Raw genomic sequence first — 56331 nt, 5'->3', positions numbered from 1 at the left:
CGAGCTGCGCCTGCTGCGTGACAGGGCCCTGATCTGCGAGGTGGCCGACGGCAGCAGCGTTTCGCCGCGGTTGCGCCGTGCGCAGACGTTCGACGAGGGCGGCCGCGGGCTGTTCCTGGTGGCGCAGCTCTCGCAGCGGTGGGGGACGCGGTACACCGCGCGCGGCAAGGTGATCTGGTCCGAGCAGCCGCTGCCGCCGAACGGCGACTACTAGCCGAGCCGGCTGGAGCAGCGAAAAGCTGGAAGAAATGCGCGCTGCCCCGCCGCCGGGCAGAATCGCAGTAGGCCCGGCCGGGACGGCGGGGCCCGGAAAGGGCGGCGTGCGATGGCGATCGTCTCGCGGGGCTTCCAGGGTCGACGGCGCTCGTCGGACCACCGGTTGCCGCCGGGGCAGTACGAGACCCGGGACTTCCCCGTGCTGTCGGCCGGGCCGACGCCGCGGGTGGACCGGGACGCGTGGCAGTTCAGCGTGGTCGCCGAGGGCGGCGAGCGGCGCAGCTGGAGCTGGCGGGAGCTGATGGCGCTGCCGGCCGAGCGTCCCGTGGTGGATCTGCACTGCGTGACCAAGTGGTCGAAGTTCGGCACCGCGTGGCAGGGCGTCTCCCTGGACACGCTGCTGGCGGACGTCGAGACCGAGGCCGAGTACGCCCTGGTCCACTCCTACGGCGGCTACACCACGAACCTGCCGCTCAAGGACCTGCTCGACGGCCAGGCCTGGATCGCGTACGGCTACGACGGCCGCGACCTGACGCCCGAGCACGGCGGCCCGGCGCGGCTGCTGGTCCCGCACCTGTACCTGTGGAAGTCGGCCAAGTGGGTGCGCGGCATCCAGCTGCTGGTGAAGGACGAGCCCGGGTTCTGGGAGAGCGCCGGCTATCACGACTATGGGGACCCATGGCGCGAGCAGCGGTATCAGGGCGACTAGGCGAGCGGCTGCGCTGGCGGGTCGCGACGCTGGTCGGACAGCGCGACGAGACGCCGACGACGCGGACGCTGCTGCTGGACGTGCCAGGCTGGCCGGGGCATCTGGCCGGCCAGCACGTCGACGTGCGGCTGACCGCCGAGGACGGGTACAGCACGCAGCGCAGCTACTCGATCGCCTCGGCGCCGGACGGTGCGCTGCTGGAGCTCACGGTCCAGCGGGTCCACGACGGCGAGGTGTCCCCGTACCTGGCCGGCGACCTGATCGACGGAGACCTGCTGGAGCTGCGGGGCCCGGTCGGCGGCTGGTTCGTGTGGCGTCCGGAGCAGACCGAGCCGGTGCTGCTGGTGGCCGGCGGGTCCGGGATCGTGCCGTTGATGGCGATGATCCGGGCGCGGCGGCAGCTCGGCTCGACGACGCCGTTCCGGCTGCTGTACTCCGTGCGGACGCCGGAGGACCGGATGTACGCCGACGAACTCCAGGTTCCGGATCCCGGCTTGGAGGTGACGTTCCTCTACACGCGCCAGGTTCCTGAGGGCTGGCCACGTTTTCCGTCCCGGATCACCGAGAAGGACATGGCCGCCGTCGCCTGGGCGCCCTCGATGCTCGCCACGAGCTATGTATGCGGCCCGACCCCGTTCGTCGAGTACGCGGCGGATCTGCTGGTCGAGCTCGGGCAGGCGCCGGATCGGATCCGTACCGAGCGTTTCGGCCCGACAGGAGGCTGATCATGTCTGTGCCCGCGTATGAGTACCCCGGCGGTCTCGGCGGCCCGAGCGGCGCCGGCAGCGGTGTCGGCGGTGTCGGGGCTGTTGGGGCGGTCGGGGCGTCCGTCCCGTTCAGCGACGAGCTCGCCGTCGGCTTCGTCGACGGCGAGTACGAGGACGGCAACGCCCTGGCCGGGCCGCTGTCCGAGCTCTTCGCGGTGGACGTGGCCTCGGCGCAGGGCCGCTGCACCGGCTGCGGCACGACCGGCCCCGTCGCGCAGCTGCGGGTGTACGGACCGGGTCCGGGGCTGGTGGCGCGGTGCCCGGCGTGCGGGCAGGTCGTGCTGCGGTTGGTGCGCGGCGCGGATTCGGCGTGGCTGGACTTGCGGGGGACGGTGAGTCTGCGGTTCCGGGTGGGCACCGACTGACTCGGCACTGCTTCGTACTGATTCAGTACACTGATATTCAAACGGCCCTGACGTGGACACTCGCGTCGGGGCCGTCGCGCTGTCCGCTCGGACGCCCCCGCCGAACCCCGCGCAGCGATGGTGCAAACCCCTTGCCCTCCCCTTGTCTTGATCCCGGTCTCTACTACGGTTCGCAGTCGCAACTCTCTGAGAATCGCCAGCTCACGCGCTAAATTGCCACCGACACGGTGAATCCCGGCGCACACGCCGTCCGGAATCGGATGACCTTTTCCTATTGAGTGTCCTGATACTGCTCGCTACGGTGACGCCACCAGGCCCCTTGCAGCGCGCCCCCACGCGCCCCCACCGAAGGAGCAAGTATGCGCAGGATCCTGATACGCATCGCCGCACTCGCCGCGGCCGCCACCGCCATCGCCCCGGTGGCCCCGGTCACCGCCGCGGCCACCGGAGCGGCGTTCCGGCCGCTGTCGTACAACACCAACGGCTACAACTGGGGCGGCTACGCCGCCACCGGCAGCGGGTTCACCTCGGTCGCCGCGACCTGGACCGAGCCGGCCGCCACCTGCAACTCCAGCAACGACCTGTACGCGCCGTGGGTCGGCATCGACGGCTACGGCTCCTCCACCGTCGAGCAGACCGGTGTCGCCACCGACTGCTCCAGCGGCAGCCCGGTGGACCAGGCCTGGTACGAGATGTACCCGGCGAACCCGGTCTACCTGAGCTCGAGCTCCTACCCGGTGCGCTCCGGCGACGTGATCCACGCCTCGGTCACGTACTCGGGCAGCAGCAAGTACAAGCTGACGCTGAACGACGCGACGCGCGGCTGGACGTACACCACGACCAAGAGCCTGTCCTCCTCGCGGGCCAGCGCCGAGGTCATCATCGAGTCGCCGACCGGCGCGTACCCGAACTTCGGCACGCTGCACTTCAGCGCCGCGACGATCAACGGCAAGTCGCTCAGCTCGGCCAACCCGACGGCGCTGGACCCGTCGAACGGCGTGTACGAGGCGCACACCAGCGCGATCTCCGGCGGCACCAGCTTCACCGACACCTTCGAGCACGAATAAAGACGTGACCCTTGGGGCCGTCGAATAAGACGGCCCGGGCCCTCCCTCCCCCACCGATCGGCCGCGGCGTGGTGACACGCCGCGGCCGATTGCTTTTCGGCGGTGGTGGCGATGGTGGCTGTGCTGGCGGTGGCGGTGGTGGCGGCGATCGCTGCGGAATTCCACTAGGATTTTCGTAGTTACTCTGTTCGGAGTAGCAGGACAGCGGCAGCGCCGTCAGGAGGAGGAACCGACATGCCCGACTATGGCCATGACCTGCGGTTCGGGACGTTCATCACGCCGCAGAACCGGGACCCCGAGACGCCGGTGGCGCTGGCGCGGCTCAGCGAGCAGGCCGGGCTGGACCTGGTGACGTTCCAGGACCACCCGTACCAGCCGGCGTTCCTGGACACGTGGACGCTGCTGTCGTGGGTGGCGGCGCGGACCGAGCGGATCCACCTGGCGGCGAACGTGCACAGCCTGCCGATGCGGCCGCCGGCGGTGCTGGCGCGCTCGGCGGCGAGCCTGGACCTGCTGTCGGGGGGACGGTACGACATGGCGCTGGGCGCCGGCGGGTTCTGGGACGCGATCGCGGCGATGGGTGGGGTTCGGCGCTCGCCGGGGGCCGCGGTGCAGGCGGTCAGCGAGGCCGTGGACATCATGCGGGCGATCTGGGATCCGGACGAGCGCGGCGGGGTACGGGTCGACGGGGAGCAGTACCAGGTGGTCGGGGCCAAGCGTGGTCCGGCGCCGGCGCACGACATCCCGATCTGGATCGGTGCGCTCAAGCCGCGGATGCTGCGGTTGATCGGGGAGAAGGCCGACGGGTGGTTGCCGAGTCTGTTCTATTTGCAGGACGGCGATCTGGAGCGTGGGCAGCGGGTCATCGACGAGGCCGCGGTGGCGGCGGGGCGGGATCCTCGGGAGATTCGCAGGCTGCTGAATATCTCGGGGGCGTTTTCGTCGCAGGGCCAAGGGTTTTTGCAAGGGCCGGCGGAGCAGTGGGCTCAGGAGTTGCTGCCGCTGGTTGTGGAGTCGGGTGTCAGTACCTTTATTCTCGCCAGCGATGATCCGCGGGACATTCAGACGTACGCCGAGGAGGTCGCGCCGCGGTTGCGGGAGTTGGTGGAGGCGTCGCGGCTAGCGGCGGGGACGGTTGGAGTCGCTGGGACCGCCGGAACCGCTGGGATCGCTAGGATCGCTGGGATCGCTGACGGGGAGGTGGTGCGCAGCCCAAAAGCCCTGAGGCTTCGGCGTAGCGGGATCGCTTATGACGCGGTGCCGGTGTCGTTGCGGCGGTCGGCGGTCGAGCCCGGGGACAAGGAGTACGAACGGGTTCGGTCGACGTATGTGCGAAGCGGTTCGCCGGGGTTGGTGCTGCGGCCGGAGTCGGCGCAGGGGGTGGCTGACGCGCTGGGGTTCGCGCGGGAGCAGGAGGTTCCGCTGGCGATACGCAGCGGCGGGCACAGCATGGCGGGGGCGTCGACGAACGACGGCGGGGTGGTGGTGAGTCTGGCCCGGTTGAAGCGGGTCGAGGTGGTGGATGCGGCGGCCGGGTTGGTGCGGGTTGAGGCGGGGGCGCGGTGGTCTCAGGTTGCTGAGGTGCTGAGGCCGCATGGGTTGGCGATCAGTTCTGGGGATTATGGGGGCGTGGGGGTTGGTGGGCTGGCCACGGCCGGCGGGATCGGGTTTTTGGGGCGGGAGCACGGGCTGACCATTGACCATGTCGTCGCGGTGGAGATGGTGTTGGCCGACGGGACGATGGTGCGGGCGGATGCGGGGCGTCATCCGGAGTTGTTTTGGGCGGTGCGTGGGGCGGGGGCGGCTTTGGGGGTTGTGACAGCGTTCGAATTCGCTGCTCGGCCGGTAGAGGATGTGGTTTTCGGGCGGTTTATCTATGACGGCGCCGATCTCCCGGGCGTGCTTGAGCGGTGGGGTGAGGTTGTGGAGGGCGCGCCGCGTGCTCTGACCAGCTTTTTGTACGCGGGTGGCGGTGGCGCTGGCGGCGGGCAGGTGCAGGTGCAGGTCATGGCGGTGTTCGACGGGGCGGATGACGCGGAGGCGATTGCGACTTTGACGCCGCTGTTGGATGTGGGGCCGGTGCTGGGGCAGAGCGCGCAGCGGGTTCCTTATGCGGCGATCGTGCATGCTGACGACGCGCCGTATCAGGGCGGGAGTGTGCGAGGGCCGTTGCTGAGCAACGGGTTCGCGGAGCATTTGACGCCGGCTTTGACGCGTGAGGTGGCGGGGGCGTTGCGGGGCGGGGTGACGCAGTGGTTGTCGATACGTGCTGTGGGCGGGGCGGTGAATGATGTCGCGGCGTCGGCTACGGCGTTCCCGCATCGGCACCAGAACTTCTCGGTCGCGGACATCGGGCGGCGGGAGCCGGAGTATCTGGCGTATTGGGATCGGATGCGGAGGTTCACGGATGGGCTGTACGTGAACTTCGAGACGGACACGCGGCCTGAGCGGCTGGTGGATGCGTTTCCCGGGGAGGCTTTGGGGCGGTTGCGTCGGGTCAAGGCGGAGTATGACCCGGAGGATGTTTTCGATCAGGCGATCGCTCTGGGGCCGCTTGGCGGGGTGGGCGCCGAGGGGTCGGGCGCCGAGGTGAGGTGATCCTCGGCCCAGTCGGCGACCTGCTCCAGGATCGGAACCAGCGCCTGGCCGGCCGGCGTGAGGCCGTACTGGACGCCGGGCGGCCGGGCGTCGGTGACGCAGCGTTCGACAACACCGGCCGCGGCCAGCTCGCCTAGGCGGTCGGAGAGCACGGAGTCGCTGATCGGCCCGATGCGGCGCCGCAGGTCGGCGAACCCCGCCGGGCCGGGGGCGAGGACGGCGACGATGAGGCCGTTCCACCGCTTGCCGAGCAGGCCGAAGGCCCGACCGAGAGCACGTTCGCAGGCCGGCGCGTCGTGGTTGAGGCGTGCGCGCGGGGTGGCCTTGGGCATGGGGTCAGTCTAGCTCGGCGGGGCGGAGGTACTTGTTTTTTCGAAGCTGGTGGGGCGGGGCACGTGGTTGACCGCTGGAGCGGGCTGGTGGTGGTTTGACGCGCGCATCTAGGGGCCAGTTATCTTGCGGAGCCGGGCGCGGCAAGCAAATCGGCAAGCGAGCAAGCGGATCGGGCGGATCGGGACAGTCCGGCTGCGGCGCCGAGCGACAGACTGCCGGGCAGGTCGGCAGGTCGGCAGGCAGATCGAGCGGCGGACAGATCAGCGGGGCGGATCGGCGAGGCAACAGGGCTCGAGCGACAGGCTTGCCGAGCCAGCGAGCGGGCAGGCAGATCGGGCGGCAAGAGTCTGCGGCCAGAAATCCGAGCGGCGAGCGGGCGGTGGGCAGATCGGCGAGCCGGCAGCAGTGCCGGGCGGCGAGCAGGCCGGCGAGCGGGCTGCGGGGCCAGGCGGCGAGCAGAGCTGGGCGCGTGTCGGCCGAGCGGCGAGCGAGATGGCGCCACCGGTACCTGAGCAGGCGCGCATGCCCCAGCCGCCACCGTTCGCCGAGGTGGCGCCGCCAGGGGCCGATATGATCCTTGCGCACCGTCCGCTGAGCTCTGGAGTCCCGTTGTGAACGTCGCCTGTGGTGCGTCGGGGGGCGGGTCAGCGTGGTGAGCTCGGGGGTGGGGACCGGGATCGCGGTTGTCCTTCTGTTCGTTGTGCTGGTCTTTGCCGTGGTGCGGCCGCGGGGGTGGCCGGAGGCTGCGGCGGCGGTGCCGGCGGCGGGGGTTGTGGTCGCCGTGGGGGCTGTGGGGCCGGGGGCGGCTTGGGCTGAGGTCACGGCGTTGGCGCCGACCGTGGGCTTTCTTGCGGCGGTGTTGGTGCTGGCGCAGTTGTGTGCCGATGACGGGCTCTTCGCGGCGGCGGGGGCGGCGATGGCGCGGGTGGCGGGGAAGGCCGGCACGCCCGGGTTGGCGGAGGTGAGGCGCGGGCGGCGGTTGCTGGCGGCGGTGTTCGTGGTGGCGGCGTTGACCACGGCCGTCCTGAGTCTGGATGCGACGGTCGTCCTGCTGACGCCGGTGGTGCTCGCCACGACGGTGCGGGCCCGGGTGCGGGATCGGCCGCACGTCTTCGCGTGCGCGCACCTGTCGAACTCGGCGTCGTTGCTGCTTCCGGTCTCGAACCTGACGAACCTGCTGGCGTTCAGCGCCTCGGGGCTGACGTTCGGGCGGTTCGCGCTGTTGATGGCCGTGCCGTGGGTGGCGGCGGTCGGTACCGAGTACGTGGTGTTCCGGAAGTACTTCGGGGATGACCTGGCGGCCGGGGCGGAGGTAGGGCGCGGGCTCGGAGGCGTTGAACAGGCGGACAGCGCGGAGGCGCACGAGGCAGACGAAGCGGGGCAGGACGAGCAGATCAGCGTCCCGACCTTCACCGTCGTCGTGGTGGTGGCGACGCTGGCGGGGTTCGCCCTCACGTCGCTCGCGGGGCTGAACCCGGCGTGGGCCGCGCTCGGCGGCGTCCTCATCCTGGGCGGCCGGGCGCTGGTGCGACGGCGTGCGACGGTACGGGAGCTCGTGGGGGCGGCGTCGCCGTTCTTCTGCGCGTTCGTGCTGGCGCTGGGCATCGTCGTGAAGGCGGCGACCGGCAGCGGGCTCGGCGCGCACGCCGGGGACCTGCTGCCGCAGGGCACGTCGCTGCTGGCGCTGCTCGGCACGGCGTGCGTGGCGGCGGTGCTGGCCAACGTCGTGAACAACCTCCCGGCGACGCTGGTCCTGCTCCCGGCGGCCGCGCACGCCGGGCCGGCGACGCTCTTGGCCGTCCTGCTCGGGGTGAACCTCGGCCCGAACCTGACCTACGTCGGCTCCCTGGCCACCCTCCTGTGGCGCCGCGTCCTCACCGCGCACGGCGAGCAGGTGAGCCTGGCGACGTACACCCGGCTCGGCCTGATCGCCGTGCCCGCGACGCTGATCACCGCGACCCTGGCGTTGTGGGCCGCGGTGAGCGTCATCGGGGTGTGAGCTCGGCGTCGGCGGCCTCGCTGTCGGCCAAGGCTCGGCGCGCCGCGCTGATCGCCTGCGGATCCCAGCCGGGGCCGGGGACCGATTCCAGCAGCAGCCGCGTGTAGGAGTGCGACGGCGACGCCAGCACCGCTTCGGTCGCGCCGCGTTCCACGATCGCGCCGTGCCGCATCACCACCACCTCGTCGGTGACGCAGCGGACGACGCCGAGGTCGTGCGTGATGAAGACGTACGCGATCCCCAGCTCGGCGCGCAGATCGGCCAGCAGGTTCAGGATCTGCGCCTGGACCGACACGTCGAGCGCCGCGACCGCCTCGTCGAGCACCAGCACGCGCGGCGAGACGGCGAGCGCCTTGGCGATGGCCACGCGCTGACGCTGACCCCCGGACAGGCCGCGCGGCAGCGCCGACGCCTCGCGCGCGCCGAGGCCGACCTGGTCGAGGAGTTCGGCGACGCGGGTGGGGTGGTCGGTGTCCGGGTGGTGCAGGCGGAGGATTTCGTTGAGGGCGGCGCCGACGGGGATGCGGGGGTCCAGGGACAGGAACGGGTCTTGGAAGACCATCTGGACCTGGCGCGCCCGGGCCAGCCGTTCGGCGCGACCACGAATTCCGCCGGACCCGTGGCGGTCGTGGCCGTCGATGCGCACCGAGCCGGAGTCGGCCCGTTCGAGCCCGACGATGATCCGCGCGGTCGTCGTCTTCCCCGATCCGGACTCCCCCACGACGCCCAACGACCCGCCGGGCGCGACCACGAACGACACGTCGTCGACCGCGACCTGAGCTCCGAAAGCCTTCCGCAGGCCCCTGATTTCCACCACCGGCTCAGCCACGGCTCGCCCCTCCTTGCAACGTCAACGAGCTACTTCGCCAGCAGGCGACCGTCGCCTCGGAGCGCTCGGGAACCGCCGCGGTCTCCGGGGACTCGTCGTGGCACGTGTCCATGGCGTGCGCACAGCGGCCGGCGAATGCGCAGCCTTCGATGACCGTGCGCAGGTCGGGCACCCGTCCCGGGATCACGGCCAGGCGCCCGGCCGGCGCGTCGAGCCGGGGCGTGGCCGCCAGGAGCGCCGCGGTGTAGGGGTGCTTCGGGTCGGCGAAGACCTGCTCGGCCGGGCCGGTCTCGACGATCCGGCCCGCGTACATCACCGCGACCCGGTCGGCGATGACCGCGGCGAGCTCCAGGTCGTGCGTGACGAACAGCAGCGCGGTGCCGAAGCGGGACTGGAGATCCCGCAGCAGCGCGATGATCTCGGCCTGCGTGGTGACGTCCAGCGCGGTGGTCGGCTCGTCGGCCAGCAGCAGCACCGGATCGGCCATCAGTGCCGCGGCGATCATGACGCGCTGCAGCATGCCGCCGGAGAGCTCGTGCGGATACTGCCGCAGCGCGCGCTCGGGCAGGCCGACGGCGTCGAGCAGGACCAGCGCGCGCCTGCGGGCCGTGGCCTTGTCGGCCGTGCCGTTGGTGCGCAGAGCCTCGGTGAGGAAGTCGCCGACGCGCCGGACCGGGTTGATGGCGGCGCGGGGGTCCTGGAAGATCATCGCCGCGGTGGTCGCCCGCAGGCGCCGCAGGGCCCGCGGGTCCATGGTCAGCACGTTCTGGCCGTCCACCTCGACCACGCCGGACGCCGCCGCGCCCGGCGGGAGCATGCCGAGCGCGGCGCGGGACGTCAGGGTCTTGCCGGAGCCGGATTCGCCGACCAGGGCGACGGTCTGGCCGGCCGCGACGTCCAGGTCGACGCCGTCGAGCACGGGGCGCGCCGTCCCCGGCAGGGTCACGCGGAGCCCTTGGATGTGCAACGTGTTCACGCGCGCACGTCCTCTCTCTTGACGACGTGGTCGGCCCAGTGCTCGCCGACGACGTTGAACGCGACGACGGTCAGCACGATCGCCAGGCACGGCACGATCGCCGAGAGCGGCTGGCCCTGGAGCATCGCGGACTGGCCGTCGTTGACCATCGAGCCCCAGTCCGGCGTCAGCGGCGGGACGCCGAGGCCCAGGTAGGACAGCGCGGCCAGGTCGATCAGCGCGTAGCCGAAGTTGACGGTGGACTGCGCCAGGATCACGGGGCCGATGTTGGGGATCAGGTGGCGTACGCAGATCGTCCAGTTGGAGAAGCCCTGGACTCGGTAGGCGGCTAAGTAAGGCCTCTGTTTCTCGGTCAGGGTAAGGCTGCGTGCCAGACGGCTGACATAGGGGGTGTAGGCGAGGGACAGGGCGGCTATCGGGGCTACCAGGCCGGTTCCGTATAAGGCCACGAAGAGAATCGCCAGGAGCAGGCCGGGGAAGGCGAGCATCAGCTCACTGCTTCGGGACAGGAGCGAGTCCAGCCAGCCGCCGCGCCAGCCTGCGGCGACGCCGACGGCCACGCCGAGCGTCGTGGAGAACACGACGACGGCGGCCGGGCCGAGCAGCGCCGTTCGCGAGCCGAGGATCAGGCGGGAGAGCGTGTCCCGGCCTGAGCCGTCGGCGCCGAGGAGGTGCGCGGAGGACGGTCCGGTCAGCGCGGCGCTGAGGTCGGAGGCGTTCGGATCCGCCGGCGCGACCCACGGTGCCAGTACCGCAATCAATACGACGACCGCCGCGAAGCCCGCGCATATATAGAACAGCCAGGGTCGCGAGGTCCGTAGCGCGCGTAATCCGGGGCGGCGCCGGACGAGTGTCAGTGTGCTCATGCGCTGTTCCTCGTGCCGAGCCGGACGCGTGGGTCCAGCAGCGGATAGGTCAGGTCGACGACCAGGTTCACGGCGACGAACAGGCCGACGATCAGGAGGCTGATTGCCTGCACGACCGGGAAGTCCTTCACCGACACCGAGGTGTCGAGGAACGCGCCGATGCCGCCGAGTCCGAAGGCGGATTCCACGAGGACCGTGGAGACCACGAGGCCGGTGATCGTCAGGCCGCTCATGGTGGCGATGCCGCCGGCGGCGTTGCGGAAGACGTGGCGGCGCAGCACGATCCGTTCCGGGATGCCCCGGCTGCGGGCGACGGCGACGTGCTCCTTGGACAGCTCGGCGAGCATCGCCGCGCGGGTGACGCGGGCCAGCGTGCCGACCCAGTAGAGCGACAGCGCGAGGGCCGGCAGGGTGAGGTGGTAGGCCATGTCGAAGAACCCTGATCCGGAGCCGATCGACGGGAACCAGCCGAGGCGGACCGAGAACACCCAGATCAGGACGATCGCCGCGACGAACGACGGGGTTCCGACCGCGACCGAGGTGAGGACCAGGACGGCCTGGTCCACAGCGCCGCCGGGGCGGCGGACCGAGAGCCAGCCCGCGCCGATGCCGAGGAGGACGACGAGGACGGCGGCCATGCCGATCAGCATCAGGGTGCCCGGGAGGCGCGCGGTGATCAGGTGCAGGACGGGGGCGCGGTACTGGATGGAGGTGCCGAAGTCGCCGTGGGCCATCTGGGTCAGCCAGCGCCAGTACTGGACGGGGAAGGGGTCGTCGAGGTGGTAGTGCGCACGGATCGCGGCCAGGGCTTCCGGGGTCGCCGAGCGGCCGCCGAGGAGGAAGGTCTCGGGGCGGCCGGGCGCCAGGTAGACGGCGGAGAAGATGAGGAAGGAGGCGGCGAGGAGGGTGGCGACGAGTTCGAGAGCTCGGCGGGTGGCGAAGCGGAGGAGGTCGGTGCTCGCGCGGGTGGCGCTGGTGCCCGAAACGCTCGGCTTGTTGGTAATGACGCCGCCGACCGGGCCCGCGCCGCTTGCGCCGACCGCACCGCTGATGCCGCCCGGGCCGCCGCTCGCGCCGAGCTCGTCGCGACCGCCGCCACCACGCGCGCCGCGCACCACGCTCACCCGGCCGAGCCGACGTCCGCGGCCCACGGGTAGTAGAGGTAGGCGATGGAGGTGGGGGCGCCGGTGATGTGCCTGTCCAGGAACAGGGAGGTCGGCCATTCGGCGGCGGGGATCCAGAGCAGCTGGTCCATGGCGATCTTCTGGATCTGGGCGCTGATCGTGGCGCGCTTCGCCGGGTCGTATTCGGCTTCGGCCTGGTCGATGAGGTTGTCGTAGGTCGGGTTCGACCAGGCTGCGTAGTTCTCGAAGTCGCCGGTGTGGAAGATGTGGTACATCGCCAGCGGGTCGGTCGTGGACAGGTAGTAGGTCTCCGGGAAGGCGTCGAGGCCCTGGCGTGCCTTGGGGTCGGAGAACAGGGCTGTGAAGGCGTCCGGGGACACCGTCTTGAGCTGCACCTTCAGGCCGATCTGGGTGCCGGCCGACTGAAAGGCGGTGGCCAGGAGCGACACGTCGGGGCCGATCGGCGAGGTCGCTATGGTGACGGTCTTGCCGGTCGCGCCGGCCTGCTGGATCAGGGCCTTGGCCTGGGTCAGGTCCTGCGAGGTCGGCGGGAGGTCGGCCGCTGGCGGGAGGGTGCCCGGGGGCCAGGAGTCGGCCGGGGCGTTGGCGGACGTCACCGAGCCGACGCCTTTCAGCCCCGTCTTGACGAAGCCGGAGCGGTCCAGCGCCAGCAGCAGGGCTTTGCGGACACGGACGTCGCCGAGCGTGCCGGACAGGTTGCAGACGTTCAGGTTGATCGTCGTCAGCGACTTGCCGAAGTACAGTGTGCCGGCGCCGGAGGACTTCAGCCGGGCGTAGCTGTCGGGGGTGATCAGGTAGCCGCCGTCGGCCGCGCCGGTGAGCAGCGCGTTCGTGAGGGCCGTCGGGTCGGTGATGAACTTAAAGACCACCTTGCCCGCCAGCGCCTGCTTGCCCCAGTAGCCGGGGAACCGGTCCAGCTCGATCGAGGTGCCCTTGACCCAGGTCCCGAGCGTGTAGGGGCCGGTGCAGCCGAGGGAACCGCCGGTGCCGTAATTCTGGCCGGCCGCCTGGACCGCCGAGGCGTGCACGACGGTGCCGGCGGAGTTGGCCATCGCCTCGCCGAACTGCGAGTCCGGCTTCTTCAGCTTGACGGTGACCTGCAACGACCCGGTCTTGGCGATCGACGCGACGTTGTCGAACGTGGATATCCACGTCGACCCGGTCGCCGGATCCATCTGCCGCTTGAGGGAGAACACCACGTCGTCGGCGGTCATCGTGCCGCCGTCGTGGAACTTCACGCCGGATCGCAGGGTGTAGACGTACGTCGTCGGATCGGGCTGGGCCACCGAGGACGCCAGGCCCGGGGACTCGGTGAGGTCCGGGTTCCAGCGCATCAGCGATTCGCAGATGTTCGACAGGATCATGTTCTGCGGGTAGTCGAAGGCCTGCGCGTAGTCGAGCGTCGTGGGCTCGGCGTACAGGGCCCAGGTGAACGAGTCGATCGGGCCCTTCGCGACCGGTGTGGACGCGGACAGCGCGTACGCCGCGCCGCCGGACGTCGCGGTGCCCCCGGACGCGGCGGTGGTGTGCCCGCCGCTGCACGCCGTGACGGCTGCGGCGAGGAACAGGCTGGTACCGGCACCGGCGGCGGACCGCCAAGGAACTCTCATCAAGGTGGTGCTCCTTCGCTACGAACCTCTGAGGGGAAAGGGATGGCGGGACGGGAGCCTCGAAGCCGCTAGCGGCGTGCCACAGGCGTGGTGAGCGGCCCGTAGATCTCCGGCCGCCGGGTGTAGACGAGCCCGAACTCCAGCCAGTCCCGGCGCTGGTCCAGGTCCAGGTCGGCGACCAGGACGGCGGGCTTGTCCCGGGGTCCGCGCAGTAGGACGCGGCCGTAGGGGTCGGAGATGAAGGAGGACCCGTAGAACGTGATCCGGCCCTCCGGCCCGACCCGGTTCGGCACGATCTGGAACAGCGCGTTGACCAGGCCGTTGGCGCTGATGGCGTGCTCCCACATCGGGCGGGTGTCGAACTCCGGGAGCTCCGGCTCCGAGCCGATCGCCGTCGGGTGCACCAGCACCTGCGCCCCGGCCAGGGCGTAGGCGCGGGCCAGTTCCGGGAACCACTCGTCCCAGCAGGTCGGGAAGCCGAAGCTGACGTTGTCGATCGGCACCACCGGGAAGCCGCTGTCGCCGGGGCGGAAGCACAGGTTCTCGTGGTAGCCGGGGAACTCGGGGATGTGGTTCTTGCGGGTGGCGGCCAGCATCCGGCCCTCGGCGTCCACGCAGATCGCGGTGTTGTAGCCGAGGCCGCCGTCGTCGGCGCGCTCGTAGAGCGAGGCGTGCACGACGATGCCCAGTTCCTTGGCCAGCTCGGCGGCCAGCCGCGCGGTCGGGCCGTCGTGCAGGTCCTCGGCGAAGCGCGGGGCGTCCACGGCCATCGCCGCGTCGGCCGCGAAGTACGGGCTGCGCGTCAGCTCCGGGAGGCAGACCACTGTCGCGCCCTGCTCGGCGGCGATGCGGACGCCGGCGCGCAGCGCCTCGTCGTGCGCGTCGGCGTCCGGCTGCCAGCGCATCTGCACCAGGCCGATCCGCAGCATCGGGCGGACCGAGGGCTCCAGCCGGGCCGGGGAGCCGAGTGGCGAGCCGAAGGAGGTCAGGAGGGTGTAGTCGATGCCGGAGCTCATGCCGCTGTCGCCTTTCGTGCCGCCGTGCCCGGCGCCTTCGGGATCTGCTGGGTGATGCAGTGGATGCCGCCACCGCCGTAGGCCAGGGCCGGGGTGCGGACGCCGACGACCTCGCGGTCCGGCATCGCCTCGGCCAGCACCGCCAGCGCCCCGGCGTCGGCCGGCACGCCGGCGATCGGGACGACGACGCCGCCGTTGGGCAGGTAGAAGTTGAGGTAGCCGACCTCGATCTCCTGGCCGTCCAGGCCGACGCGGTTGGACTGCGCGATCGGGATGATGCGGAGCTTGCGGCCCTGCGCGTCGAGGGAGTTCTGCAGGATCTCCAGGTTCGCGCGGCAGCGTTCGTAGTCCGGGTGCGCCGGGTCCTCGGGCAGCTGGACGATCACCGTGGCCGGGGCTATGAAGGCGCAGCAGCCGTCGACGTGGCCGTCGGTCTCGAAGTCCTCGGCGCCGCCGTAGGGGAGCCAGATGACGGTCGTGACGCCCAGGCGCGCCTTGAGTTCGTCCTCGATCTGCTCGCGGGTCCAGTCCGGGTTGCGGTTCGGGTGCAGGAGGCACTGCTCGGTGGTGATCAGGGTGCCCTCGCCGTCGACGGTGATGGCGCCGCCTTCCAGGATCATCGTGGACGCCACGCGCTCGACGCCCAGGCGCTCCAGCAGCAGGGCGCTGACGCGGTCGTCGGCGTCCCACGGGGTGTGCTTGCCGCCCCAGGCGTTGAAGCGGAAGTCGACGCCGGCGCGACCGTCGTTGTCCGGGTCGGTGACGAAGATCGGGCCCGAGTCGCGGAACCAGGAGTCGTCGATCGGCAGCTCGATCACCTCGACGGTGTCGCCGCAGCGGGCCTGCGCCTCCGCGCCGGCGCCGGGCGGGGCCACCATCAGGACCGGCTCGAAGCGGGCGATGGTCCGCGCCACCTCGGCGTACTCGTCCTTGGCGGACTCCAGGACAGCGCCCCACAGGTCGGCTCTGGTCGGCCAGGCCATCAGGGTGCCCTCGTGCTCGGCCCATTCGGCCGGCATGCGCATGGTCATGGGTTTTCGTTCCTTGTGAGCTGGGGTTCCGGGCGCCATCCGGCGGCGCGGTGTGCTTAGAATGCTCTTGACTGAAACTTCAGTCAAGAGCAGCAGCCCGGACAGTGACTCGCATGTAAGGTGTGATGGCGTGGCCAGCAAAAGGGACCTGATCCTCCAGGCGGCGGTCGGGATGATCGCGCAGAGCGGCGTCAGAGGACTGCGGGTGGAGGAGATCGCGGCCAAGGCCGGAGCCTCGACCGGGCTGATCTACTACCACTTCAAGGACCGCGCGGGACTGCTGCGCGCGACGCTGGACTACATCAGCGACCGGGCCGACCGGTACACGGCGCAGGCGCTCGCGGCCGGCAGATCCGGGGCGGCGCACCGGGATCCGCGCTCGGAGCTGGAGCAGACGCTGCTGCTGGAGCTGCAGGACGACGACGAGATCCGGGAGAACAGCACCGCCTGGGGTGAGCTGCGGGCGTCGGCGATCTTCGAGACGGACCTGCGCGAGCGGCTGGAGGGCGCGACGGCGGCGTGGGTGCGGGAGATGGCCGAGCGCGTGGCCCTGGCGCAGGAGGCCGGGTTGGCGCGCGAGGGTGTTGATCCCGACGACGTCGCCGAGCGGCTGACGGCGCTGGTCGAGGGGCTGTCGGAGCGCTGGCTGTCCGGGACGCTCGGGTTGGAGCGGGCTCGGGACTTGCTGCGCGGGGCGATCGTGGCGGAGCTCGGGCCGCGGCCGGGCTCGGATTCAGGGTCGGATTCGTAGTTCGGGCGGAAGCGGGGTCGGAGCCCGGGCCGGAGCCCGGGCCGGAGCCCGGGCCGGAGCCCGAGCCGGAGCCCGAGCCGGAGCCCGAGCCGGAGCCCGAGCCGGAGCCGGAGCCCGAGCCCGAGCCCGAGCCGGAGCCCGAGCCCGAGCCGGAGCCGGAGCTCGGGTCGGGGCCGGAGCCGGAGCCAACCCGCCGAGATCGGCGGTCGCGTAGAAGAGTGCAGCGCCGGCGCGGCCCGCCGAAACAGGCCGCGCTTCGTCACTCGACCGGCGTAGGGCTCAGGCCGCGGGCTGTTGCTGCGTGACGCAGTGGATGCCGCCGCCCCCGTTGCCGAGGTTGTCGATGTTCAGCTGCTCGATGGTCCGCCCCGGGAACAGGGTGCTGAGGGTGTCGTAGGCCAGGCCGTCGGCGTTGCTGTCGCCGAACTGGGCCGAGATGACCGCGCCGTTGCAGACGTAGTAGTTGGCGTAGGAGCCCACGAAGTTCTGGTTCGTGGACCGGATGACGTTGTAGTTCGGGCCCTGGATCCGCGTCACTCCGATGGCCGCGCCCTGGGCGTCGGTCGCCGAGGACAGGGCCTGGTACTGCTGGTTCTCGTCGGTGGCCCAGATGTCGCTCTCGTTCGGGTCCGGGATCTGCACCGCGCCGGCGCCGGGGCCGAGGAAGCGGCTGGTGGCGTCCACGTGGTCGTCGGTGATGTCCTGGTTCTTGATGCCGGTGAACCAGATGACCTCGCGCGCGCCGTAGGCCGCGCACATCGCCGCCTCGATCTGCGCCTGGCTCAGGGACGGGTTGCGGTTGGCGTTGATGATGCTGGAGCGGGTGGCCATCAGGGTCCCGGCGCCGTCGGTCTCGATCGCGCCGCCCTCGCTGACCAGGCCGGCCGCGGTGAAGGGCAGGCCGAGGGAGGCCGCGACGCGCTTGGCGACGAGGGCGTCGTTGGTGTGGACCTGGCGGTTGCCCCAGCCGTTGAAGTTCAGGCCGACGGTGTCCAGGCCGCCGGAGCCATTGGTGCGGAAGATGGGGCCGGTGTCGCGCATCCAGCAGTCGTTCACCGGGATGGAGCCGATGACGGTGACGCCGGAGCCGCACATCGAGCGGGCCTTGGAGACGCTCGCGGAGTTGGCGAGCATGGAGACCGGCTCGTAGCCGGCGATCGTGCGGGCGATCAGGGCGATGTTCTGCTGCACGCCGGAGAGCTGGCGGCCCCAGATCGAGGTCGAGTCCGGCCAGGCCATCCAGGTGCGGGTGTGCGGAACGGAATCGTCCGGGACGACGAAGGTCCCTGATGCGGCGGGGGTCGCGGTGGCCGTCGCGGCGTCGGCGGCCCGGGCGCCGACCAGGGTCGCGGCGCCGGCTGCGGCGGCTCCGATCAGCACGGCCCGGCGGGAGGGGGTGGGGCGGGACATGGCGCTCACTCCTTGGTGACGGAGGGTGGTGCGGTCGCGGGTATCGTGTTCCTGACTGAAGTTTTAGTCAAGAGCGAACTTGACTGAAATTTCAGGCAGTGTCAGGCTTGGGGCGTTGGCCTGCACGAACACCGGGGGATGGGCACCAATACGGCCCTGTCCCGATCGCCGGAGTGCGGCCGCCGTGTGAATATCCATAACGGGGACCTGACCCATCGGAGCCGCCTGATGTACGAGCGCACGCTTTCCCGCCGCGCCACCTTGACCTCTGCGTTGGGAATGGGAGCCGTCGCGTTGAGCGCGGCAGCGTGCGGAAGCAGCGGTTCGGACGGCAGCGAGGCAGGGGCAGGCTCCTCCCCCACCACGGGCACAAGTGCGAACACGAGCCCAACCGCGAGCCCAGGCACCACCGGGACATCGACCCGGGTGTTCGGCGCGGAGTGGGACCCGCACCTGCGCACGTTCATGGCCTGGCCGGCCTCCGACGCCATCTGGGGCGACCAGCTGCCGGCGGTCCAGGCCGACATCGCCACGCTGGCCAAGGCGATCTCCGGCTACGAACACGTGGTGCTCCTCGCACGTCCGGAGCAGCAAGCCGCCGCGCAGAGCGCCGTGGGCTCCGGCGTCGAGGTGATCCCGATCCCGGTCGACGACCTGTGGATCCGGGACACCGCGCCGGTGTTCGTGCAGGAACCGGGCAAGACCGCCGGCGTCGACTTCCACTTCAACGGCTGGGGCAACAAGCAGCAGCACGCGCTGGACGCCGGAGTGGCCGCGGCGATCATCCGGAAGTACCAGATCCCGGGCATCGACTCCGGGATGGTCGCCGAGGGCGGCGCGCTGGAGACCGACGGCAAGGGCACGCTGATGGCCACCGAGAGCTCGCTGGTCAACGACAACCGCAACCCGGGCAAGACCCGCGACCAGATCGAGCAGCTGCTGAAGACCGCACTCGGGATCACGAAGGTGATCTGGTTCACCGGGGTGAAGGGCCAGGACATCACCGACGCGCACGTGGACTGCCTGGCGCGGTTCGCCGCGTCCGGGGCCGTACTGCTGGACAAGCCGTTCCCGGGGCTGCCGCCGGACGTCTGGTCGCGCGCTTCGGACCAGGCGCGGACGGTGCTGGCCGACGCGACGGACGCGGCCGGGCGCAAGGTGCGGGTCGTGGACCTGCCGCAGCCGGATCCGGACAAGATCACGGGGAAGGGGGACGCGTTCGTGTCCTCGTACGCGAACTTCTTCGTCGCGAACGGCGCGGTGATCATGCCGAAGTTCGGCGACGCGGACGCCGACGACCAGGCCGCGGGGATCCTCGGCGAGCACTTCCCGGGGCGCAAGGTGGTGCCGGTGGCGATCGACGCGATCGCGGCCGGCGGCGGGGGGATCCACTGCTCGACGCACGACATGCCGGGGACGGCGTGAGCGGGCCCGGACGCTCGACAGCCGACTCCCGCAGGCTGTTCGCGACGATCGCGGTGATCGTCGCCGTGGTGGCCGCCATGACCGTCGGCCTGTGGCTCCGGCCGCCGGCCGGGAGCTGACGCTGCGCGTGCTGGTCGTGCCGCGCGGCGCGTACGCCGATCCGCAGGCCTGTCCCCCGCCGGCGATCTTGTGATCCAGACTTCCTCGGCGGTCCGGGCCAACCTCAACCTACGCGGCCCGCGCGCGAATCTCGACCACCGACGTGGCGGTATCGACTTCACCGCGTCGTTCGAGGGGCGTCAGGTTCCGGTGAACACCACGCTGAGCAACAACGACGTGTTGTTCTCGACCAAGGTGGACGCCGAGCTGGCCTTCGCGCTGTTCATGATGGCGGCGATGTGGGCGTTGGCGATCACGGTCGCCATCGGGGCGCGGTTCCTGGTGCGGCATCGCAAGGGGCTGACGTGGCCAGCGCTGGGGTGGATGGCGGCTTCGTTGTTCGCGTTGGCGGCGTTCCGGAACACCGCGCCGGGGAGCCCGCCGATCGGGTCGATCCTGGACTACGCGGCGTTCCTGTGGGCCGAGGCGATCATCGCGGTGTGCGTCATCGTGACGGTGTTGTCGGGGAACCGGGTGGAGGGCTCGTCACCGTGAGGTCGCGGCCGGCGCCGATCCCGATGACGGCCTGGACCGCGGCGAGCGCCGCGAGCAGCGTCAGCGGCACGGCCCAGCCGCCGGTGACGCCGTGCAGCGCGCCGAGCAGCAGCGGGCCGATCGCCGCGACCAGGTAGCCGACGGACTGCGCCATCGCGGCCAGGGCCGCGGCCTGCGGGCCTTCGGCCGCGCGCTGCCCTTGGAACGTCAGGGCCAACACCAGCGTCGCGCCGCCGCCGAAGCCGGTCAGGACGCAGGTCAGCACGGCCAGGCCGGGCGCCACGGCGAGGAGCGCGAAGCCCGCGGCGGTGAGCACGGAGGCGGTCGCGGCGAGCAGGCGCTGGTCGGGGCTGCGGCGGGTGAGCAGGGGCAGCGTGACGCTGGCGAGCAGGCCGACGGCTTGGAACAGGAAGAGTTCCCAGCCGGCGGTGGCCGCGGAGGTGCCGTGGTCGTGGACGATGCTGGGGAGCCAGGAGATCGTGGAGTAGAAGCCGAGGGATTGCAGGCCCATGAAGAGGCTGACTTGCCAGGCCAGCGGGGAGCGCCAGAGGCTGGGGCTTTTCGCGGGGACGGCTGCGCGGTTGGCGGCGAGGACGGCTGCGGGGTCGGGGACAAGGTCGGCGGCGGCGACGGCTGCGGGACCCGACGCCACGTCCGGTCTCCGGCTCAGGTGCGGCAGCCACGCCGGAATGGCCAGGACCGCGAGCAGCGCCCAGCAGCCCAGGGCGGTGCGCCAGCCACCGGGCAGGACGTCGGCCAGCGGCACGGACACGCCCGAGGAGATCGCGGCGACCAGGCCCATGGCGGTCACGTAGAGGCTGGTGACCTGCCCGACCCGGGCCTTGGGCACCGTGCTGCGGACGATCGGCGGCAGCAGGACGTTGCCGACGGCGATCGCGGCGGCGATGACCACGGTCCCGCCGAACAGGAACGCGATGCCCGGCAGCGAGCGGATGACCAGGCCCGCGGCCAGGACCGGCAGCGACAGCGCGAGGACGCGCGGCGCCCCGTAGCGGCGGGCGGCGCGGCCGGCCAGCGGCGAGGTCGAGGCGAAGGTCAGCAGCGGCAGCGTGACCAGCAGTCCGCCCCAGGTCTCGGACAGGCCGGTGGCGTGCTCGACGGTCGGCAGCAGCGGGCCGACACCGGTGATGCCGCCGCGCAGGTTCGCGGCCGCGAGGATGATCGCGATCAGCAGCGAGGTGGTGAGGGCGGCCGGGTGGGGCGCGGCGGTGTCGTGGGCGGCCTTCTCGTCCACGCGCATGAAGGTGATCATATGCGGCGGTGTCGGGGACGCTGGCAGGGGCGCTGTCGGCGGCGGGCCGTACCGTGGTCGGCCATGGGACTGGGTATTTCGGTGGGCATGCTGTGTGATCAGGCGCGGAACGACCCCGAGGGCTTCGTCGCGCACCGCGACGGCTTCGAGCGGCTGTCGCGGGCGCTGGCGGCGGAGGGGGTCGAGTGGCACGAGCCGGAGGTCATCCACGCGGATGGCGAGCACGACTTCTCCGGCGGATTCCCTTACAGCTACTTGGCGCACCTGCGGCGGGCGTTCACGCTCGCAGGGCTCGCGGAGCCGGTGACGGCGGCGTCCGCGGTCGGCGAGGAGGAGTACGCGGCGGACATGGAGAAGGTCGCCGACGAGTCGACGATGTTCGCCTCGCACCTGCTCTGCCACGCGGACTACGCCGGGTACTACGTCCCGGTCGACTTCGCGGACCCGCTGTTCCTGCCTGAGGAGGCCGAGGTCGCGGGGGCCGGGATGGTCGGGTCCAGCCAGCGGTTGCTGGCCGAGTTGGTCGGGTTCGCGGCGTCGATCGGGGTGGCGATCGACGAGAAGGGGGCACCGAACACGGCGGAGGAGGCGGTGGCCGGCGGGTTCGCGGATGCTGAGGCGTTCGATGCGGAGCGGTTTGCGTGGACGACGCTTTATGGGGCTTGCTCGGCGAGTGTGGAGAGCGGGCACGCGATCGTCTTTTGTTGAGGCGGCGCCCGCAGAAGCTTCGCGCCCACGCACCAGGCGTGAGCGCGAAGCAAGCGTTACCCGACCGGTCGGCCGTCAGCCCGACGTCACGCAGTTGTCGGCGCTGTTCGACCACAACCCCTGCACGTCGTACGTCCCCGTCGACAGCGTCTCGTAGGCGTCCAGGTTCACGCACTCGTCGCCGATCTCGCCGCCGTTGGCGTTGTACCAGCCGTTGGTCGGCCAGAAGTCGGTGAGCGTCTCGGCGTACTCGTGCGTCTCCGTCGACTCGATGCCGGAGAGCATGCGGCCGTCGGTCTCCGTGGTGCAGGCGCCGGCTCCCATGTCGGGGACGTACGGCAGGTTCGTGTAGGCCAGCGTCCCGTAGGCGGACTGCGTCTGGTCGTGCCAGCCGCAGAAGCCGCTGTTCGGGAAGCCGTCGGGGTGGGTCCCGGACGCCGAGACGATGACGTACTGCGCGTTGTTGTTCGGGTCCTGCGTCGTGTTGCCGAAGTGCGCCGCGGCGTTGGCCGCTTCGGTCGCCAGGTCGGAGGCGGCCGGGCTGTCCGGCTCGGCGCTGGCGTCGTCGAACCACACGCCGGCCAGCGGCGACGAGGTGGGGTGCTGGATCGCCGTGCCGCCGGAGCTGCAGTCGGTGGCGCCGGCCGCGATGCCCTCGCAGTACTGGTTCATGATCGTGCCCCAGGTGTCCTGATCCCCGTAGAGGCCGTTGAAGAGCCCCTGCAGGTCGTCGGCCACGCCCGCGGTGTCGTTGGTGTGCCACTGGGAACCCCAGAAGACGAGGTACACCGTCGGCGTCGGAGACACCGCCCCGGTGCTGTCGCTCGTCTGGAGCGACAGGGTGTTGGCGCTGGTGAGGCCGTGCGTGGAATGGCTGACGGTGCGAGCGTGGATCGGCTTGACGCCGTGGTGCTTCGCGGCGGGGGCGGGAGCGTGCGCCTGGGCCGGGCCGGTGGTGAAGCTGAGGGCGGCGGCTCCGGCGGCCAGGGCGACGGCGGTGTTGCGGAGCAGGCGGCGGGTGGAGTGCTTTGTGGGCATTGCTTCTCCTGACAGTGCGGTACGGTGCTCGGTGATTCACAGGGTGCGACTACCGTGGCAGGACGTAAAGGAATGTTCTGTCAAACAAGGATCAAAGGCTGGCAAAAAGACTCATGCGTCGGGCCTCGTCGGCGCATGGGCATGAATACGCGGGCATGCGAAAGGGTGGCGGCCAATCGGCCGCCACCCTTGTGTCGCTGGATCCTGTTCAGCGGATCCTGTCGCGCGGTCTCACTCCTGAGGCGGCGTCCCCGACGACCCCGTCGCCGACGACCCCGAGGCCGGCGCCACCGGCCGCTGCCGCCGCCCGCGCAGCAGCCCCAGCCCGCCGGCCAGCACCAGCAGCACGAACCCGAGCGCCAGCAGGATGATCGGCAGGTACACCCCGAGCCAGCGGATCACCGTGCGTCCGTGCCGCGCGTCGTCGGCAGCACTCTGAGCGCTCGCCGGAGCGGTCTGGTACGTGGCCGCGACCGCCGGGATCAGCGGGACCGTCGTGCCGTTCGGCAGCGCGATCGCCGCCACCCGCTGCTGGTTGCGCTGCACATCGATCACCAGGCCGGTGTTCGGGTCGATCCAGAACGTGGAGTCGTCCTGGAACGTGTACGCCAGCGTCACCTCGGCCGGCAGCTCCGGCAGGATCTGCGCCAGCTGCCCGGCCTGCGCGGCGGGCAGCGCGCCGGCCGTCCCGAGCAGCTTGAGCAGGCTGGAGGGCAGCTGCTTGGGCAGCGTGGCCAGGATCTGCGGGTCCACGATCTTCGTCGGGGAGACCTTGGCCTCGTAGACGTACGTCGTGATGCCCTGCTTCTTCTCCGACCGCAGATACGTCAGCGTCGCCACGGTCTGCGTCTCCGGGGTCCACCCCTGGTAGTTCTTCTTCTTCGCGCCGAAGGGCCAGCTCACCGTCAGCCCCTGCGCGGGGATGACGTTCCAGCTGCTGGGATGGCTGCTCACCGCCTCCAGCGACTTGCGGTCCACCGCGTACTCCCACTTGGTCTGCTCGACCTTGGTCCCGCCGGCCGACGTCGTCCGCGAGTCGCTGATCAGGGCCTTGCCGCCGGAGGTCTTCTCGACCTTCACGTCCTGCGCCACCGACATCGGCACGTTCTGCTTGATCGCGCCGAGCAGGTTGCCCGAGGCCAGCGCCGTCGGATCGAGGAGGCTCTGGAACGTCCCCTCGTAGTTGCGGGAGATGTTCTTGCCGTCCGGGATCCGGGCCACATAGCTCGGCGTGATCCACCACGCCATCAGTGCGGCGGCGACAAGGGAGAGCACGCCGACAACGGCGCACGCGATGCGTGTCTTGGTCACAGCGTCAGTGTCCGAGTACTGACGGCGAAAGGCCAGCTGAGGGACCCCAATGAGTGACGGCGCCGCGTGCTGCTTCACTCGGACAGCGGAAGCTCCCCCGGCTCGCCGCTGAAGGCGACGCGGCCGCGGTTGAGGACGTGCACGACTCCGGCGGCGCCGAGTGTCGCAGGGAGCGACTGCGCCGCCAGCACAACCGTGCGACCCTCGGCCGCCATCGCCAGCAGCCGTCGGTGCAGGCGGGCGACGACGGCCGGGGCCAGGCCGCGGTCGGGTTCGTCGAGCACGAGGAGGCGTGGTCGGCGAAGCAGGGCTCGACACAAGGCGACCAGCTGCCGCTGGCCGCCGGACAGGGTCTCGGCGCGGCGGTCGAACAAGGCGAGCAGTTCGGGGAAGGTCTCGGCGACCTCGGGGCTGGCGTGCGCGGCCGGGCCCAGGTTCTCGGCGACGGTCAGCGAGCCGAACACCGCGTGCTCGGCGGGGACGAAGGCCAGGCCGAGGCGGGCGCGGCGGTAGGCGGGAAGGCCGGTGACGTCGCGTCCCTGCCAGAGGCAGCGTCCTGCGGAGAGCGGGACCACGCCGGCCAGGGCGCGCAGCGCGGTGGTGCGGCCGGCGCCGTTGCGGCCGATCAGGACGGTGACGCGGCCTATGGGGAAAGCGAGGTCGACGCCGTGCAGCGCTTCGAGTGGGCCGTAGCGGACGCGGGCGTCGCGCAGCTCCGCCTCGACGCTCATGCCTTGCCCCACAGGGCGCCGACCTCGGGATCGGCGAGCACCGTCGCGGCCGGACCGCGGGCGACGACGCGGCCGGCGGCCATCACGCAGACGGTGTCGGCGAGCTCTGCGACGAGGTCGACGTCGTGTTCCACCAGGAGGAGCGCCATGCCTTCGGCGCTGAGCGCGCGCAGCATCGCGGCGAGGCGGGCGGCTTCGGCGGCGTCCAGGCCGGCGGCGGGTTCGTCGAGGAGCAGTACGCGGGGGGTGCCGGCGAGCGCGCGGGCGAGTTCGACCATGCGGAGCGTGCCGGTCGGCAGGTCGGAGACCGGGTGGTCGCGCAGGGCCGCCAGGCCGGCGAGGCGCAGGGCCCGGTCGGTGGCGAGCGCCGCCGCTTCGCGGTCGGGGGCGGGGTCGGGGAGGCCGATCAGGCCTCGGACGGTGCCGCCGGGGCGGGCTTCGGCGCCGATGCGGACGTTCTCGGCCACGGTGAGGCCGGGGAAGATCGAGAGCTGCTGGAAGGTGCGGGCCAGGCCGAGGCGGGCTCGGCGGTAGTCGGGGAGGCGGGCGATGTCTTTGCCGCCGAGGATGACGCGGCCTGCGTCGGGGCGCAGGGCGCCGCTGAGGCAGTCGAAGAGGGTGCTTTTGCCTGCGCCGTTGGGGCCGACGAGAGCGGTGATGCGGCCGGGTGGGACGGAGAGGTCGACGCCGTCCACGGCCAGGACGCCGCCGAAGTGGCGGACGATTCCTCGGGCGGTGAGGCGGGCTGAAGTATTCATGGTCGGCTCTGTCCGGCGGCGATGCGGGCGCGGACGCGTTCGCCGAGGGGGGTGAGCCGGGCCGACGGTGGTGGGAGCGGGGCGCGCGTGGCGCTGAAGCCCGCGCTCGTGGTGAGGCGTGCCAGCGTCCCCGCGAGGCCGCCGGGCATGCGGCCGATGCCGAGAGCCAGGGCGCCGACGACGACGGTCGAGATGCCCTGGGCCGTGCCGGTGTCCAGGCCGACCAGCAGCGCGGCGGCCAGGACCGCGCCGAGTGCGCTGTCCGCGCCGGCGACGACGACGGTGGCGAACCAGATGAGGCCTTGTAAGGGGTCGAAGGTCGCGGCGTTGAAGGCCCGGCCGCCGAGGCCCATCAGGCCGCCGCCGAGCGCGGCCAGGCCGGCGCCGGTGAGGAAGGCGAAGACTTTGAGCCAGGGCACGTTCAGTCCGGCGGCGGAGGCTCCGGCTTCGTGGTCGCGGAGCGCTGTCAGGGCTCGGCCGAGGCGGCCCCGGTGCAGGTTGCGGACGATGACCACGCCGAGCGCGAGGAGAGCCAGCTCGGCGGCGTAGAAGGCACGGTTGTCGGCGAGGAAGCCGGGGCGGTCCAGGAGCAGGCCGGTGGTGGCGTAGGGCTGGTCGAAGACGAAGCGGCTCATGGCGGTGCCGACGGCGAACGTCACCAGGGCCAGGGCCAGGCCGCGGCGGCGGATCGCGGGCCAGCCGGTGAGCAGGCCGAGGGGGATGGTGAGCAGGACCGCGCACAGGAGGGCGGGGATCGCCGGCATGGCGGGGACGCCGGGGACCTTGCCGGACATGAACAGGGCGGTGCCGAGGGCTCCCATGCCGGCGTACCCGGCTTGGCCAAGGGAGACCTGGCCGCCGTAGCCGGTCACGACCACGACCGAGAGCAGGACCAGCGCGAGGGCCGGGACCTGGAGCGCGTTGCGCAGGTCGGGGCCGCGGAAGCCGAGGGGCATGAGGAGCAGGACGGTGCAGGCCATCGCGGCGACGGCGCCGGCACCGCGTTCGGGCAGGAGGCGTCCGACTCGGGCGCTGGCGCCGGCGCGCGCCGGGGGCGCTTGCGTGCCGGTGCCGAGGCGGCCCTGGAGGAGCACGACGACCAGGAGCGCGATCACGAACAGGTTCGACTGCACGGCCTGGACCAGCGGCAGGATCTGGCCGCCGGGTCGCAGCCGGGTGAGTTCGCTCCCTGCGACGCCCAAGCCCAGGCCGACCGCGACGGCCACGCCGACGCTGCGCAGCCGTCCCGCGACGGCCACGGCCATGGTCTCCATGACGAGCAGGGACAGGCCGTACGGGTCGAGCAGGAGGTTCGGCGCGAGCAGCACGCCGACCAGGCCGGCGGTGAAGGAGCCGAAGGCCCAGCCGATCGCCGAGACGCGGCCGGCGTTCACGCCTGAGAGCTCGGCGAGGCGCCGGTCGTCGACGACGGCGCGGAGCTGGAGACCGAACGGCGTGTAGCGGGTGACGCCGGCGACCAGCGCGCTGAGCACGAGCACGACGCCGAGCTGCACCGCGGTGTCCAGGCGCACGGGATGGCCGCCGGGGAGGGTGAAGGGCGTGCTGGGGACGAGCGACGGCGCGTCGGCGTAGGGGCCGGTACCCCACAGGAGGACGACGGCGCCGGTCAGGAGGATGAAGACACCGATGGTGGCGACCATGGTCTCGGCCGGCCCGGCACCCCGCCGCTGCAACGGACGGAAGACGCCAAGCTCGAGCACGACGCCGAGCCCCGGCGCGACGACCAGGAGGCAGAGGGCCGCGGCCAAGCCGACCGGCCAGTGCCAGACCACGACCAGCTCGCGCAGCAGGTAGGCGACGACCATCGCCTGCGCACCCTGCGCGAGGTTGAGGACGCCGGTCGCCCGGTAGGTGACGACGAGGCCGATGCCGCTGAGGGCGGCGGCGCTGCCGACGGCCAGGCCGGCGATGGCCAGGTCGATGGTGAGGCTGAGGGTGGCGGGTTCGGTGAGGAGGGGCATTAGGGGGTGGGGTGGTCGGGGGTGGCGCGGCCGGAGTCGGCGGCGGGCTGGCCGGTTGCAGGCGGACCAGCAGCGAAGGGGTCCGGGCCCGGAGCGGGAGCAGAACGGTCGGCGGCGGGATGCTCGGGGCCGGGGCGGCTGGAGTCGGCGGCAGGTGGGTCGGCGGTCAAGCAGGCCGAACCGTGAGCGAAGGCGGGGCGGTCGGCGGCGGAATGCTCGGGGCCGGGGCGGCTGGAGTCGGCAGCTGGCTGGTCGGGCTCGGCGCGGCCAGCACCGGCGGCGGGGCGATCGGCAGCAGAGAGCTCGGGGCCGGCGGGGCCAGAGTCGGCGGCGGGCTTGTCGGGCGCGGCGCGGCTGGCACCGGCGGCGGGCTGGTCGCGGCGGGGGGCGCTGGGATCTGGGGTGGGCTGGTCGGCGAGGGGGGCCGGGCCGGAAGCGGGGCCGTCGGGGGCCGGCCGACCTGCGCCAGGCGGCGGTGGGGGCTCGCAGACCGGGCAGGGGGTGAGCGAGCGTTCGATGATGGTGGCGGTGTCGATGGGTTCGGCTGTGGGCTTGTCGGCGATCAGGGGGCAGTCGCGGCGGTGGTAGAGGGTGCCGCCGGGGACGGCGAGTAGGGATTCGGGGGCTGCGGGTTCGTCGTGTGGGGGTTTGGGGGGTTCGGGGGTGCTCGGGTCTGCGACCAGGAGGGCGTAGAGGGTCTCGATGCGCTGGTCGGTGTGGTCTGTGCGGTGGTTCGGGCGGGAGGCGATCAGGGTCGCGCCGGCGACGATCATGGCGGCGCCGGGGATGGTGGCTGAGGCCAGGTAGGGCAGTTGCTGTTCGATCACGCTTTCGCCGGAGACGCCGTACCAGCCCAGGACGCAGAGGACCGCGCCGGCCGCGGTGACGAGCCAGCCGGACCATTCGCGGACCGCGCGCGTCAGGGTCGGCGTCGCGGGGGTCGCCGGGAAGTGTGGCAACCGGGCCATGGCAGGTTTCTACCGCTTGTGTTGCGGTTTATACATAAAAGGACATGCTGGGGATGGCGGAAGTCCTTCGATCGCAGCAAAGGCGGAGTGAGAGCCATGTCGATGACGCGACGCGCCAGGGCCCCCTATGGACGCACGCTCGCTGCCGGGGCCGCGGTCGTGGCGTTGATGGCGGTGTCGGCGTGCGGCGGAGGGAGTAGTAAACCCTCGTCCTCGTCGACAAGTGGCACGAGCACTACCACGACCTCGTCACCGTCACCGTCACCGTCGAGTTCGGCGTCCTCGTCGCCGACAGGAACCGCCAGCAGCGCCGGGCCGGCTGATGCGGCGGCCGCGACGGCGCAGATCAAGCAGAACTGGGAGACGTTCTTCGATCCGAAGACCACGATCCCGAACAAGGAGAAGTACCTGGAGAACGGCACCGTCCTGGCCCCGCTCCTCCAGGGCTTCGCGGCCGACCCGCGCGTCGGTCAGGTGTCGGCGGCGGTGACGAACGTGGCGTTCACCTCGGCGACCACGGCGACCGTGACGTACGCGCTGTCGCTACAAGGCACCGTCGTGGAGCCGAACGCCACCGGAAAGGCCGTGCTGCAGGACGGGACGTGGAAGGTCGCCGACGCGACGCTGTGCGGGCTCGTCGCCCTCACCGGCAATACGTCGCTGCCGGGATGCAGCTAGCCGTGCGTCGGAGCGCCGGCCTGGTCGCGCTGATCACGACGTCGGCGATGATGACGGTGACGGCTGCGACCGGCTGCGGGACTCGTCTGCCGTCCAGCGCGTTCAGCGCGCGGCCCACGCCTGGCAGCGGCAGTGGGAGTGGGAGTGGGAGTGGTGGCGGTAGCGCTAGCAATGGCAGCCAAAACCCCGCCAGCGACACCGGCGTCACCCCGACCCAGATCCGCATCGGCATCCTGGCCTCGCTCACCAGCCCGGTCGGCTCCACCGCCTTCAGCGGCCCCAGCTACGGCGCCCAGGCCTTCTTCCGCGCCCTCAACGACAGCGGCGGCGTCCACGGCCGCACCGTCGCCGCCACCGTCTGCGACGACGGGGGCAGCGGCATCGGCAACCAAGACTGCGTCCACCAGCTCATCGACCACGACCAGGTCTTCGCCCTGAACGCCACGGCGGCGCTGGACTACGCGGGCGCCGACTACGTCAGCAAGAAGGACGTCCCCGACGTCGGCGGCCAGCCGATCACCACCGTCTACGACCAGTACCCGCACCTGTACGCGATCGGCGGCAGCAGCTCGCCGCGCGACGGCCGCACCGTCGGCTGGAACGGCACGCTGTATCAGAGCACGGAGATCTTCCGCTTCTTCAAGCAGCGCCTCGGCTCCGCCCGGGCCGCGGTCGTCGCCTACAACCAGGCCGACTCCACGCGCTACGCCTCCCAGCTCGCCGCCGGCCTGCACGCCGAGGGCTACCACGTCGTCTCCCAGACCGTGGACCTCGCGCTCCCCGACTTCCAGGCGGTCGCGGCGGCGATGAAGGCCGACGGCACCCAGCTCCTGTTCGACGCCATGGACACCCGAGGCAACGCCGCGCTGTGCAACGCGATGGACGCCGCCGGCGTGAGCGTCCTGGCGAAGGTCACGAACGTCGAGAACTGGGGCGAGTCGGTCCGCGACGACTACCGCTCCTCCCCCGCGTGCCGCAACGTCCTGTGGGCCACGTCCTCCAGCCGCAACTACGAGGACACCCAGTACCCGGCGGTCGCGCAGTTCCGCGCGGCGATGGCCCGCTACTTCCCGGACCAGGTGTCCCAGCTGTCGGCGTGGGACCTGGAGGGCTGGGCGGCGGCGCAGTGGCTCACCGACGCGATCGGCTCGTGCGGCGCGAACGTGACGCGCGCCTGCGTCGAGACGTTCATGAATCGCCCGCAGCCGTACGACGCGCACAACCTGATCCTGCCGGCCTCGTTCGTCCCGACCCCGCCGCCGACCGGCACGACGCACGCCTGCCTGAACGCGGCGCGCTGGCAGGACTCGGCGCAGGGCGGCAAGGGCGGGTGGGTGACGCAGGTGCCTGATATGGACACCAACTGTTTCGACGTGCCGCAGCTGCCTTACACGCCATAGCCGCTGAGGTCGCGGGCGCTACTTCCGGTAGAAGGCCTCGATCGGCACCCGCGCCGCCTCGAACAGCGCCGGCCCCTCCTGCGGCACCTCGGGCCAGCCCGACCCCGGGTTCAGCTCGACCAGCTGCGCGGTGGCCAGCGCGAACACCACGCGCCCGAGCCCCGAGCGCACGATCCCGCCGGTGCACATGCCGCACGGCTGGCAGCTGGTGTACATGGTCGTCGCCGCGGCGGCTTCCGGGCTGAGCTCGCGGGCGGCCCAGCGTGCGAGCTTCAGTTCCGGGTGGGCGGCGATGTCGTTGTCGCGCCGGACGGTGTTGTGCTCCTCGATGAGGATGGTGCCGGCGGCGTCGGCGAGCAGGGAGCCGTACGGCGCGTCGCCGAGGGTGACGGCGTTCGCCGCGATGTCGATCGCGCGGCGCAGCAGGGTCTCATCGGTGGGAGTAAGCACGAAGGACATTGTGCCGTGCCGGGCCGGTCAAGGAGACGGACAGCCAGGCGGCCACGCGCGCCGCCGAGTCGGGAAGCACGCGTGGGCCGTCGCTCACGAACCGAGGACCGTCTTGTACTGCTTCAGGTAGTCGGCGAAGGCCGTGCTCTTCACCAGCTTCAGGAACCCGTCGAGCGTCAGCGCCCGCGGCCCGCCGGCCTCGAAGCCGGTCTGGAACTGGAACTGGCGCCCGCCGGCGAGATCGACGTAGAGCGTGTACCCGCCCGGCTTGCCGCCGCTGGGCTCCCCGCCGAATTCGATGCCGCTCATGCCCTCGGCCAGCGTCACGTCCTGGCACGACGTGTGCGGGTACCAGACGTTCGAGCAGTGCGCCGTGAAGTACGGCTTGGTACTGATGCTGGTCGCGAGCGCGATCTTCGCGTTGCCGTCGGGGGCGTAACTGTCCGCCAGGTAGGTGCCGTTGGAAGCGAACGGGTCCACGATCGGTGTCCACGTGTGCCCCGGGAGCATCCCGGCCATGGCCGCCAGCCCCTCGTGGCACACCTGGTGCGCCGTGGCCTGGTTCGGCATCGGTACCACGTTCGTGCCGACGTCGGAGAGCGAGAAGGTCCGGTCGCAGGGTCCGCCCGGCGGCGTCGAACGCGGCGACGATGGCGGCGTCGACGTCGGTGTTGACGCGGACGTGACCGGCGTCGGCACATGAGTCGGCGTCGCCGAACCCGACAACGCCCCAGTCCCCCGCGTCCCGGGTCCCGGACCGCCGAGCACCTGCGTCGCCACCAGCACCGTCGCCGCCACCGCCGCGACCCCGCCGCCCACGCCGGCGGCCTGCCGCCGCCGGCGGCCGCGCTCGTAGACCGCGACGGCGCGCGGCACCATGTCCGTCAGCGGCGGCTCGTCCGCGAAGGAGCCGGCGAAAGCGCCGCCGGGCTCTGGGAAACCGTCCCGGTCCTGGCCGGGGAACATGTCGTCAGTCATCAGATACTCTTCCGTCTCCCCGGAGCACGTCTACCGGAGTCCGCTGTCGATGAGGGAATCGCCGACGATCTCCCGCAGCCTGGCCAGGGCCCGGGACGTCTGGCTCTTGACGTTGCCGACGGAGCACCCGAGCGCGTCGGCCGTGGCCTCCACGCTCATGTCCTCCCAGAACCGCAGTACCACCACGGCGCGCGCCCGCGGTGGAAGCTGGAGCAGCGCGGCCTGGAGCGACAGGCGCAGCTCCGGCGAATCCGCGGGAGCCACGTCGGGCTGCCCCGAGGAGTACGCCGCCGCCCGATCCGCCTGCCGCTGGTACCTGCGCTTGTAGCGAAGGAAGGTGTTGACGAGCACGGTGTGCGCGTACGCGTCCAGCGACACCGCCTGTCTCGCCCTCCCCCAGCTCCGGCACAGGTTGACCATCGCCGTCTGGGTCAGGTCCTCGGCCAGATGCCAGTCGCCGCACAGCAGGTAGGCGCTCCTGCGCAGGTGCCGCTGGCGCGCCCCCGCGTACTCCGCGAACCCTTCGAGCCGGTCCACCGAACCCCTCCCGCCCCGTGATGCCCCTTCGGCTTGCCGTCACAGCTTCCGAGCAGGCTGTGTGCCGGAAGGTTGCAGTCCGCCGGCAGCCCGTTCGCTATCATCGTTCGTACTCGCGCCCGACCGGGAGGAACGGATGTCGTCACCGCCGGATATCGAGGTGCTGGTCGTCGGGGCCGGACCCGTCGGCTGCTGGGTGGCCGCGGAGCTGTGCGCGGCCGGGGTGCGGGTCATGGTCGTGGAGGCGCGGGAGAACCGGGCGGCGTGGTCGCGCGGGTTCGTGGTGCATCCGCGGACGCTGGAGATCTTCGATTCGCGCGGGGCCGCGGCGCCGATGGTGGCGACCAGTCGGCGGGTGCCGACGTGGCATTTCGCGATGGGGGCCTCGCGGCTGGACTTCGCGGTGCTGCCGACCTCGTTCCCGCACATCCTGCTCCAGCCGCAGGCCCAGACCGAGGAGATGCTGGAGACGCACCTGAACCGCTGCGGCGGCGAGGTGCTGCGCGGGCGGCGGGTCGTGGACGTGCGGCAGCAGGACGATCGCGTCGTGGCGACGGTGCGGCACGACGGCGCCGAGCAGACCGTCGGCGCGCGCTTCGTCGTGGGCTGCGACGGGGCGCACAGCGCGGTGCGCGAGGCCGCCGGCATCGGCTTCAGCGGCACCCCCGACACCCTGCTCAGCCCGGCCGCGCTGGTCGAGCTGAAGGATCCGCCGCCGCCGGAGCAGTACATGCAGGGCAACGAACAGGGGCTGCTGTTCGTGATCCCGCTGCCGGACGGCCGGTTCGTCGTCTCCACCATCGACCACGCGGTGATGACCGACCTGAGCAAGCCGTGGACCGCGGAGACGGTGCGCGAGTCGCTGATCCGGATCACCGGGACCGACTACGGCCTCGGCGAGGTCGAGCGGGTCTCGACGATCGGCAACTCGGCTTCGCAGGCAGACCGCTACCGCGACGGCCGGGTGCTACTGGCCGGAGACGCGGCGCACGTGCACTTCCCGATGGGCGGCCAGGGCATGAACCTGGGGATCCAGGACGCGCACAATCTGGCGTGGCGGCTGATCGCGGCCGTGCGGGCGGAGCGCGACGGCAGCGTTCCGGACACTGTGGACGAGCTGCTGGACGGCTATGAGGCGGAGCGGCGGCCGGCCGGGGAACGCGTGCTGGAGGACGTGCACGCGCAGATGGGCCTGGTCGCGGCGACCGGTGCCGACGGCGCGGCGCTGCGGGCGCGGTTCGAGGCGCTGCTGGCCGAGCATCCGGAGGTCAACCTGCAGTACGCGCGGCGGCTGTCGGGGATCGCGGTGCGGTATCCGACGGCGCAGGACGGCAAGGATGGCAACGACGCTGAAGACGCGCGGCTCGGCGCCCGGGTCCCCGACTTGCTCCTCGAACGCGACGCGGCTCCCCCGGTCCGGCTTTACGAGCTGCTGCGCGAGATCGGCCCCGGCCGGTTCGTCCGGCTGACCGTCGGCGGTCCCGCAGTAGGCACCGACGACGCCGACGACGGCGCAGCGCTCATCGCCGCGACCGCTGTCGCCGGTCCCGCATGGGCCCTGCGGGACGGCTGGGACGCCCCGGGGTCAGTCCTGATCAGGCCGGACGGGCATGTCGCCGAAGCCAGGACCTGGTGATTAGCGCGCCCGAGCGGCGCACGGCAGCTCGGATATCATGGAGATCACCCGGACCCAGGGAGCAGGCGCATCGATGACGAGTGCGGCAGAACGCGGGGCCGAGACGGACACCCCCGGCCGGTCGCGGCCCGACGGCCTCCCCGTGCAGCCGGGGGTGCCCCGCTCCGACACCGCTGAGCGAATAGCCTCGCGCGGCCCGGCGACGTCCGCGACTTCCGAGGCACGCGACGAACGCACCGAACCCGCCGAGCCCACCGGACCCGCCGAGCCGGCCGCCCCCGACCGCACCATCGACGAGGCCGAGCTCGACCGCATCTGCCTGCACAACCTGCTGTCCGCCTGCGCCGACATGATCTTCTTCAAGGACCGCGAGTCCCGGTTCCTGCGCGTCAGCGCCAGCGCCGCCGAGTTCAGCGGCACGGACCCGGCCGGGATGATCGGCAAGACGGTCCGCGACTACTTCACCCCCGAGCACGCCGCCGCCGCGTTCGCGACGGAGAAGACGATCATGCGCACCGGCCGGGCGATCATCGACTTCGAGGAGCCCCACCTGCGGCCCGGCACCCCGGAGGAGGAGACGCTCAGCGCCACCAAGCAGCCGCTGCGCGACTTCGACGGCCGCGTCATCGGCACCTTCGGCATCAGCCGCGACATCACCGCGCGCAAGATCTCCGAGCGCGAGCTGAAGGCCCGGACCGCCGAGCTGGACCGGGTCGGGCGCGAGCTCAAGACGCTGCTGGACAGCAGTCCGGACCTGATGGCCCGCTTCGACCGGGACCTGCGGTGCACCTACGCCAACCCGGCGGCGCGGGAGATCACCGGCGTGGAGATGCTCGGCCACACCAGCCGGGAGCGCGGCTACTCCGAGGACTTCCTGTCGGTCTGGGAGGACTCGCTGCGGCACGTCCTGGAGACCGGGCAGGACACCGAGCGGGAGTTCAACGTCCGGGTGACCGGCGAGTACCGCTTCCTGCACACGCGTTTCGTCCCCGAGCTCGACAGCGACGGCAAGGTCTGCAGCGTGCTGTCGGTCAGCCGGGACCTCACCGAGCGCCGCCGGATCGAGGAGGCGCTGGCCGAACAGGCCGTGCGCGATCCGCTGACCGGGCTGGCCAACCGCACGCTGCTGGTCAGCCGGATCCGGGAGGCGATCGAGCTCGGCGGCGCCGATCCGGACCGGCTGGCCGTGCTGTTCCTGGACCTGGACCGGTTCAAGCTGGTCAACGACAGCCTCGGGCACGCCGCGGGCGACGAGCTGCTGGCCGCTGTCGCCGACCGGCTGCGCAGGGCGGTGCGGCGCGGCGACCTGGTGGCGCGGTTCGGCGGCGACGAGTTCGTGGTGCTGTGCGAGAACGTGGCCGGGCAGACCGAGGCCGGGGCGATCGCGCAGCGCGTCATCGACTGCCTGATCCCGCCGTTCGACTGCGCGGGCAAGGCGATGCACGTGCGCACCAGCATCGGCATCGCACTCGCGCACGGCCCCGACACCACGGTCGACGAGCTGCTGCGCGACGCGGACGCCGCGATGTACCAGGCCAAGTCCGACGGCGCGGTGGCCGGCGGCTACCGGTTCTTCGAGCCGGCCACGCACGAGCGCGCCGTGCACCGCATGAACCTGGAGCAGGACCTGCGGCAGGCGGTCGAGCGCGGCGAGTTCACGCTGGTGTACCAGCCGATCGTGGCGCTGTCCGACGGCCGGGTGACCGGGGCCGAGGCGCTGATCCGGTGGCGCCACCCCGAGCGCGGGCTGCTGCCGCCGGCGGCGTTCCTGGACGTGGCCGAGGAGACGCAGCTGATCGTGCCGATCGGGCGCTGGGTGCTGGACGAGGCCTGCCGGCAGCTCGCGGAGTGGAGCGCGGCGCTGTCGGCGGCGGAGGCGGAGGCGGCGGAGGCGACGGCGACGGACGGCGACCGCACCGGGCCCCGGCGGCTGCCGCTGCTGTCGGTGAACCTGTCCAGCCGGCAGCTGTCGCACGACCCCGACCTGGTCAGCCAGGTCACCAAGGCGATCGCGCGGCACGGCGTGCCGGCCGACCTGATCTGTCTGGAGGTCACCGAGACCGCGGTGCACGAGGCCTCGCTGACCGCGCGCTCGGCGCTGGCGGCGTTCTCCGGCGCCGGGATCAAGATCGCCCTGGACGACTACGGCACCGGCTACTCCTCCCTCGGGCACCTGCGCGACAACCCGGTCGACACGCTGAAGATCGACCGCGTGTTCATCAGCGGCCTGACCCGCAACCGGGGCGACGACGCGATCGTGGTCGCGGTGATCACGCTCGCGCACGCGCTCGGGATGCGGGTCGTGGCCGAGGGCGTGGAGACGACGGAGCAGCGGGACCGGCTGCGGGAACTGGGATGCGACTTCGCGCAGGGGCACCTGTTCGCGATGCCGTTGCGGGCCGAGGAGTACGGAGAGCTGCTGCGGAGCGGGGCGGCGGCGGTCGGGGCCGTGTCGTGCGGCTGACGTCGCAGCAGGTTGCGTAGCTGGCGCCGCAGCGGCCGGATCTTTGCGAGGATGGCACGGCAGACCCGCGTCCGCAGCACAGCCACGGAGGACCGATGCCCGACCACGCAGCAGCCGATCCCGACGGTATGACGTTCTGGACGGAGCGCCACATCTGCAGCCTGGCCTCCGTCCGTCCGGACGGCACCCCGCACCTGGTCCCGGTCGGCGTCGTCTACGACCCGGAGACCGGCCTGGCCCGCATCATCACCAGCGGCACCAGCGCCAAGGCCCGGCGCATCAGCGCCGCCGGCTCGCTGCCGGTCGCGGTGACGCAGGTCGACCGCGGCCGCTGGACCACGTTGGAAGGCGTGGCGCGGGTGAATGAGGCCCCGGAGGCGGTCGCCGACGCCGAGCGCCGGTACGCCGCGCGGTACGGCGATCCCGGGCCGAATCCGCTGCGGGTGGTCATCGAGATCGAGGTGCGGCGCGTTCTGGGGACGGTGAAGGTGCGGCTGCCGGAGCTGGAGCCGGGGACAGAGTCTTCGGGCTGAGCCTGGCGAAGCGCGCCTCGGTCTCGCGCAGCAGCCGCTCGCGCTGCTCGGGCGTCCGATCGGCGACCTTGTCGTAGTTGACCCACGTCAGGTTCTTCACGCCGATCTTGCCGAACGTCCCCTTGAACAGGATCTTCGTCAGCGGATCGCGGTACCACCAGCGGTAGGCCTTGTCGGGCGTCGTCATGACCGACAGCACCGTGACACCGGCGAGCCGCGGCATCAGGGTGCGGAACGGGTTGCCCTTGGCCCCGGGCAGCTCGTCGAAGAGCACGCCCTTGGTCAGCACCCGGTCCAGGAAGCCCTTGGTCGCCGCCGGCATCGCCTCCCACCACACCGGGAACGCGAACACCAGGTGGTCGGCGGCCAGCAGGCGCCGCTGGTAGTCGGCGACCCGCGGGTCGACGACGTGCGCCTGCCGCCAGGCGGCCAGATCGGCGGCCGTCATCGCCGGGGCGAAGCCGTCCGCGGCCAGATCGACGAGATCGACGTCGTGTCCGGCGGCCTCGGCGCCGCGGATGGCGGCGGCCGCCACGGCGGCGGTGAAGCTGCGCCGGTGCGGGACGTCGGCGGCCGAGGCCAGGGTGTACGGGTGGTCGAGGACTATCAGGATCCGCATGGGTGCTCCCGTGATCGTGTCTGCTCTCTCCCGTCGCCGATGACGGCCGGTCGAGCAACTGTTTCTCTTGCAACAGTTGCACTTCAAACTGTTGCCCGTCAAACGGACCGGTATCCTGGGCCGCATGGACCCCGCCGCCCCGCTCCCCGACGATCTGGCCACGCTCTGGTACCTCGTCCGACGCGTCGCCGGACTGATGGACCGCTCCGGCGAGGCGCTGTTCCAGCGGGAGATCGGGACGTCGCTGGCCCAGTTCCTGGTGCTGTCCGTCGTCGACGCCCATCCCGGGCCGCTCAACCAGCAGACCGTCGCCGACCGGCTGGGGCTGACCAAGGGCACGGTCAGCCGGCAGATCGACGCCGCGGTCGCGGCCGGGCTGATGACCGTGCGGACCTCGGAGCAGAACCGCCGCGAGAACCTCATCGCCCTCACACCGGCCGGGACCGGGCTGGTCCGGCGCGGTGACGCGGCCTTCGAGCGGGAGAAGGCGGCCATGCTGCCCAGCGTCGATCCGGAGGACCTGCGGGCCGCGATCCGGGTCCTGGCCGCGCTGGACGGCGTGCTCGACCCGAGTCGCGGCGGGCCGCAAAAGCAGCGCAGCGCTACCGAAACTCGGTAGCGTCAACCCCAGCACTGATCGGCGGGCAGGATCCGGCGAGATCCGGGCGAGGCCCGGGCAAGCTCCGGGCAAGATACTTCGGTGACCGAATATCTTTGACCCCGATGTAGTGTGGCGAGGAAAACACCGCGACGGACCGGCCGACGCGGCCGGAACAGCAGGGGTGGTCGCTGCGATGACGTTGGCGTATCTGCCGAGCCCGTCGCAGGGCGTGTGGCATCTGGGTCCGATCCCGATCCGGGCCTACGCGCTGTGCATCCTGCTCGGCATCGTGGTCGCGGTGATGTGGACCGGACGGCGCTGGGCGGCGCGCGGCGGCCGCAGCGAGGACGTCGTGGACATCGCGATCTGGGCCGTGCCGTTCGGCCTGGTCGGCGGCCGGCTGTACCACGTGATCACGGACCCGGAGCTGTACTTCAAGTCCGGCGAGGACCCGGTCAAGGCGTTCTACGTCTGGGACGGCGGCCTCGGCATCTGGGGCGCGGTCGCGCTCGGCGCGGTCGGCGCCTGGATCGGCTGCCGGCGCAAGGGGATCAAGCTCGCCGACTTCGCCGACGCGCTGGCGCCGGCGCTGGTCCTGGCGCAGGCGATCGGACGCTGGGGCAACTACTTCAACCAGGAGCTGTACGGACGCCCCTCGGGGCTGCCGTGGGCGATCCGCATCGACCCCGCGCACCGGCCGTCGAACACCCCGGACGCGGCGTTCTACCAGCCGACGTTCCTGTACGAGTCGATCTGGGACGCCGCCGTCGCGGTCGCGCTGGTGTGGATCGACCGCAAGTGGCACCCGAACCGCGGGCGGCTGTTCGCGATCTACGTCGCCGCGTACACCGCGGGCCGGTCCGTGGTCGAGGCGCTGCGCGACGACCACGCCAACCGGTTCCTCGGGCTGCGGGTCAACGACTGGGTGTCGCTGATCGTGTTCCTGGGGGCGCTGGCGTATCTGTGGCTGCGGCGGGACAAGCCGGGGACGGCGAGCGCCGCAGGCACAGGCACAGGCACAGGCACGAGTTCTGACACGAACCCGGCCGCCGACGCAGTACCCGGAGAAGCCCGATCCGAAGCGGCCGCCGACGCCGATCGGGCGCCCGAAAGCAATCCGGACACCGAAAGCGATCCGGACACCGAAGCCGATCCGGACACGGATCCGGACACCGAGCCCACCCCCGACCACCCCGACCCGCAGGCCTCCGCGACCACGCCGACCGCGCGTGATCGCGAGGCCGACGAGTGAGCGAGCCGGCACCACCCACTACCGCGCGCCGCCGCCTGCTCCCCCGCAGCCGCCAGGGACGCCCGTATCTGTGGACCGAGCTGGCCCTGGTCGTCATCGGCTACAGCCTGTACACCCTGACCCGCGACGCCGTCCCGGGCCAGAAGGACATCGCGCTGCGCCGGGCCGCGTCGATGCTGCGCGTCGAGCATTCGCTGCACGTGGACGTCGAGCTGACGGTCAACCACGCGCTGGACAAGGTCACGCCGCTGATCGTCGGCATGAACTACTACTACGCGACGCTGCACTTCCTGATCACCATCGCCGTGCTGGTGTGGCTCTACGTGCGCCATCCGCAGGCCTACCGCTCCGCGCGCATGGTGCTGTTCATCGCGATCGTGTCGAGCCTGATCGGCTTCTACTTCTTCGCGCTGGCCCCGCCGCGCCTGCTGGCCGGCCACGGCTTCATCGACACCACGGTGAAGTACCACACCTGGGGCTCGTGGGCGTCGCCGAGCATGCAGTCGGTGTCCAACCAGTACGCCGCCATGCCCAGCGACCACATCGCGTGGTCCGGCTGGTGCGCGGTGATGATCTACCGGTACGCCGGACACCGCTGGATCCGCATCGCGGGCCTGTTCTACCCGCTGTTCACCTTCACCGTCATCATCGGCACCGCGAACCACTTCGTGGCCGACGCCGTCGGCGGGGCGCTGACCCTGGCCGCGGCGTTCGCGATCCAGCACCTGGCAGCCAAGTTGTGGAGCCGCCGCACCGGTACCGCGTCGCTACCCCCGCCGCGCGCCCAGCACGACGGTGGCGGGCATCAGGGGACACTCGGCGAACAGCGCGGCGTCGCAGACGCGGAAGCCGCTGTCGAACAGCGGGACGGCTAGGCCGGAGGAGATGCGCACGCCGCGGCGCCGGACGTGGCCGGCGCCCGGCGGGTCCCAGAGCGCGACGCCCTGCAGGTGCGCCAGGACCAGCAGGCCGTCGGGGGCGAGGACGCGGCGGAGTTCGGCGAGCGCGGCCGCCGGTTCCGGCCAGTGGTGGGAGGACGCTGTGCACATTGCCAGGTCGAACCCGGCGTCGCCGAACGGCAGTGCGGCGGAATCGGCACGGACGAAGGCGGTGCGCTCCCCCGGCGCGGCCATCGCCCGCGCCTGCGCGAGCATCCCGGCCGAGATGTCCACGCCGACCAGGCCGGCGTCCGGGTAGACCGCGGACGCGGCGCGCAGCAGCCGACCGGTACCGCATCCGATGTCCACGATGCGGCCGGGCACCGGTCGGGCGGCCGAGGCGAGTCCCAACACCTTGCGATGCAGTCGCGTGTAGAAAGCCTCCTGCAGCGCGCTCGTCTCGTAGGCCGGAGCCCATGCGTCGAATCGCGCGACGTGCAGGGTCGGATCCACGCGCTACACGCTGCACGCTCCGTGAGAAACTTGCAAGCGTTTTGCGTGTCCCCCGTGAGAAGAGCCTCACACCACCATGACCGGCGCGTCCTCCAGCACCACCGCCGCCCGCCGCCCCGGCACCAGCTCGGCCGCCGCCGCGCTCGGCACGTCCGACAGCACCTCGGTGCCGTCCTCCAGCACCGCGGTGATCCGGGTGATCGGGCCCCGGAACCCGGCCTGGCGCACCGTCGCCGCGCCGTCCTCGGCCGGCTCGAACCGCACTGCCTCGGGCCGGATCAGCACCGCGACCTCCCCTCCGGAGCGCGATCCCGCCTCCCGGGCCACGAGGCGGCGGCCGGCCACCTCGACGGTCTGGCCGTCCGCGGACAGGGTGCCGGGCAGCCGGTTCATCGTGCCGATGAACTCCGCGACGAACGCGGTCGCCGGCTCGGCGTAGACCTCGGCGGGCGCCGCGCACTGCTCCAGGCGGCCGGCACGCATCACCGCGACCTGGTCAGCGACGCTCAGCGCCTCCTCCTGGTCGTGGGTGACGAACACGGTCGTGATGCCCAGGCGGGTCTGGAGCGAGCGGATCTCCTCGCGCAGCTGCACGCGGACCACGGCGTCCAGCGCGGACAGCGGCTCGTCCAGCAGCAGCACGCGCGGCTCGATCGCCAGCGCGCGGGCCAGGGCCACGCGCTGCTGCTGGCCGCCGGACATCTGGTGCGTGTACTTGTCCGCGTGCGCCGACAGGCCCACCAGCTCCAGCAGCTCGCCGGCCCGCTCACGGCGCTTGGCCGCGCCCCAGCCGCGCATGCGCAGGCCGAAGGCGACGTTGTCGCGGGCGTCCAGGTTCGGGAACAGGCTGTAGGACTGGAACACCATGCCCATGTCCCGCTTGTTCGCCGGGACCCGGGCCACGTCCTGGCCGCCGACCCGGACCTCGCCGCCGTCGCTGTGTTCCAGTCCTGCGATGATGCGCAGCGCCGTGGTCTTGCCGCAGCCCGAGGGGCCGAGCATGCAGGTCAGGGTTCCGGGCTCGACGGTCAGGTCCAGGCCGTCCAGGGCCGCGACGCCGCCGAAGGAACGGCTGAGTTTGACGAGTTCGACGGACGGGGCACTCACTTGCTTCTCCGCAACTTCGGGGACTTCTTCGTACGGCCGCGGCCCAGATGCGACACCAGCATCAGCAGCAGCCAGGACAGGAACAGGATCAGCATCGAGGCGGTGGTCGCGACCTCGCCGTCCTGCTGGCCGGCCTGGTCGGTCCAGACCGGGAACGTGTTGAGCAGCAACAGGTTCGCGATCGTGAACTCGCCCAGGGCCAGCGCCGCGCCGAGGATGCCGGCCGAGGCGATGGCGGTGCGGATGTTCGGCACCACGACCCGCCACAGCGTCGCCGGCCAGCTGGCGCCCAGGCTGCGCGCCGCCTCGACCATCGTGGTCAGCGGGATCGCCGACAGGCCGGCGTCCAGCGAGCGGTAGGTGAACGGCAGCGCGAGGATCACGTACTCCAGGATCAGGATCCAGGAGGAGCCGGTGATCGCCTGCGGCCAGGACTTGAAGGCCCCGAGGATGCCGTTGGCGATGACCACGGCCGGGATCGCCATCGGCAGCAGGCAGACGCCCTCCACGATGCGGCGCATGTGCGGCAGGCGCAGGTGCAGCCAGGCCATCGTCGGCACCATGAGCACCAGCAGGAGCAGCACCGTGCCGCCGGCGATCTTCAGCGAGGTCATCAGGTTGGTGGTGAAACCGTCCTGGTGGACCAGGCCGGTCCAGACCGACAGCGTGTGGCCCATGTTGCGGCGGCTGCCGCCGAGCGTGAAGTCGACCGCGGCGTACAGCGGGATGAAGAAGTAGGCCGCGAACACCAGCAGGAGCAGCGCCCGCCCGACCGGCGGCCGGCGACGCTGCGCCCGGCCGGGACGCGGCGTCGCAGGGCTCTGAACCGCAGGGGAATCCGGGTTCTCGGAATCTGCCCAGACGAGAGCGGTCACCGCAGCCACCTCGCAGTCCGGCGCTGGAGCAGGGTGTAGGCGACGACCACCAGGCCGACGACCACGATCATCCACAGGCCCAGCGCGTTGCCGATGTTGTCCTGGCCGGCCAGCACGTTGCCGGACATGACCGAACCGATCTGGATCGGCACCAGCGGCACACTGCCGGTGCTCAGCGCGTACGCGGTCGCGTAGGCCGCGAAAGCGTTGGCGAACAACAGAAGCAGCGCGCCGAGGAAGGGCGGCGCCAGCAACGGGCCGCCGACGCGGAGCCAGTACTGCCGGCGCGAGGCGCCCAGGTTGCGCGCGGCCTCTTCCCACTGCGGGCGCAGGCCGTCCAGGGCCGGGAAGATCACCAGCAGCATCAGCGGGATCTGGAAGTAGAGGTAGACCAGCACCAGGCCGGCCATGTTCCACAACACGAATCCGTGCTGGGTCAGGTTGTAGCCGGCGCTGTTCAGCCACTTGGTGACCAGGCCCTGCGGGCCGAGCGTGGCCAGGAACACGAAGGCCAACGGCAGGCCGCCGAAGTAGGCCAGCACGCCGGAGGCGGTGGTCACGGCACGGTGCACGAAGCCGTCGCGGCGCGCGCCGGAGACCGCTATCGCGAGCGCGAGCCCGAACACCGCGCCCAGGACGGCGCTGAGCACGGACAGCTCGATGCTGACGGTGAAGGCGTGCCGGTAGGGGTCCTTCAGCGTGGTGGTGACGTTCGACAGCGTCGGGTGGCCGGCGCCGTCCTTGAACGCGGCGGTGATCACCGCGTAGGCCGGGGCGCCGAGGAACACGGCCACGTAGGCGGCGAACGGCGCGAGGCCGAGCAGGTCGACGCGCCGGGTGCGGCGGGCGCGGCCGGCACGGCCGACACGGCTGGCACGGCCGAGGCCGAAGCCGAGGCGGCCGGCACGCGGGCCCGCGGGTCGGAGCGGGGACGCCGCAGCGGCCGGCGTGGGTTCCCCCACGCCGGCCGGGACGTCCGCCGGGGCGGATGCGGTCATCGTCAGCCGGTCGCCTTCGCCCAGCCGGCCACCACGAGCTTGGACGCGGCGGTCATCTGGTCCTGCGTGGCGAACTGCGGGGTGCCGGTGACGCCGGGCAGGGCGGCCAGCGCGGTGGCGTCGGCGGTGCCGGCCTTCTGCAGCGCCGGGAGCTCGGCCGGGCGGGCCATGCCCTTGAGCCACAGGTTCTGGCCCTCAGCGGAGTACAGGAACTCCTCCCACAGGCGAGCGGCGGCCGGGTGCGGCGCGGTGGCGCTGATCGCCTGGTTGTAGAAGCCGCCGAACAGACCGTCGGAGGGCACGACGACCTTCCAGTTGACGCCCTTGGCCTTCAGGTCGGACGCGGCCGAGGCCTGCAGGTAGTCCCAGTCGATGGTGATCGGCGTGGTGCCGGACTGGATGGTGGCCTCGGTCGCCTTGACCGGGACGTAGACGCCGTCCTTCTTCAGCTTGCCGAAGAAGTCGATGCCGGGCTGGACGTTGTCCAGGCTGCCGCCGTTGGCCAGGGAAGCGGCCAGGACGCCGGACAGCGCGGCGTTCGCCGTGGTCGGGTCGCCGTTGAGCCCCACCTGCGACTTGTACTGCGGGTCGTCCAGAGACTTCAGGCTGGTCGGCGGGTTCTTCACCTTGTCGGCGTCGTAGCCGATGGCGATGTAGCCTCCGTAGTCGTTGTACCACAGACCCTGGGAGTCCTTCTGCGCGTCAGCGATCTGCGACCAGGTGGCGACCTGGTAGGGCGCGAACTGGCCGGCGGCGGCACCGGCGGTGGCGGCGGCCTGGCCGACGTCCACGACGTCGGGGGCGCTGCTCTTGCCCTGCAGCTGCTTGATCGCGTTCAGCTCGTCCTGGCTGGAGCCGTCCGGGTTGGCATCGTTGATCTTGATGCCGTACTTGGCGGTGAAGGCGTCCATGATGGCGCCGTAGTTGGCCCAGGTCTTCGGCAGCGCTATGGCGTTCAGCGTGCCTTCCTTCTTCGCGGCAGCGACGAGGGCGTCCATGCCGCCCAGGTCGGCGGCGCTGGTGGCCTTGGCGGCGTCCTTGCCGCCGGCGGCCGCGCCCTGGCTGGTGCTGCCAGAGGTGCTGCTGGAGCTGCTCTTGCTCGACGAGCAAGCGGTCGCGCTAAGGGCGAGGACGACCGCGGTGGCGGCGATGCCCGTCAGACGTCGGTTCACAGTGTTCCTCCCGGACGGGGCGGCCAGGAGTCGGCCGCGATCACCCGCGGCAAGGACTATGCGGATGCCAGGTGGACGCAAACGCAGAACCAGGTGAACAAATCGAAGTTGTATGGCCAACACCTAGTTGTGTAGCCAACTATTAAGATCGTTGACACGACGACCCACGGAAGCGGGGGACTCCTGGTGACCCAGGAACCGAGATATCGGCAGATCGCCGAAGAGTTGCGGCACGCCATCACGGAGCACGCGTACGGCCCGGGCGGCAAGCTGCCCAGCGAGGGGGCGCTGGCCGAGCAGTACGAGGTCTCCCGCGGCACGATCCGCCAGGCGCTGATGCTGCTGCGCCAGGACGGCCTGGTGACCTCCCGGCGCGGGACCCGCCGGGTGGTGCTGGACGACGCGCCGGTGCAGGACTTCGCGCAGATGCAGAGCTTCGCCCGCTGGGCCCGCTCCATCGGCGAGTCGCCCGAGGGCCGGGTGATCCGCCAGGGCTGGCATCCGCCGGACGCCGACGAGCAGCGGCACCTGCGCTGCGAGCCGGACGCGCGGGTGCTGCGCGTCCTGCGTCTCAGGCTGCTGTCGGGCCAGCCGGCGATGCTGGAGCGCACGACGTACCCGGAGGCGGTGGGCCCGATCGTGGAGAACCTGGCGACGGACACCGTGTCGGTGACCGAGTTCCTGGAGCGCGCCGGCGTGTTCGTCGCAGACGCCGAACACACCATCGACCTGGCCCGCGCCGACCGCGAGGACGCCGCGCTACTGGGCTGCGCAGCCGGGGATCCGCTGCTGCGGGAGCGGCGGCGGTCGACGGACCCGGCGGGGGTGCCGCTGGAGTGGTCGGAGGACCGGTACGTGCCCGGGAGCGTGGCGTTCGTGGTGCACAACTCGCTGGCTTCGACGCCGATGACGCGGCATCACATGGTGCCGCAGGGCGGGAGTGTGCTGTGGTCGCGGTGAGCCGCCGGTAGCTGGTGCCGCCTCAGGCGGCCGCCACGACCTCGCAGGGCGACAGAGCCTTGACTTCCTTCCGGGTCATCAGCACCCGGACACCGTCCTCGCCGACGCCGCCGACCAGCTCCATCGGGATCGCGACGCGCTTGTGGCCGCGCAGCAGGCCCTCGTCGACCAGGATGTGGGTGACGGCGTCGCCGTCGGGGGCGACCACCACGCCGCGGACGTGGCCGATGACGCCGTCGCTGGCGTGCACGTGGTCGCCGGGGTAGATGCGGGACTCGCCGGCGGGGACGTGGTCGTCGTAGGACATGCGCGGCATCAGGACCGGTTCGGGGGCGGCCAGGCCGAGGTTCGGGGTGCTGGGGCCGAGGTCGAAGAACGGCCAGGCGGAGCTCTCCTCGTTCGGGTAGTGGCGCGGCGGGCGGGCCGGGTCCAGCGGGGTGATGTGCACGTCCACCGCCGGTTCCATGGCGTTGAAGTCGTCGAGCGTGCAGTGCAGGCGGACAGCCTCGCCCTCGCAGTGCGCGGAAGCGATCGGGACCAGGCGCGAGTCGATGCCGTGGTCCGGGGTGACGATCAGGTGCTCCAGGCGGCCGGTCGCGGAGTCCACGACGGCCGAGGCCAGGTAGCCGCACGGGCACTCGGTGCAGTAGACGCGGCTCCCGATCACGTACTTCCGTCCGATCACACGGGTCACGGTCGCGGTCGCCATGGCCGGCCTCCTCTCGGTGTCGTCCCCTCTTTCAGTCTGCGACATATTGCGGAAATTGCACCCGCTCAGCCGGTGCGGAGGCCCGGCGCTTCTCCAGGCTGACGCGTGCGGTGACGCCGTCCTGGGCCCAGGCCAGCGCGTCGACCAGCGCGGTCATCAGGTTCCAGCCGAGGCCGTCGGTGTCGGGGACGTCGAAGCCGCCGGCGGCCGGTGCGGAGACCGCCACCCGGAGCACCTCGCGTCCCGCGTCTCCGCGCACCTCGGCCCGGCACTCGATGACCCCGAGGCTGCCGACCAGCAGCGCGCAGGCCTCGTTCACGGCCAGCCGCAGGTCGGTGACCTGCTGGGGCGGGTAGCCGCAGCTCGCCGCGAGCTGCGCCACCGCAGACCGGATGATGACCACGTAGTCCTTGTGCGCCGGCACGGTCAGCACGACGGACGCACGCTGCGGCGTCCTGATCCGGCGGTTCGGCGGTGCGACTTCGACGAGCTGCGCCATTGCTCTCCCCTTCGACCCCCTCCGGTTGACCCGTCCTGTGCGGATCAAACGTTCGGACCCGGTGTGCTGGGCTGTTCGAAGCGGACGGCGCTGCTCGAAGCTGTTCGAAGCTATTCGAAGCGGACGGCGAGCACGCAGACGTCGTCGTCGGTGTCGGAGCGCGCGCCCTCCAGCAGCCGGTCGGCGTAGTGGTCCAGGTCGGCGTCCGGATACCGGGTCTGGTGCAGCAGGTGCGCGATGGTCTCGTCGTCGCCGACGCGGCGGCGCTCGACCAGGCCGTCGGTGTAGAGCAGCAGGACGTCGCCGCTGGCCACGTCGGCCTCGCAGTCCTCGTACACCGCGCGCGGATCGGCGCCGAGCATCGGGCCGACGGCGTCGTACAGCGGCACGGCGGCCCCGCCGCGGATCCGCAGCGGCGCCGGATGGCCGGCGTTGCCCCAGGTCAGGCGGCGGGTCGCGGGATCCCAGAGCAGCACGCAGGCGCTGGCGATGGTGAACTGCGGCATGGTCTCGACCAGCTCGTTGAGCAGCGTGAGCAGCCGGCCGGGGCGGGTCTCGGCGAGCGCCATGCCGCGCAGCCCGTGGTGCAGGTCGGCCATCGCCGAGGCGGCGGGCAGGCCGTGCCCGGCGACGTCGCCGATGGCGAGCAGCATCTTGTCGTCGCGCAGCGGGAACACCGAGTACCAGTCGCCGCCGACGCCGGCCGAGGCGCTGGCCGGGCGATAGCGTGCGGCGATCTTCACCCCGCTGCGCGGCGGCTGGTTGCGCGCGGCGCTCGGGACGACCGCCTGCTGAAGCGCCGAGGCGAGCTGGCGCTCGGCGTCGGCGCGGGAGCGCTGGGCCGCGAGCTGGACGCGGGCCACTTCCAGGCCGGTCTCGGCGCGGCGCCATTCGGTGACGTCCTGGACGACGCCGACGACGGTGGCGGGCTCGGCGTTGGCGGCGGCGGTGGCGTTGGCGGCGGCGGCACTGGCGCCGACGGCACTGGTGGCGCTGTCATCGGGATCGACACCCGGGCCTGCGCCCGCGGCCCCACCGACCGGCTCGGCGGTCACCCGGACCCGCGTCGGCTCACTGCCGTAGTGCAGGATCCGGAACTCGGCCTCGGCGGGCCGCCGCTCGACGGTCAGGGTCTTGACGAACCGGCGCTCGGCCTCGGCATCGTCGGGATGCACGGTGTAGGGCGGCCGATCGATCCCGGCCGAGTCCCCGAGCCCGGGCGCGTCGACGATCCGCAGCGCCTCGGCGGACCAGGCGACGCGGTCGCCGTCGACGTCCCAGCGCCAGATGCCGAAGCGCGCGAGCCGCTCCAGCACGCCGTCGGCCGCGCTCGGGTCCAGGGCGGGCTGATGGCAGACCACGACGACCGTGCCGAGGCCGACCCGGACCGCGGTGAGGGAATCCACACCGAGCGGCCCGGTCTGGACCGCCAGGCGGCACGGCGCACCGGTGCGGACCACAGCAGCCAGCTGCTCGGGAAGATCCGCGGCGGTGAGCCACGGCACGACGGCCGCGACGCTGCCGTCGGCCGGCCGAGGAGTCATGAGCTCGGCGGCGGACAGATTGCGCGCGATCACCCGGAACCGCGACACGACGACGGGTTCATCGGAGTCGCCCTGGAGGACCAGCGTCGGCTGCTCCATCAGGTCCACCAGGTCCTGCCAAGCAGAGTCGCCGGCGGTCACCCCCGCCGCCCCCTCCGGCCCCATCGTCCGCAGCAGCGAAGGCCCCACCGCGCCCACCACCGCCTCGACCTCGCGGCGGGCGCGGGCGTCGAGCGCGGCCTGCGGCTGCCAGGCCAGCTCCACCGCGCCGAGGAGGGCGCGGCCGAGGCGGACCGGGACGGCCACGCGGGTGCGGAGGCGGTCGGCGCCGGCCGGTTCGCCGAGCGGGGGCGGGGGGTCCTGGGTGGTGGCGTCGGTCCAGACCGGTTTGCCGGTACGGAGCGCTCGGTTGATCAGGCAGTCCACGGCCGGGGGGATGCGGCGCCAGCGGCGGATGCCGCGGGTCGGGAAGCCGTGCGCGCCGACGATCACGACGGCGCCGTCGTCGTCGAGCAGGCCGATCGCCGCGCTGGCGGGGTGGGAGAAACCCAGCGCCTCGGAGGCCAGGCCGCGGGCCAGGCTGTCGCCGTCGGCGGAGCGGTCCAGCCCGGCGATGCGCGGTTTGAGGCGCGGGACTTCGCGGCTGCGGCCGGGTTCGGCGGGCTGCCCCGAGGCCTCGGCCACCACATCGACCGCCACGTCGGCCAGTGGCCTGCGGGAGCGCTGGGCCACCGCCGACAGCTGCGCGACCGCCTCGGCCGAGCCGCACGCCGAGCGCGCCATCAGCACGCCGACCGCCTGGTCGACGATCGCGTCCCGCCGGTACCCGCGCTCCTCGTCCAGCTGCCGCCGGCGCTCCTCGGCGAAGCCCGAAGCCGCCGCGCGCAACCGGTCGCGCGCGGCGGGGTCGTTCGACGCAAAGTCCTGACTCATCCGCTCAGCCCTTTACGCTGCTTTCTTCGCCGTGGTGCCCATACGCCGTGATTGGACGGCTCCGCGTGCCCACCGGTTCCCGGCACGGCGTGCCATCTTCATAATCCCACGCGCCCGCGCCCGGTACCTGCGGAACCCGCCAGGTGGGAGCGGTCACACGGCCGGCCGGCGCCGGGGCGTGCCCCCGACGCACCGCCGCCGCCCCGCTCACCCCACCTGAATCAAGTCCTTGATCAGCCGCAGCAGCAGATCCATGTCCACCGGCTTGGTGACATGCTCGTTCGCCCCGGCCGCCAGGCTCTTCTCCCGGTCCCCCTTCATCGCCTTCGCGCTGACCGCGACAATCGGCAGGTCCCGGAACCCGTCCAGCGCCCGGATCCGCGCCGTCGTGGCGTACCCGTCCATCCCCGGCATCATGATGTCCATCAGCGCCAGCGCCACGTCCTCGTTCTGCTTCAGCAGCTCGATGCCCTCCCGGCCGTTGCCGGCGTAGACCACGGTCAGCCCCTGCAGCTCCAGCGCGCTGGTCAGCGCGAAGACGTTCCGGATGTCGTCGTCGATGACCAGCACCTTCTGCCCGTCGAAGCGCGGCAGCTCCCGCCCCGGACGCTCCGGCTCGGCGCCGGGCCCGGACATGCGCGGCGCGCCGGTCAGCACGTGCAGCGTCACCCGCTCGGCGACCTGCGGCACCGAGTGCGCGACCTCCCAGCGCGCGGCGTCGCGGACCGAGCGGCGCAGCGCCTCGGCGGCGCCGTCGTCGGCCACCGACTCGTACAGCATCACCGGGGTGCTGGAGGCGCCGGCCGAGACCGCGTCCAGTACCGCGCGCACCTCGTCCTCCGGGCAGCCGACGTCCACCACCGCGCACACCGGACGCGCCCCGCCGGCCAGCACGCCGTTCAGGTCGGCCGCCGTCGTCAGCCGGGTCACCGCGACCCGGCCCTTTATGCCGGTCAGCTCGTCCAGCACCGACTCGACCGCGTCGGCCAGGGTGGAGGTCCCGGCCGGCTCCATGACCAGCACCGCGGCCGGCGCCTGGGTGTCGCCGGAGCCGTCAGCGGCTGGCCGGTCGGCGCCGGACGGTTCCACCTTGGCGTCCGCGGCGGGCGGCTCGATCGGCAGCTGCAGGGTGAAGGTGCTCCCCCGCCCCGGCGCGCTGGAGACCCGCAGCTCGGCCCCGAGCAGCCGGGTCAGCTCCCGGCTGATCGACAGGCCCAGGCCGGTGCCTCCGTACTGGCGGCTGGTGGTGCCGTCGGCCTGCTGGAAGGCCTCGAAGATGAGCTCCAGCTTGTCCTCGGCGATCCCGATCCCGGTGTCCACGACCGCGAAGGCCACCGCCGGCTCGCCGTGCGCGCCGCGCGCCGCCGTGACCCGCAGCGTCACCTCGCCGGTGTCGGTGAACTTCACCGCGTTGGACAGCAGGTTGCGCAGGATCTGCTGCACCCGCTGGCTGTCGGCGGTGACGGTGGCCGGCGCGCCGCCGGTGACGTCGACCCGCAGCCGCAGCCCCTTCTCCGCGGCCAGCGGCTGGAACGTCGTGGCCAGCCCCTCGGCCAGGTCGGCGATCGGCCAGGACTCGTTCTGCACCTCCATCCGGCCGGCCTCGATCTTGGACAGGTCCAGGATGTCGTTGATCAGCTCCAGCAGGTCCGAGCCGGCCGAGTGGATGGTCTGCGCGAAGTCCACCTGGCGCGGGGTCAGGTTGGTCTCGACGTTGTCGGCCAGCAGCCGGGCCAGGATCAGCATGCTGTTCAGCGGGGTGCGCAGCTCGTGCGACATGTTCGCCATGAACTCGGACTTGACCTTGGACGCCAGGGCGAGCTGCTGCGCGCGGTCCTCCAGGGTGAGCCGCGCCTGCTCGATCTCGGTGTTCTTGATCTCGATGTCCTTGTTCTGCCGCGCCAGCTGCGCCGCCTTGTCCTCCAGCTCGTTGTTCGACTCCTGCAGGTCGCTCTGCCGCTTCTGGAGCTCGGTGGTCAGGCGCTGGGACTCGCGCAGCAGCGCGTCGGTGCGGACGTTGGTGGTGATGGTGTTGACCGCGGTACCGATCGTCTCCTTGAGCGTCTCCAGGAAGTCGCGGTGGGTCTGGGTGAACTCGTTGACCGAGGCCAGCTCGATCACGCCGAGCGTCTGCCGCTCGAAGAGCACCGGCAGCACGATGACGTTGGTGGCGTCGGTCTGCCCGAGCCCGGAGCGGATCGGCACGTACCCGGCCGGCGCGCCGGTCAGCGCGACCGTCTTCTTGCTCACCGCGACCTGCCCGACCAGCCCCTGGCCGGGGGCGAAGACCGGGCCGTCGCCGGGGGCCGCGGCGTAGCCGAACCCGGCGATCATCCGCAGCCGGACGTCCGCGGCCTCGTCGGCGAAGCCCAGCGGCCCGTCCTCGGACTCGGCCAGGAAGAACGCGGCGCTGTGCGCGGAGACCAGCGGCGCCAGCTCCTCCAGCACCATCGCCGCGACGCTGGCCAGGTCGCGCCGGCCGGGCAGCAGGCCGGCGATGCGCGCCAGGTTGGTGTTCAGCCAGTCCTGCTCCTGGTTGGCGTTGGTGGTGGTGCGCAGGTTGGCGATCATCTGGTTGATGTTGTCCTTGAGGTCGGCGACCTCCCCGGAGGCGTCGACCGTGATCGCCCGGGTCAGGTCGCCCTCGGTCACCGCGGTGGCGACCTCGGCGATCGCGCGGACCTGCGTGGTCAGGTTCGAGGCCAGCTGGTTCACCGACTCGGTGAGGCGCTGCCAGGTGCCGGAGACGTCCTCGACGGTGGCCTGGCCGCCGAGCTTGCCCTCGGTGCCGACCTCGCGGGCCACCCGCGTGACCTCGGAGGCGAACGCCGAGAGCCGTTCGACCATGGTGTTCAGCGTGGTCTTCAGCTCCAGGATCTCGCCGCGGGCGTCGACGTCGATCCGGCGGGTCAGGTCGCCGTTGGCGACCGCGGTGGTCACCTGCGCGATGTTGCGCACCTGGTTGGTCAGGTTGTCGGCCATCACGTTCACCCGGTCGGTGAGCTCCTTCCAGGTGCCGGCCACACCGGGCACCCGCGCCTGGCCGCCGAGCATGCCCTCGGTGCCGACCTCGCGGGCCACGCGCGTCACCTCGTCGGCGAACGCCGACAGCGTGTCGACCATGCCGTTGAAGGTCTCGGCCAGCGCCGCGACCTCGCCCTTGGCCTCCACGGTGATCTTCTTCGTCAGGTCGCCGGAGGCCACCGCCGTGGCCACCCGCGCGATGCTGCGCACCTGGCCGGTCAGGTTGTTGGCCATGACGTTGACGTTGTCGGTCAGGTCCTTCCAGGTGCCCGAGGCGCCGCGCACGCGCGCCTGGCCGCCCAGGTTGCCCTCGGTGCCGACCTCGCGCGCCACCCGGGTCACCTCGTCGGCGAAGCCCGAAAGCTGGTCGACCATCGTGTTGATGGTGGTCTTCAGCTCCAGGATCTCGCCGCGGGCATCGACGTCGATCTTCTTGCCCAGGTCGCCCTGCGCGACCGCGGTGGTCACCTGCGCGATATTGCGGACCTGGTTGGTGAGGTTGTTCGCCATCGAGTTCACCGCGTCGGTGAGGTCGCGCCACAGACCGGCGACGCCGGGCACCTCGGCCTGGCCGCCCAGCCGGCCCTCGGTGCCCACCTCGCGCGCCACCCGGATGACCTCGGAGGCGAACCCGGACAGCTGCTCGACCATGGTGTTCAGGGTGTCCTTGAGCTCCAGGATCTCGCCGCGCACGTCCACGTCGATGGTCTGGGTCAGGTCGCCGGAGGCCACGGCCGTGGCCACCCGCGCGATACTTCGCACCTGGGTGGTCAGGTTGCCGGCCATCAGGTTCACCGAATCGGTGAGGTCCTTCCAGGTGCCGGCCACGCCGGGCACCCGGGCCTGGCCGCCCAGGATGCCGTCGCTGCCGACCTCGCGCGCCACCCGGGTCACCTCGTCGGCGAAACCCGAGAGCTGGTTGACCATCGTGTTCAGGGTGGTCTTCAGCTCCAGCAGCTCGCCGCGCACGTCCACGGTGATCTGCCGGGTCAGGTCGCCGCGCGCGACCGCGGTCGCGACCTGCGCGATGTCGCGGACCTGGCCGGTCAGGTTGCCGGCCATCAGGTTCACCGAGTCGGTCAGGTCCTTCCAGGTGCCGGCGGCCCCCGGCACCTCGGCCTGCCCGCCCAGGCGGCCGTCGCTGCCGATCTCGCCGGCCACCCGGGTGACCTCCGAGGCCAGGGTGCGCAGCGTCAGGCGCATGTCGTCCAGGGTCCGACCGACGTCGGCCAGGTCGCCGCGGCCATCCACGACGACCTGCTGCGACAGGTCGCCCTGCGCGATCGCGGCCAGCACCCGGCCGGTGTCCAGCAGCGGCCGGGCCAGATCGTCCAGCAGCACGTTGACGGTCTCGCGCTGCCGCTCCCAGTCGCCCGCCCCGGCGCCCGGAGCCAGCCGCTGCCCCAGCGCGCCGTCCCGGCCCACCGCCGCGCCGACCCGCTCCAGCTCGGCCAGGTAGCCCTGGTTCGCCTCGGCGATGTCGTTGCACAGCACGCAGATCTCGGCCACCACGTCGTCCCCGCTGACGACGATGCGCCGCCGGAAGTCGCCGTCGCGCACGGCGCGCAGCGCGCCGAGGATCCGCTCCAGGCGCGGGTCGGTGGAGGCCGGCCGGTCCAACCGGGGCTCAGGGGATTCCATGCAGTCCGCCGTTCGTGTACGGGGCGCGGGCCACGCCCGATGCCCCCATCCTCTACCAGTGCCGCGACCTCGCGGAAGCCGGAAGGTCGCGGCGGATTCAGTGCTGTCTGGTGGCTGTGTGGTGCGCGGGACCGGCGCGCTCCCGGGGGTGCGCGCGGCGCCGTTCGCGCACGTTGTCGGTGGTCGTCAGGCCAGGTCGCCGCACCGCCCGATGGGGCAGCGGACCGCGCTGCCGATCTCGTGCTTCGCGAAGGCGTTCATCGCTACCTCCTTCCGCCCCTGGTTGTCTGCTCCGGCCCGGGTCCGGCGCGCCCCTGCCCTGCTCAGGCCGTGGTCAGGCCGCGCTCAGGCCTCGGAGAGCACCGATCGGACCCAGTCGACGACGCTGCCCGCCGGCGCGGGCTGGGCCTGGGCCGGGATCGGGGCGGCCGCGCCGGAGCCGCCGGAGCCGTCGGAGCCGGCCGACTCGGCCGATACCGCTGAGTCGGCCGGCTCCGACGGCGCCGCCGCCGCAGCCAGCTCGGCCGACGCCGACGCCGAGCCCGGCGCCGCCACCGGCCAGATCCCGGTCCCGCCGCCGGGCGCGCTCCCGGTCACGGCCCGGCGCCGGGCCGCCGTCAGCTGCTCGCCGACCGCCAAGAGCTCGCCCGGGTCGCATTCGCGGCCCAGTTCGACGAAGGTGATCTGCTCCTCATGGTCGATGTGCCCGTGCACGGCCGCCAGCAACTGCGCCAGCAGCGGCTCGAAGCGCGCGTCGGAGGGATCCTTGGCCTCCAGGTCCCGCACCATGTGCTCGACCGTCAGGTGCTCGGCGGTGTGCTCGTCGGCCAGGGCGTCGCCGTCCGCCAACACGCGCCGGGTCAGCGGCAGCAGGTAGCGCTGCGCGGCCTGGGTGTGCCAGGCCAACTCCAGGGCGAGGGCGTCGACCAGGGACTTGCGCGTCACGTCCGGTCCGCCGCCGACCTCCAGCCGCCCCACGAGGCCCTCGACCGTCCGGTGGTCGCCGGACAGAACGTCGATCACGTCGCGGCGGTCGGTCGCGCTCATCCGGCAGCTCCTCGGTGCGGGCCGACCTCGCCGGTCAGCGTCGATACCTTGTGACCGTTCGGGCCGGACGTAAACGCACCCGATCGGGTGATGGTGAACACCGCGCGCGCGACACCTGATGTTTAGGACTCCAGGACTGGGTTAACGGCGTCGGGTACCCAATCCGACGATCAGCACCGGGAGGAAGTCTTGCTGACTCTCACCGACCGGGCCGCCGAGGCCGTCCACAACCTGACCAACCAGTCCGACCTGCCCGACGAGAGCGCCGGGCTGCGCATCGTCTCGCACGGCGCGGCCCAGAACAGCGGGCAGGGTCAACTCTCTTTGTCCCTCACCCAGGGCCCGCACGCCGGAGACGCCGTCGTGGAGACCGGGACCGCCCGGGTCTTCCTCGAGGCCGAGGCCGCACAGGCCCTGAACGACCAGCAACTCGACGCGACCGTCGCCGACGACGGCGGCGTGCGCTTCCTGCTCGCACCTCAGCAGTAGCAGGAGTACCGCCGGCCCGGCTTTCGTGTGTTCCGAACCCTCGGGGAAAACGGCGTTCCTGGTTGATGTGTGGGTGTAGGTGGTTGGGGTGTGGTGAGTGCGGTTTGTTTTTGGGGCTTTAAGAGCTTTTTACGGCTTCGCTCGGGTTTAAGAAGGATCCGCTGGGTGGCGCAGTTCGGTGGCGTGCCTGGGGACGCGCTGGCGGCCGGCGGTGTTCGTGGACACGACCGCGCGCGGGGCCACGGACAACCGCCGGCC

The 56331-nt window shown here is 71.9% G+C and carries 52 protein-coding genes (1 of these 52 only partly in view); 22 read left to right on the top strand and 30 right to left on the bottom strand.

Going from position 1 to position 56331, the window contains the following annotated elements:
• From ABH920_RS48320 to ABH920_RS48295, 6 genes are all read left to right on the top strand, one after another.
• Positions 1 to 214, top strand: the final stretch of a protein-coding gene (locus ABH920_RS48320) for a SpoIIE family protein phosphatase (protein ID WP_370356309.1). Its footprint begins 2993 nt before the window's first position; the window shows 214 of its 3207 coding nt (coding positions 2994–3207); the start codon falls outside the window, past its left edge; the stop codon is at positions 212 to 214.
• Between the two features lie 111 nt (positions 215 to 325).
• Complete coding sequence (locus tag ABH920_RS48315) at positions 326 to 925, top strand: sulfite oxidase-like oxidoreductase (protein ID WP_370356307.1); 600 nt, start codon at positions 326 to 328, stop codon at positions 923 to 925.
• Entirely contained in the window at positions 895 to 1650 is a 756-nt protein-coding gene (locus tag ABH920_RS48310; RefSeq protein ID WP_370356305.1) for a ferredoxin reductase, read from the top strand. Before ABH920_RS48315 ends, ABH920_RS48310 begins: the two co-directional genes overlap by 31 nt.
• A gap of 2 nt (positions 1651 to 1652) precedes the next feature.
• On the top strand, positions 1653 to 2057 hold the full coding sequence (locus ABH920_RS48305; protein WP_370356303.1) for a DUF6510 family protein: 405 nt from the start codon (positions 1653 to 1655) through the stop codon (positions 2055 to 2057).
• Positions 2058 to 2416: 359 nt separating this feature from the next.
• Positions 2417 to 3124 (top strand): G1 family glutamic endopeptidase, encoded by a 708-nt coding sequence (locus ABH920_RS48300; protein WP_370356301.1) that lies wholly within the window; start codon positions 2417 to 2419, stop codon positions 3122 to 3124.
• 234 nt (positions 3125 to 3358) lie between these two features.
• Complete coding sequence (locus tag ABH920_RS48295; protein ID WP_370356299.1) at positions 3359 to 5722, top strand: LLM class flavin-dependent oxidoreductase; 2364 nt, start codon at positions 3359 to 3361, stop codon at positions 5720 to 5722.
• Here the strand turns inward: ABH920_RS48295 and ABH920_RS48290 are convergent.
• On the bottom strand, positions 5656 to 6054 hold the full coding sequence (locus tag ABH920_RS48290) for a winged helix-turn-helix transcriptional regulator (RefSeq protein ID WP_370356297.1): 399 nt from the start codon (positions 6052 to 6054) through the stop codon (positions 5656 to 5658). The two genes, ABH920_RS48295 and ABH920_RS48290, sit on opposite strands and share 67 nt — an antisense overlap.
• 653 nt (positions 6055 to 6707) lie before the next feature.
• On the opposite strand from ABH920_RS48290, the gene ABH920_RS48285 reads away from it, so the two are divergent.
• Positions 6708 to 8054 (top strand): SLC13 family permease, encoded by a 1347-nt coding sequence (locus tag ABH920_RS48285; RefSeq protein ID WP_370356313.1) that lies wholly within the window; start codon positions 6708 to 6710, stop codon positions 8052 to 8054.
• Here the strand turns inward: ABH920_RS48285 and ABH920_RS48280 are convergent.
• The 7 genes from ABH920_RS48280 to ABH920_RS48250 form a co-directional block, all read right to left on the bottom strand.
• A complete protein-coding gene (locus ABH920_RS48280; protein WP_370356295.1) occupies positions 8041 to 8883 on the bottom strand; it encodes an ABC transporter ATP-binding protein in 843 nt (280 codons plus the stop codon). The two genes, ABH920_RS48285 and ABH920_RS48280, sit on opposite strands and share 14 nt — an antisense overlap.
• Positions 8876 to 9859, bottom strand: coding sequence for an ABC transporter ATP-binding protein (locus ABH920_RS48275; RefSeq protein WP_370356293.1), 984 nt, complete (start codon positions 9857 to 9859; stop codon positions 8876 to 8878). Before ABH920_RS48275 ends, ABH920_RS48280 begins: the two co-directional genes overlap by 8 nt.
• On the bottom strand, positions 9856 to 10725 hold the full coding sequence (locus tag ABH920_RS48270; RefSeq protein ID WP_370356291.1) for an ABC transporter permease: 870 nt from the start codon (positions 10723 to 10725) through the stop codon (positions 9856 to 9858). The genes ABH920_RS48275 and ABH920_RS48270 overlap by 4 nt, the downstream gene beginning before the upstream one ends.
• The gene (locus ABH920_RS48265; protein WP_370356289.1) at positions 10722 to 11849 is read right to left on the bottom strand and encodes an ABC transporter permease; all 1128 of its coding nucleotides are present in this window, start codon (positions 11847 to 11849) and stop codon (positions 10722 to 10724) included. The genes ABH920_RS48270 and ABH920_RS48265 overlap by 4 nt, the downstream gene beginning before the upstream one ends.
• Positions 11846 to 13480, bottom strand: a complete 1635-nt coding sequence (locus ABH920_RS48260) for an ABC transporter substrate-binding protein (protein WP_370356287.1) — start codon at positions 13478 to 13480, stop codon at positions 11846 to 11848. The genes ABH920_RS48265 and ABH920_RS48260 overlap by 4 nt, the downstream gene beginning before the upstream one ends.
• Positions 13481 to 13548: 68 nt before the next feature.
• Positions 13549 to 14496: a nitrilase-related carbon-nitrogen hydrolase gene (locus ABH920_RS48255; RefSeq protein WP_370356285.1), complete on the bottom strand. Its 948-nt coding sequence runs from the start codon at positions 14494 to 14496 to the stop codon at positions 13549 to 13551.
• Positions 14493 to 15527 (bottom strand): agmatine/peptidylarginine deiminase, encoded by a 1035-nt coding sequence (locus ABH920_RS48250; protein ID WP_370356283.1) that lies wholly within the window; start codon positions 15525 to 15527, stop codon positions 14493 to 14495. Before ABH920_RS48250 ends, ABH920_RS48255 begins: the two co-directional genes overlap by 4 nt.
• Before the next feature lie 130 nt (positions 15528 to 15657).
• Here ABH920_RS48250 and ABH920_RS48245 point away from each other — a divergent pair, with 130 nt between their 5' ends.
• Positions 15658 to 16278: a TetR/AcrR family transcriptional regulator gene (locus ABH920_RS48245; RefSeq protein WP_370356281.1), complete on the top strand. Its 621-nt coding sequence runs from the start codon at positions 15658 to 15660 to the stop codon at positions 16276 to 16278.
• Positions 16279 to 16557: 279 nt separating this feature from the next.
• On the opposite strand, the gene ABH920_RS48240 is transcribed toward ABH920_RS48245, so the two are convergent.
• On the bottom strand, positions 16558 to 17688 hold the full coding sequence (locus ABH920_RS48240; RefSeq protein ID WP_370356279.1) for an agmatine/peptidylarginine deiminase: 1131 nt from the start codon (positions 17686 to 17688) through the stop codon (positions 16558 to 16560).
• Positions 17689 to 17916: 228 nt separating this feature from the next.
• Here ABH920_RS48240 and ABH920_RS48235 point away from each other — a divergent pair, with 228 nt between their 5' ends.
• The 3 genes from ABH920_RS48235 to ABH920_RS48225 all read left to right on the top strand — a co-directional run bounded on the left by ABH920_RS48235 (position 17917) and on the right by ABH920_RS48225 (position 19767).
• Positions 17917 to 19113 (top strand): agmatine deiminase family protein, encoded by a 1197-nt coding sequence (locus ABH920_RS48235; RefSeq protein ID WP_370356277.1) that lies wholly within the window; start codon positions 17917 to 17919, stop codon positions 19111 to 19113.
• Positions 19110 to 19232, top strand: coding sequence for a hypothetical protein (locus ABH920_RS48230; protein WP_370356275.1), 123 nt, complete (start codon positions 19110 to 19112; stop codon positions 19230 to 19232). The genes ABH920_RS48235 and ABH920_RS48230 overlap by 4 nt, the downstream gene beginning before the upstream one ends.
• Positions 19233 to 19302: 70 nt before the next feature.
• Complete coding sequence (locus ABH920_RS48225; protein ID WP_370356273.1) at positions 19303 to 19767, top strand: DUF4436 family protein; 465 nt, start codon at positions 19303 to 19305, stop codon at positions 19765 to 19767.
• Here ABH920_RS48225 and ABH920_RS48220 read toward each other — a convergent pair.
• A complete protein-coding gene (locus ABH920_RS48220; RefSeq protein ID WP_370356271.1) occupies positions 19718 to 21028 on the bottom strand; it encodes a CynX/NimT family MFS transporter in 1311 nt (436 codons plus the stop codon). The genes ABH920_RS48225 and ABH920_RS48220 overlap by 50 nt on opposite strands.
• Before the next feature lie 75 nt (positions 21029 to 21103).
• On the opposite strand from ABH920_RS48220, the gene ABH920_RS48215 reads away from it, so the two are divergent.
• Positions 21104 to 21748: a hypothetical protein gene (locus ABH920_RS48215; protein ID WP_370356269.1), complete on the top strand. Its 645-nt coding sequence runs from the start codon at positions 21104 to 21106 to the stop codon at positions 21746 to 21748.
• 75 nt (positions 21749 to 21823) lie between these two features.
• On the opposite strand, the gene ABH920_RS48210 is transcribed toward ABH920_RS48215, so the two are convergent.
• The 6 genes from ABH920_RS48210 to ABH920_RS48185 all read right to left on the bottom strand — a co-directional run bounded on the left by ABH920_RS48210 (position 21824) and on the right by ABH920_RS48185 (position 28536).
• Complete coding sequence (locus ABH920_RS48210; protein ID WP_370356267.1) at positions 21824 to 22786, bottom strand: hypothetical protein; 963 nt, start codon at positions 22784 to 22786, stop codon at positions 21824 to 21826.
• A gap of 231 nt (positions 22787 to 23017) precedes the next feature.
• A complete protein-coding gene (locus tag ABH920_RS48205; protein ID WP_370356265.1) occupies positions 23018 to 24097 on the bottom strand; it encodes a DUF3068 domain-containing protein in 1080 nt (359 codons plus the stop codon).
• Between the two features lie 74 nt (positions 24098 to 24171).
• Entirely contained in the window at positions 24172 to 24828 is a 657-nt protein-coding gene (locus ABH920_RS48200) for an ATP-binding cassette domain-containing protein (protein ID WP_370356263.1), read from the bottom strand.
• Entirely contained in the window at positions 24825 to 25586 is a 762-nt protein-coding gene (locus ABH920_RS48195) for an ABC transporter ATP-binding protein (RefSeq protein WP_370356261.1), read from the bottom strand. Before ABH920_RS48195 ends, ABH920_RS48200 begins: the two co-directional genes overlap by 4 nt.
• A complete protein-coding gene (locus ABH920_RS48190) occupies positions 25583 to 27568 on the bottom strand; it encodes an ABC transporter permease (protein WP_370356259.1) in 1986 nt (661 codons plus the stop codon). Before ABH920_RS48190 ends, ABH920_RS48195 begins: the two co-directional genes overlap by 4 nt.
• Positions 27568 to 28536 carry a hypothetical protein gene (locus ABH920_RS48185; RefSeq protein WP_370356257.1) on the bottom strand — a complete coding sequence of 323 codons (969 nt, stop codon included), beginning with the start codon at positions 28534 to 28536 and terminating at the stop codon, positions 27568 to 27570. Before ABH920_RS48185 ends, ABH920_RS48190 begins: the two co-directional genes overlap by 1 nt.
• Positions 28537 to 28632: 96 nt before the next feature.
• Here ABH920_RS48185 and ABH920_RS48180 point away from each other — a divergent pair, with 96 nt between their 5' ends.
• Complete coding sequence (locus tag ABH920_RS48180; protein ID WP_370356255.1) at positions 28633 to 29214, top strand: hypothetical protein; 582 nt, start codon at positions 28633 to 28635, stop codon at positions 29212 to 29214.
• Positions 29205 to 30614, top strand: coding sequence for an ABC transporter substrate-binding protein (locus ABH920_RS48175; protein WP_370356253.1), 1410 nt, complete (start codon positions 29205 to 29207; stop codon positions 30612 to 30614). Before ABH920_RS48180 ends, ABH920_RS48175 begins: the two co-directional genes overlap by 10 nt.
• A gap of 18 nt (positions 30615 to 30632) precedes the next feature.
• On the opposite strand, the gene ABH920_RS48170 is transcribed toward ABH920_RS48175, so the two are convergent.
• The 3 genes from ABH920_RS48170 to ABH920_RS48160 form a co-directional block, all read right to left on the bottom strand.
• Positions 30633 to 31064: a nucleoside deaminase gene (locus tag ABH920_RS48170; RefSeq protein ID WP_370356251.1), complete on the bottom strand. Its 432-nt coding sequence runs from the start codon at positions 31062 to 31064 to the stop codon at positions 30633 to 30635.
• A 93-nt stretch (positions 31065 to 31157) separates the two neighbouring features.
• Positions 31158 to 32042: a hypothetical protein gene (locus ABH920_RS48165; RefSeq protein ID WP_370356249.1), complete on the bottom strand. Its 885-nt coding sequence runs from the start codon at positions 32040 to 32042 to the stop codon at positions 31158 to 31160.
• Between the two features lie 30 nt (positions 32043 to 32072).
• Entirely contained in the window at positions 32073 to 32579 is a 507-nt protein-coding gene (locus tag ABH920_RS48160) for a SigE family RNA polymerase sigma factor (protein WP_370356247.1), read from the bottom strand.
• Between the two features lie 136 nt (positions 32580 to 32715).
• Here ABH920_RS48160 and ABH920_RS48155 point away from each other — a divergent pair, with 136 nt between their 5' ends.
• From ABH920_RS48155 to ABH920_RS48145, 3 genes are all read left to right on the top strand, one after another.
• Positions 32716 to 34215, top strand: a complete 1500-nt coding sequence (locus tag ABH920_RS48155) for an FAD-dependent monooxygenase (RefSeq protein WP_370356244.1) — start codon at positions 32716 to 32718, stop codon at positions 34213 to 34215.
• Positions 34216 to 34288: 73 nt separating this feature from the next.
• Positions 34289 to 36679 (top strand): putative bifunctional diguanylate cyclase/phosphodiesterase, encoded by a 2391-nt coding sequence (locus ABH920_RS48150; RefSeq protein ID WP_370356242.1) that lies wholly within the window; start codon positions 34289 to 34291, stop codon positions 36677 to 36679.
• Between the two features lie 95 nt (positions 36680 to 36774).
• On the top strand, positions 36775 to 37212 hold the full coding sequence (locus ABH920_RS48145) for a TIGR03618 family F420-dependent PPOX class oxidoreductase (RefSeq protein ID WP_370356240.1): 438 nt from the start codon (positions 36775 to 36777) through the stop codon (positions 37210 to 37212).
• Here ABH920_RS48145 and ABH920_RS48140 read toward each other — a convergent pair.
• Positions 37127 to 37831, bottom strand: coding sequence for an NAD(P)H-dependent oxidoreductase (locus ABH920_RS48140; RefSeq protein WP_370356238.1), 705 nt, complete (start codon positions 37829 to 37831; stop codon positions 37127 to 37129). The genes ABH920_RS48145 and ABH920_RS48140 overlap by 86 nt on opposite strands.
• 124 nt (positions 37832 to 37955) lie before the next feature.
• Between ABH920_RS48140 and ABH920_RS48135 the strand changes: the two genes are divergently transcribed.
• The 3 genes from ABH920_RS48135 (at position 37956) to ABH920_RS48125 (ending at position 40559) form a co-directional block, all read left to right on the top strand.
• On the top strand, positions 37956 to 38450 hold the full coding sequence (locus ABH920_RS48135; protein ID WP_370356236.1) for a MarR family winged helix-turn-helix transcriptional regulator: 495 nt from the start codon (positions 37956 to 37958) through the stop codon (positions 38448 to 38450).
• 175 nt (positions 38451 to 38625) lie between these two features.
• The gene (gene lgt, locus ABH920_RS48130) at positions 38626 to 39684 is read left to right on the top strand and encodes a prolipoprotein diacylglyceryl transferase (RefSeq protein ID WP_370356234.1); all 1059 of its coding nucleotides are present in this window, start codon (positions 38626 to 38628) and stop codon (positions 39682 to 39684) included.
• Positions 39681 to 40559, top strand: coding sequence for a phosphatase PAP2 family protein (locus ABH920_RS48125; RefSeq protein WP_370356232.1), 879 nt, complete (start codon positions 39681 to 39683; stop codon positions 40557 to 40559). Before lgt ends, ABH920_RS48125 begins: the two co-directional genes overlap by 4 nt.
• Here the strand turns inward: ABH920_RS48125 and ABH920_RS48120 are convergent.
• The 5 genes from ABH920_RS48120 to ABH920_RS48100 all read right to left on the bottom strand — a co-directional run bounded on the left by ABH920_RS48120 (position 40452) and on the right by ABH920_RS48100 (position 45227).
• Positions 40452 to 41075, bottom strand: coding sequence for a class I SAM-dependent methyltransferase (locus ABH920_RS48120; RefSeq protein WP_370356230.1), 624 nt, complete (start codon positions 41073 to 41075; stop codon positions 40452 to 40454). The two genes, ABH920_RS48125 and ABH920_RS48120, sit on opposite strands and share 108 nt — an antisense overlap.
• Before the next feature lie 66 nt (positions 41076 to 41141).
• Complete coding sequence (locus ABH920_RS48115) at positions 41142 to 42182, bottom strand: ABC transporter ATP-binding protein (RefSeq protein ID WP_370356228.1); 1041 nt, start codon at positions 42180 to 42182, stop codon at positions 41142 to 41144.
• Positions 42179 to 43057 (bottom strand): ABC transporter permease, encoded by an 879-nt coding sequence (locus tag ABH920_RS48110; protein WP_370356226.1) that lies wholly within the window; start codon positions 43055 to 43057, stop codon positions 42179 to 42181. Before ABH920_RS48110 ends, ABH920_RS48115 begins: the two co-directional genes overlap by 4 nt.
• The gene (locus tag ABH920_RS48105; protein WP_370356224.1) at positions 43054 to 44055 is read right to left on the bottom strand and encodes an ABC transporter permease; all 1002 of its coding nucleotides are present in this window, start codon (positions 44053 to 44055) and stop codon (positions 43054 to 43056) included. The genes ABH920_RS48110 and ABH920_RS48105 overlap by 4 nt, the downstream gene beginning before the upstream one ends.
• A gap of 2 nt (positions 44056 to 44057) precedes the next feature.
• Entirely contained in the window at positions 44058 to 45227 is a 1170-nt protein-coding gene (locus ABH920_RS48100; RefSeq protein WP_370356222.1) for an ABC transporter substrate-binding protein, read from the bottom strand.
• Between the two features lie 186 nt (positions 45228 to 45413).
• Here ABH920_RS48100 and ABH920_RS48095 point away from each other — a divergent pair, with 186 nt between their 5' ends.
• Entirely contained in the window at positions 45414 to 46187 is a 774-nt protein-coding gene (locus ABH920_RS48095) for a GntR family transcriptional regulator (RefSeq protein ID WP_370356220.1), read from the top strand.
• A 22-nt stretch (positions 46188 to 46209) separates the two neighbouring features.
• Here the strand turns inward: ABH920_RS48095 and ABH920_RS48090 are convergent, their stop codons facing one another.
• The 5 genes from ABH920_RS48090 to ABH920_RS48070 form a co-directional block, all read right to left on the bottom strand.
• On the bottom strand, positions 46210 to 46896 hold the full coding sequence (locus ABH920_RS48090; protein ID WP_370356218.1) for a hypothetical protein: 687 nt from the start codon (positions 46894 to 46896) through the stop codon (positions 46210 to 46212).
• Positions 46897 to 46927: 31 nt separating this feature from the next.
• Positions 46928 to 47395, bottom strand: coding sequence for an ATP-binding protein (locus tag ABH920_RS48085; protein ID WP_370356216.1), 468 nt, complete (start codon positions 47393 to 47395; stop codon positions 46928 to 46930).
• A 110-nt stretch (positions 47396 to 47505) separates the two neighbouring features.
• Complete coding sequence (locus ABH920_RS48080) at positions 47506 to 49872, bottom strand: SpoIIE family protein phosphatase (protein WP_370356214.1); 2367 nt, start codon at positions 49870 to 49872, stop codon at positions 47506 to 47508.
• A gap of 207 nt (positions 49873 to 50079) precedes the next feature.
• Positions 50080 to 54537, bottom strand: coding sequence for a HAMP domain-containing protein (locus ABH920_RS48075; RefSeq protein WP_370356212.1), 4458 nt, complete (start codon positions 54535 to 54537; stop codon positions 50080 to 50082).
• Between the two features lie 345 nt (positions 54538 to 54882).
• Complete coding sequence (locus tag ABH920_RS48070; RefSeq protein WP_370356210.1) at positions 54883 to 55584, bottom strand: hemerythrin domain-containing protein; 702 nt, start codon at positions 55582 to 55584, stop codon at positions 54883 to 54885.
• A gap of 189 nt (positions 55585 to 55773) precedes the next feature.
• On the opposite strand from ABH920_RS48070, the gene ABH920_RS48065 reads away from it, so the two are divergent.
• A complete protein-coding gene (locus ABH920_RS48065; protein WP_370356208.1) occupies positions 55774 to 56073 on the top strand; it encodes an adhesin in 300 nt (99 codons plus the stop codon).
• Positions 56074 to 56331 lie beyond the last annotated feature (258 nt).

Origin of the sequence: Catenulispora sp. EB89, assembly GCF_041261445.1 — a bacterium.
GTDB lineage: Bacteria > Actinomycetota > Actinomycetes > Streptomycetales > Catenulisporaceae > Catenulispora.
The sequence above is the reverse complement of the archived record's forward strand: the minus strand, read 5'-3'. Positions and strand labels throughout refer to the sequence as shown.

Excerpts from the sequence above, each read along its gene's own strand:
- ABH920_RS48315 (WP_370356307.1), top strand. The coding sequence starts at position 326 with ATGGCGATCGTCTCGCGGGGCTTCCAGGGTCGACGGCGCTCGTCGGAC.
- ABH920_RS48310 (WP_370356305.1), top strand. The coding sequence starts at position 895 with ATGGCGCGAGCAGCGGTATCAGGGCGACTAGGCGAGCGGCTGCGCTGG.
- ABH920_RS48305 (WP_370356303.1), top strand. The coding sequence starts at position 1,653 with ATGTCTGTGCCCGCGTATGAGTACCCCGGCGGTCTCGGCGGCCCGAGC.
- ABH920_RS48300 (WP_370356301.1), top strand. The coding sequence starts at position 2,417 with ATGCGCAGGATCCTGATACGCATCGCCGCACTCGCCGCGGCCGCCACC.
- ABH920_RS48295 (WP_370356299.1), top strand. The coding sequence starts at position 3,359 with ATGCCCGACTATGGCCATGACCTGCGGTTCGGGACGTTCATCACGCCG.
- ABH920_RS48290 (WP_370356297.1), bottom strand. The coding sequence starts at position 6,054 with ATGCCCAAGGCCACCCCGCGCGCACGCCTCAACCACGACGCGCCGGCC.
- ABH920_RS48270 (WP_370356291.1), bottom strand. The coding sequence starts at position 10,725 with ATGAGCACACTGACACTCGTCCGGCGCCGCCCCGGATTACGCGCGCTA.
- ABH920_RS48260 (WP_370356287.1), bottom strand. The coding sequence starts at position 13,480 with ATGAGAGTTCCTTGGCGGTCCGCCGCCGGTGCCGGTACCAGCCTGTTC.
- ABH920_RS48255 (WP_370356285.1), bottom strand. The coding sequence starts at position 14,496 with ATGAGCTCCGGCATCGACTACACCCTCCTGACCTCCTTCGGCTCGCCA.
- ABH920_RS48250 (WP_370356283.1), bottom strand. The coding sequence starts at position 15,527 with ATGACCATGCGCATGCCGGCCGAATGGGCCGAGCACGAGGGCACCCTG.
- ABH920_RS48240 (WP_370356279.1), bottom strand. The coding sequence starts at position 17,688 with ATGTCCCGCCCCACCCCCTCCCGCCGGGCCGTGCTGATCGGAGCCGCC.
- ABH920_RS48235 (WP_370356277.1), top strand. The coding sequence starts at position 17,917 with ATGTACGAGCGCACGCTTTCCCGCCGCGCCACCTTGACCTCTGCGTTG.
- ABH920_RS48220 (WP_370356271.1), bottom strand. The coding sequence starts at position 21,028 with ATGCGCGTGGACGAGAAGGCCGCCCACGACACCGCCGCGCCCCACCCG.
- ABH920_RS48215 (WP_370356269.1), top strand. The coding sequence starts at position 21,104 with ATGGGACTGGGTATTTCGGTGGGCATGCTGTGTGATCAGGCGCGGAAC.
- ABH920_RS48210 (WP_370356267.1), bottom strand. The coding sequence starts at position 22,786 with ATGCCCACAAAGCACTCCACCCGCCGCCTGCTCCGCAACACCGCCGTC.
- ABH920_RS48200 (WP_370356263.1), bottom strand. The coding sequence starts at position 24,828 with ATGAGCGTCGAGGCGGAGCTGCGCGACGCCCGCGTCCGCTACGGCCCA.
- ABH920_RS48195 (WP_370356261.1), bottom strand. The coding sequence starts at position 25,586 with ATGAATACTTCAGCCCGCCTCACCGCCCGAGGAATCGTCCGCCACTTC.
- ABH920_RS48190 (WP_370356259.1), bottom strand. The coding sequence starts at position 27,568 with ATGCCCCTCCTCACCGAACCCGCCACCCTCAGCCTCACCATCGACCTG.
- ABH920_RS48185 (WP_370356257.1), bottom strand. The coding sequence starts at position 28,536 with ATGGCCCGGTTGCCACACTTCCCGGCGACCCCCGCGACGCCGACCCTG.
- ABH920_RS48180 (WP_370356255.1), top strand. The coding sequence starts at position 28,633 with ATGTCGATGACGCGACGCGCCAGGGCCCCCTATGGACGCACGCTCGCT.
- ABH920_RS48175 (WP_370356253.1), top strand. The coding sequence starts at position 29,205 with ATGCAGCTAGCCGTGCGTCGGAGCGCCGGCCTGGTCGCGCTGATCACG.
- ABH920_RS48165 (WP_370356249.1), bottom strand. The coding sequence starts at position 32,042 with ATGACTGACGACATGTTCCCCGGCCAGGACCGGGACGGTTTCCCAGAG.
- ABH920_RS48155 (WP_370356244.1), top strand. The coding sequence starts at position 32,716 with ATGTCGTCACCGCCGGATATCGAGGTGCTGGTCGTCGGGGCCGGACCC.
- ABH920_RS48150 (WP_370356242.1), top strand. The coding sequence starts at position 34,289 with ATGACGAGTGCGGCAGAACGCGGGGCCGAGACGGACACCCCCGGCCGG.
- ABH920_RS48145 (WP_370356240.1), top strand. The coding sequence starts at position 36,775 with ATGCCCGACCACGCAGCAGCCGATCCCGACGGTATGACGTTCTGGACG.
- ABH920_RS48140 (WP_370356238.1), bottom strand. The coding sequence starts at position 37,831 with ATGCGGATCCTGATAGTCCTCGACCACCCGTACACCCTGGCCTCGGCC.
- ABH920_RS48135 (WP_370356236.1), top strand. The coding sequence starts at position 37,956 with ATGGACCCCGCCGCCCCGCTCCCCGACGATCTGGCCACGCTCTGGTAC.
- lgt (WP_370356234.1), top strand. The coding sequence starts at position 38,626 with ATGACGTTGGCGTATCTGCCGAGCCCGTCGCAGGGCGTGTGGCATCTG.
- ABH920_RS48105 (WP_370356224.1), bottom strand. The coding sequence starts at position 44,055 with ATGACCGCATCCGCCCCGGCGGACGTCCCGGCCGGCGTGGGGGAACCC.
- ABH920_RS48090 (WP_370356218.1), bottom strand. The coding sequence starts at position 46,896 with ATGGCGACCGCGACCGTGACCCGTGTGATCGGACGGAAGTACGTGATC.
- ABH920_RS48085 (WP_370356216.1), bottom strand. The coding sequence starts at position 47,395 with ATGGCGCAGCTCGTCGAAGTCGCACCGCCGAACCGCCGGATCAGGACG.
- ABH920_RS48080 (WP_370356214.1), bottom strand. The coding sequence starts at position 49,872 with ATGAGTCAGGACTTTGCGTCGAACGACCCCGCCGCGCGCGACCGGTTG.
- ABH920_RS48075 (WP_370356212.1), bottom strand. The coding sequence starts at position 54,537 with ATGGAATCCCCTGAGCCCCGGTTGGACCGGCCGGCCTCCACCGACCCG.
- ABH920_RS48070 (WP_370356210.1), bottom strand. The coding sequence starts at position 55,584 with ATGAGCGCGACCGACCGCCGCGACGTGATCGACGTTCTGTCCGGCGAC.